The sequence below is a fragment of the Pseudomonas sp. A6 genome, assembly GCF_052367875.1.
Classification (GTDB): domain Bacteria; phylum Pseudomonadota; class Gammaproteobacteria; order Pseudomonadales; family Pseudomonadaceae; genus Pseudomonas; species Pseudomonas citronellolis.
Window position 1 is genome coordinate 280,719 of the sequence record NZ_CP198970.1, and the last position, 55,859, is coordinate 336,577.

The window sequence follows — 55,859 nt, forward strand, 5'->3', positions numbered from 1 at the left end:
TCGCCGAGATGATCCCGCTGCTGTCCCTGGGCGGCATGATGCTGCTGCTGGCGGCGCTCAGTTCGAGCATCCTGCCGCCGGGGGAGCTGCTGGTGGTGGTGGGCCTGGTGGCCGCGCTGGCGCTGGCGGTGGGCTGGCGCTGGTTCATCCGCCTGCATTCGCGGATGCAGATCGCCCTGCTGGAAACCCTGGAGCAGGGTAAGGGCGGGCATTGAGCCCGCCCGATCGAGTTAGTCTCAGCGACCGGCTTCGGCGTCGGTTTCGTAGCCCAGCTGGTCCAGGTCGGCTGCCCGCGGCTTGCCGGGGCCGATCTTCACCTCGCCGCGCAGCAGCTTCAGAGGCGTGGTCACCAGAGCGCGCCTGAGGGTGCGCAAGGTTTCGGTGAGGCGCCAGGAATTGCTCGCGTAGATGCGTTGCAGCTCCAACTGCGCGCATTCCTTCTGCGACTGCGCGATTTTCAGCTGATCCTCCAGCCGCCAGCACTCGTGTTGCAGGAGCTGCCGGTGATGGGCCTCTTCGCGGCGGGCCTGTATCAGATCCTGGCGCAATTCCTTCGCGTAGTACTCCCGCCATGCTTCGAGTGACACCGGGCGGGAGCTTCCGTCGGTGTTCTCGAGCAGGTTGAAGTGATCGTTGCTGATCATCAGCAGGTGCTTCTCGAGCCCGTCGCGGTCGCCGTAGATCCGATCCAGTTCCTGACGAATCGGCAGCAGCGCCTCGTAACGGCTCTCCAGTTCCCGCAGCTGCCCGTCGTCGACTCCATCCGCGCAGCGAGCGTCGGCCTGGCGCTTCAGGAGCCGGAACAGATCGCGGGTCAGCGTCAGTGCCTGGCGCGGGTCTTCGAGCTGCTCAGCGTGGCTGTGGTTGTGACGCAGGGATGGTGCCAGGAAATCGGTGGCATAGGCGCGCACGTCCGCCTCCTGCCGGTCGGGCGGCGGAAGTTCGAACGCCGTCGCAATGCGTTCGAGTTCGTTGACCGGCTCCTCGAACAGCAGGTCGAAATCCACGAATACGCGGCTTTTGTCCTGGGTATGCCGCAAGGCGGCCAGCATGTAATGGCACCACAGCAACTGGGCTTTCAGCGGATGAAGCCTGTCACGCTTGAACAATGAACCGGCGACGCTCAGCGGGTTGCGTACGCAGATCAGGTAGCGATGGTCGATGGCAAGGCTGTCGAATACCGATTCCCACAAGGGTTGCAGCAGGCTGACCCGGGGATCTTTGAAAGCGAAGGGACGGCGCTCGGGCAGTTTTTCCTTCAGCAGACTCTGCGCTGCGGAGCGGTGTTCGGCCCCCAGCCTGTCCAGCTGCAGGGGTTCGAGCCTGTCCCAGTCGTTGTCCAGCACTTCGCTGATGAGCCGCTGGTTGAAGTTGTGGATATCGAGGTCTTCGAAGAAGCCGCGCTCGTTGTTGCCCTTCGCCGCCGGCATCAGGTTGTTGCCCAGTTCCACGCCGAGCAGTTCCAGGCCCTTGGTAATGGCACTGGTACCGCTACGGTGCATGCCGAGAACGACCAGGACTTTTCTTGTTGTTGTCATTATCAATGCGCCCCCCTTGATCGGCCGCTCCGCGTTACGCCGGATCGGCCTTGGCCATCAATGCTGCTCGCTGGGCCTTGCGTTGTTCGCGTACCACTTCCTTGATCACCCGGTCGTAGTGCCCGAGCACTTCGTCGGTCGCGCCGCAGTCGATCGATTTGCCTTTCTCGATCCACAGCACCCGGTCGCATAGCTTGCTCACCGCCTCGAGGCTGTGGGAGACCAGGACCACGGTCTTGTTCGAGCGGATCTTCTCCTGCATCGCCTGCTGCGAACGGTCCTTGAAGGTCTGGTCGCCGACCCCCAGCACCTCGTCGATCAGTAGGATGTCCGGGTCCGCGTGCATGGCTACGGAAAAGCCCAGGCGTGCGCGCATGCCGGTGGAATAGCTGGCCACCGGTTGTTCGAAGAAGTTCTCCAGGCCGCTGAATTCGCGGATCTCGTCGAGACGTGCGCGGACCTGCCGGGCGGACAGGCCCAGCAGCAGACCGCCGATGATGGCGTTGTCGCGCCCGGACAGGTCGGTCTTGAAGCCCACGTTCAGGGCCAGCAGGCTGGCCACCAGGCGCTTGTGGCGCTGGATGCGGCCGTGGTTGGGCTCGACTATGCCGGCGATGACCCGCAGCAGGGTGCTCTTGCCGGCGCCGTTGCCGCCGATCAGGCCCAGGGTCTCGCCCTCGTGGAGCTCGAAGGACACGTCCTGGAGCGCCCAGAATTTTTCGTAACGCAGCACGCCGGTGCGCTGGCGATAGCAGAGGCTTATGCGATCGGCGGTGAGGATGACATCGTTCTTCACTACTGGCCTCACAGCATCAGCTTGGCGTATTTACGGTCATAGTAGTGCAGCAAGCCGCACGCGACCGCGAAGATCGGCAACGAAACCAGTATCACGTAGGCCAGGCTGGCCCAGGATGGCCAGGCGTTGTGCAGGAGCATGTCCCGGTACGCGGTGATCACCGGCGCCATCGGGTTGAGGTTGAAGAACAGCTTCATCTTCTCGGGCAGGTGGTCGACGCTGAAGAACACGCCAGAGAGGAACATCATCAGCATCAGCACGTTATCCACAACCTGCTTTAAGTCGGGTGCGAGGGGCAGGATGGCGGCGAGCAGGAAACCGATTGAGACGATAAGAAACAACTGCACCAGCATCACCGGTAACAGTCCCAGCCAGTGCACGCTCGGCACATGGCCGCTGGCGAGCAGGGCGACGATCAGCAGGCCGAGGATGATCAGGAACTTGAAGGTGTTGCTGAGGATGGGGATCAGCGCGAACACGTACTTGGGCACGTAGATCTGCTGGATGATCCCGGCATTCGCCGAGAGGGCGTTGCTGGCCAGCCGGACCGAGCCGTCGAACCATTTCCAGACCACCATGCCCGACAGCAGCATGGGGACATAGCCGGGGGTGTTCTGGCGCAAGGCGAGGCCGAAGACGATGTAGAAGGCTCCCATGTACATCACCGGTTCGATGATCCACCAGAGGAACCCCAGGAAGCGCCGTGCCACCTCGGTACGCAGATCGGTGTAGACGCCGTAGAGGACGATATCCCTGTACTTCATTTCTTTTTATTGGATTGAAATGGGGCATCCATTTAACCACAATGCGGTTCCGAAAAAGCCTCGCGATTTTCGTGCGATCACAGCCGAAATAACAAAAAACCAACAAAAAGAGCTCAGGATGCGGTTCATTCAAGCCTTGTTCAAATCAAAGGGTGAAACGGCCCCGCAGTTGCCCGCCACTACCCTGATGGTGGTCGGAATGCATCGTAGCGGCACCAGTTTCCTGACCGGTTCGCTGCAGCAGGCTGGCCTCGAACTGGGCAAGCACAGCACCTGGAACCCGCACAACCTCAAGGGCAACCGCGAGAACCTCGACATCGTCGGTTTCCACGATCGCGTCCTGGCGGCTCGGGGCTTCGCCTGGGACAACCCGCCCGATGCGCCGATCCGCTGGAGCGACGCCGAGTTCGCCGAGGCCCGGGCGCTGATCGACGATTACCGCGAGGTGCCGCGCTGGGGGTTCAAGGACCCGCGGGCGATCCTGGTGATCGAGGGCTGGCAGCAGTTGCTGCCTTCCCTGGGCTACGTCGGCATCTTCCGCCACCCGCAGGCCGTGGCGCAGTCCCTGGATGCCCGCGGCGGCATGCCGCGCGAGCGCGCCTTCGCCATCTGGGCGGCCTACAACCAGCGTCTGCTGGACCTGCACCGGCAGGCCGCCTTCCCGGTGCTGTGCTTCGACGAGGACGAAGCGGTGCTGCACCGCAAGCTCAACGGGGTACTCGATGAACTGGCGCTGCAGCGTATGCCCGAGGAGCGCTTCTTCAGCGCCGAGCTGCGCCATCATGTGACGCCGCAGGCCGAAGCCTTGCCCGCGCAGATCGACAAGATCTACCGGCAACTTCAGGCCATCGCCCGCTGAGGCCGGAGTTCCCATGCTGTCATTGCTGCGCAGACCCAAGCTGTCGATCATCCTGATCGTCTACAAGATGCCCGACCAGGCCGAACGGACCCTGCATTCGCTGAGCGTGCGCTATCAGCACGGCGTGCGCGAAAGCGACTACGAAGTCATAGTGGTGGAGAACCACTCGGATCGCCTGCTGGGGGCCGCTCGGGCCCTGGCGCAGGGCGGCAACGTCCGCTACTACCACCGCCGGGAGACCGAGCGCACGCCGGTGCATGCGATCAATTTCGGCGCCTCGGTGGCCCGCGGCAGCCACCTGGCGATCATGATCGACGGTGCGCGCATGGTGACCCCCGGGGTGATCAGGGGGGCTCTCGACGCCTTCCGCCTGGAGCCCCATGCGGCGGTCTCCGCTCCCGGCTACCACATCGGCCACAAGCTGCAGCAGGTGGCGGTGAACGAAGGCTACAACGAGGAGGTCGAGGCGGGCCTGCTGCGGCAGATCAACTGGCCGGAGAACGGTTACCGGCTGTTCGACATCGCCGTGCTCAGCGGCTCGTGCCGGGGCGGCTTTTTCCAGGCCAACTACGAGAGCAACTTCATCGCCATGTCGCGGCGCAAGTGGCGCCAGCTCGGCGGGGTGAACCCGCGCTACAACGACTTCGGCGGCGGCAACGCCAACCTCGATCTGTACAAGCGCCTCCTCGAGATGCCCGATACGCCTTTCTACCTGCTCTACAGCGAAGGCTCCTTCCACCAGTTCCACGGCGGCGTGACCACCGGCACCCTGAAGGAAGAGCGCGAGCGCGTCTACAAGCAACTCGACGACCAGGACCGCGAGATTCGCGGCGACGACCGTTCGCCGCCGAGCGTGCGGCCGATCCTGCTGGGCTCGCCGCATCCGCACGTTCTGCGCTTCCTCGAACATTCGCTGACCCAGGTACGGCCGCAATGAGCGAGCAACGCCAGCCCCTGCTATCGATCATCGTCATCGCCTACGACATGCAGCGCCAGGCGCTGAACACCTTGCGCAGCCTGGCCAGCGACTACCAACAGGATGTCGATGCCGCCGATTACGAAGTGATAGCGGTGGAGAACCGCTCCGCGCGCACCCTGGATGCCCAGGCCATCGCCGAATTGCCGGGCGACTTCCGCTACTTCCTGCGGGATGAGCCGGGGGTGTCGCCGGCGGCGGCGATCAATTTCGCCTTCGCCCAGGCCCGGGGGCGCTATATCGGACTGCTGATCGACGGTGCGCGCATGGTCACCCCGGGGGTGATCAAGCACACCCTGATGGCCTTCCGCATGAACGAGCAGGCGCTGGTGGCGGTGCCAGGCTTCCACCTGGGCGAGCACGACCAGCAGTTCCACCTGACCAACGGCTATTCCGAAGCCAGCGAGATCGGCCTGCTGCAGTCGGTGGACTGGCCGCGCAACGGCTATGGCCTGTTCGACATCGCCTGCTGGAGCCCCGGCAACGCGCGCGGGGCCCTGCAGCCGTTCATGGAGTGCAACTGCCTGTTCGCGAGCGCCGAGTGCTTCCGCGAGATCGGCCAGGCCGACGAACGCTTCCAGTGCCCAGGCGGCGGCATGCTGAACCTGGACGTCTACCGGCGCCTGGCGATGCTTCCCGCTACCCAGCTGGTGGTGCTGGCCGGGGAGGGTTCCTTCCATCAGTTGCATGGTGGAGTGACCACCTCCGAATCCGGCCGCCGCGAACAGATCCTCCAGCGCCAGCAGGAGGAGTACCTGGCGATTCGTGGCCAGCCCTACCATTCCCCGACCCTGGAACCCTTGCTGCTGGGGCAGTTCAAGTGGCCGGCGACGCGCTTCCTGGAGCTGTCCGCCGAGTGGGCGCAGAAGCGCTTCCAGCGTTTCGCCAACGATGGGCGCGATCCCTTCGCCGACGAGCAGATCAAGCGCGAATCGCTGCGGGCCCTGGGCCATGTCGCAGACCATTGAGGGGCTGCGCCGGCCTGCGCACTACCTGCCGGAACTGGAGTCGCTGCGCGGTTGGGCGGTCCTGCTGGTCATCGGCTTCCACTATTTCGGCATTCTTTTCGGCGACCGCGGTGATCACGGCCTGGGCGCTGCGGCGCCGGCGTGGATGAAGATAATCGCCGCCGGCAATACCGGCGTCACGCTGTTCTTCGTGCTCAGCGGCTTCCTGCTCAGCCTGCCGTTCCTGGAAGCGCAGCGGCAGCGCCGGGACATCGACATCCGGCGTTTCTACTGGGCGCGCGCCTTGCGCATCCTGCCGCTGTACTACCTGGCTATCCTGGTTGCCTGGCTCTTCACCGGTAGCGCGGATGCCCTGAAGGCGCTGTTCTTCATCCCGGTCGGCTTCGGCCTGTTTCCCTTCAGCGTGCCCTGGTGGTCGCTGTGCACCGAGATCCAGTTCTATCTGCTGCTGCCCTGGACCATGCTGCTGCTGCGCTGGCGGCTGGGTCGCTGGGTGGTGGCCCTGGCCTTGCTGGCCTGGGCCGCGGCGCACCTGTATCTGCTCAGCGATCGGCAGTGGCTGGCGGCTCCCGGGCACTGGAGCATCGCTGACTCGTTGTTCGGCCGAGGGGGCGCCTTCCTCGCGGGGGCGTTCTTCGCCTGGCTGTACAACAGCGGATGGTCGGCGCGATGGCTCGGGCGCCGCGGCGTGGCCGGGCTCGTCGGCAGCGTGGCGCTGGCAGCATTGCTGGCGTTGCTGGCCTGGTACGGTGAAGTAGGGCAGCGCCCGGCCGTGGACCGCCTGCCCATGTATCACAACCTGGAGGCCCTGCTCTGGGGCTGCCTGCTGCTGTGCAGCCTGCATCTGCGCGGCGGCGTCAGGTCGCTGTTGCTCAACCCGCTGCTGGAGCATATCGGCAAGATCTCCTACTCCCTCTACCTGGTGCATGTCCCCGTGCAGTTCTACCTGCTGTACTGGGTACGCCTGGCCACCCAGCAAATGGCCACGCCCTTGCAGCCACTGCACTGGTTGGCCCTGGTGGGGAGCCTGCCGCTCATCTGGCTGCTGTCCTTCGCCTGCTACCGCTGCATCGAGCGGCCATTCCTCAACCTGAAGGCCCGCCTGCCGGTCTTCGCCAGCAAGCCGGTGGCGATGGAGGGCGCGACGGATGCGCGCTGATGCAGCCGCAATGCTGCCGGATAATCGCGAGCGGGCCCTACCTCTGCTGGGCGTTTCTTGCCTGCTGGCGGGAACTGCTGCCTTGGCGTTCCTGCTGTCATTGGCCTATTTCGCCTGGGTGCACTATTCGCCCATCCCCTACCTGGACTCCTGGACCGGCTACATAGGCTTCTACCTGGACTCGGAGTCCTTCCAGGCCTGGTGGCGCCAGCACAACGAGCACCGGATTCTTCTTTCCAAGCTGTTCTTCTGGCTGGACCTGCGTTACTTCGCTGGTCGCGCCGTCATTCTGGTGGTGCTGAATTTCCTGCTGCTGGGGCTGGCCTGGGCGACGCTGGTGGCCTTTTCGCGCCGGCTGTTCCCCGGATACTCGGCGCAGGGACTCTGGTTGCTGTACTGCACCTTGGCGTTGATGTGCTTCTCATGGCTGCAGCACGATAACGCCGCGTCGCCTTTCCAGAACCAGTTCATCGCTGCCTTCGCACTGCCGTTGCTGGCGCTTTACTGGCTGGCGCGCGCCGAGCAGGGCCGGGGGGCTTTCTGGGGGGCTCTCGCTCTGGGCGTCCTGGCTACCTTCAGCATGATCAGCGGGTTGTTCTGCCTGCCGGTGATGGCCCTCTTCAGCCTGTTGCGCTGGGGGCCCGGCCGGCGCTTCGCCATCTGTCTGCTCACCGCTGTATTGGTGTGGGGGCTGTACTTCTCCGACTACGTGAAAGGGCCTGCCACCGATCTGGGCCTGCGGATCCTGGTCGAGCATACGCTGCCCTTCGTCAATTACATGGCCTGTTACCTCGGTGGTGCCCCGGCAGTGGCTGTGGACGGCAAGGTGCCCCTCGCAATGACGATGGGCTACCTGGGCCTGGCGCTGTTTGCGGCCTTGCTGGTGAATTGCCTGCGCAGCCGCCGCGACCCCTTCTGCCTGGCGCTGCTGGGCTTCGTCGGTTACGTGGTGATCAGCGCCGGCTTGACCAGCCTGGGGCGCAGCTTCATGGGTTACGACACGGCCCTGGTCAGCCGCTATACCACCCCGGCGTTGCTCATGTGGGCGGCATTGCTGCTGTTGTCGCTACGCTTGCTGCCGGATGCCTGGCGCTTGGCGCGCTGGGTACCGGCACTGGCTTTTCTCGCGGTGTTCCTGGTGCTGCTAGCGGGTCAGTTCAATACGCTGCGTATCGACTACTGGGCAGTGCCCGACAAGGCCCGGCAGGCCGCACTGTTGTCTTATCAGTTGGGCGAAAGCGAGAAGCCCTTGGGCCAGCTCGGCGCCGGTGAGGCGCGGGAACAATTCCAGCGTGCCCGTGCCGCCAGGATTTCCATCTTCGACGATCCGCATTCGGATCTCTCCGCTCTGGCGGCTCTGCTCGGACGCGATATCGGGCAACTGCCAGGCCGGCCCTGCGAGGTGCGGGACGCGCGCGCAGAGGCGTGGAGCAGCGCCAGCAGCGGGATCCTGCGGGTCAGCGGCACGCTGCCCGAGGCGCAGGCGCGCCGCTTCGATTACCTGGCGCTGGGCGACGACAGCGGGCGCGTGGTTGGGCTGGGCGTGATAGACAACCTGCCCTGGCTGACCCTCGAGCGGCGTCCGCCGAGCCTGTTCCAGGCGTTTCTCGTCGGGGCCGGCGAATTCGCTTCGGCCAAGTGCCTTGAGACCTTCTGACTCCAAGACGGCCCGTCGGCCGGAGGACCCTGCTTTGATCGGCAGTCTGTACAACAAGAAAACGGATGACACGGTGCAATCTGCGAACAGAGTGACTTCCCGCGTGTTCCATTGGCTGGCGGTCCTGGCCGCGCTGTGGTTCCTCGCCTCGACAATCTACGGCGCCTGGCTGAACTATTCGCCGGTGCCCCTCAGCGACAGTTGGGAAGGTATCGTCGACTTCTACCTGCGGTCGCTCACCGATCCCTGGGCCTGGTGGCACCAGCACTACGACCACAGAATCTTCTTCTCGAAGATCTTCTTCTGGCTGGACATGCGCTACTTCGGCGGCCGCAATCTGCTGCTCATCCCGCTGAACATAGCGCTGATGCTGGCGATATGCTGGACGCTGTACCGCTATGCCCTGCGCATCCTCGGCACGGCCAACCCGGACGTGCGGATGCCGCTGCTGGCCTGCCTGAGCATGACCAGCCTGGCGTGGATGCAGTGGCAGAACATCACCTGGGAGTTCCAGAGCCAGTTCTACCTGGTCTACCTGTTCCCCCTGTTGTGCTTCTACGCCCATGGGCGCAGCGTCGAGCACGGCGGCAGCGCCGGCTGGGCGCTGGCCAGCCTGGTCCTGGGGTTCTGCAGCGCCTTCTCTATGGCCAATGGCATCTTCGCCCTGCCGATCCTGGTCCTGCTCACCGCCATCACCACGCGCTCCTGGCGCCGTACGGCGCTGGTCGTTGTAGTCGCGGCTCTGGCGATCGGACTGTTTTTCTTCGGCTACGAGGAAACGCCCGGACGCAAGTTCGGCCCCAGCCTGCTGGTCAATCATCCGTTCAAGGTCATCGCCTATGCGCTGGCCTACCTGGGCAATCCCTTCTACTGGGTCTTCGGCAACATCCAGGTGGCCGTCGCCGCCGGGCTCGGCGCCGTGCTGCTGAGCCTCTACCTGCTGGTGTCGCCGTTGCGACGTTCGCCGTTCGCCCTGGGGCTGCTGGCCTACGTGCTGTTCATCTTCTGTACCGCGGGCGCCACTGCCTTCGGCCGCTCGCTGTTCAACATCGAACTGGCGGCCTCCAGCCGCTACACCACGCCGGCGCTGAGCATGTGGAGCGCCTTGCTGATCCTGGTGGTGGCACGTTGGCAACTGCGTTTCAAGGCACAGACCGCGGTCCGGGTGCTGTTCCTGCTGGTTGCCGCGCTGTTGACCGGGCAACAGCAGCGCGCCCTGTACTTCCACGATCCGGATCCGATTTCCCTGGCTCCTCACGCCAAGGCCGTGCTGGCCCTGGGGCTGCAGATGGGGATCGATGACCCGCAGGCGCCGGCGCGGCTGTTCCCGTTCGCCAGCGCCGACGAAATGCGTCGCTACTTCGGCAATGCGCGCCAGGCCGGGGTCTCCATCTTCAGCGCGGCCTCCGCCTTCCCGGCCAACAGCGTCGGCCAGCCCATCGCCGGGCTTCAGGCCACGCCCTGCCCGGTGGAGCAACTGGACGCCAGGCAGGTAGACGCCGCTCACCAGGCCTCGCAGGTCCAGGGCAAGCTGGGAAGCACCGGTGGCAAGCATTACCGCTATGTATTCTTCGTGGATGGCGAGCAGAAGGTGACCGGGGTGGCGTTGCTGGGCCGAACGGTACTCGACACTTACTCGCTAACAGCGGGCCGCAAGCTGTTCGATGGCTACGTGTTCGGTGAGCCTCGTGTGCAGACCTATTGCCGCTGATGTTTCCCTGCCTGCGGCAGGTACGGGGCGCTGGATTGCCGGCCTTGGGCCGGCGCGGGTTCTGCGCCGATGAATATCACTGATCGCCACACAGCCCCGCGCCCGGCCCACATGCCGGGCCTGGACGGGCTGCGGGGTTGCGCCGTGCTGACGGTGATGGTGTTCCACGCCTGGCCCGCCGCCCTGACCGGCGGGATGATCGGGGTGGACCTGTTCTTCGTGCTGAGTGGTTTCCTGATCAGCCTGCTGCTGGTCGAGGAGTACCGCGACAGCGGCGGCATCAGTCTGCGCCGCTTCTACCTGCGCCGCTGCCTGCGCCTGTTGCCGGCGTTCAGCCTGTTGCTGTTGGTGTTCCTCGGCTACTGCCTGTGGCGTTTCGACGGCAAGGTGCTCGAACGCTACCTGCAAAGCGTGGCGCTGGCGGCCAGCTACACCAGCAACTGGGCGCGGGCCTTCTCGCTGAACCCGGTGGAGGGCCTGGGGCATACCTGGTCGCTGGCGATGGAGGAGCAGTTCTATCTGTTCTGGCCGCTGCTTCTGCTGGGGCTGCTGCGCTACCTCGGCGGTGCGCGCCGGCTGGTGCTGGTGGCCCTGGGCCTGGCGTTGGCGTCCTGGGGCTGGCGTGTGCTGCTGGCCTGGCAGGGCGCGGAGGCGGATCGCCTGTACAACGGCCTGGACACCCGCCTGGATGCGCTGATGGTCGGCTGTGCCCTGGGCCTGGCCGAGGGCTTCGGGCTGCTGCAGGCGCTACGCCGGCCCTGGGCCGGGCGCCTGCTCGGCGTGCTGGCGGTAGTGGCGGTGCTGTACCTGGCGGGGGTCGCCAGCCGGGCGCATTACTGGGTGGACATGCGCCTGTACTACTGGATGCTGGCCGGGGTCGAGCTCAGCGCGGCGTGCCTGCTGCTCAACGTGCTCTGCAATCGCGGCGGCTGGGTCGAGCGCCTGCTCAGCCTGCCTGGCCTGACTTGGCTGGGGCGGATTTCCTACGGGCTCTACCTGTGGCACTTCCCGATCTACGTGTTCATGCGCGACGGCGGTGCTTCGCCCTGGACCATCCTGGGCCCGGGTTCGCTGCTGACACTGCTGCTGGCCAGCCTGTCGTTCTACCTGCTGGAGCGGCCGTTCCTGCGCCTGAAGCGGCGCTACGCCGGCGCTGCCCCGGCGGAACCGCGAGGCAGCGCCGGCGCGTTGCTTCAGTAGCCGTCCGGGGTGTCGCGCCAGTGGGTGGCGAAGCCCGGTGTGGCTTCGCCTTCCGGCCGGCCGTTGGTGTAGTAGTACAGGGCCAGGGAACGGCGGTAGACGCCCTCGGGGCAGGTGAGGGGGCGGGGGTGGCCGTGCAGGGAGGTATCGGTGGTGCTGAACACCACGCAGCGGTTGAGGATCGGCAGGACGCGGGTCGGCGGCCCCTGCATCTGCGCGTCCCAGAGCTCCAGCTCGCCGCCGTAGGCCGCCTGCCAGTCGTCGTTGAGGTAGATGAGCACGTTCAGGCGCCGGTCGAAGCCGAAGTCGCGGTGGGTGCAGAAGTCGGTGTGCACCTTGAGGAAGCCGCCGCGGGCGATCTGGTGGATGCCGGCGCCGCGCAGGTTGGGGTCGGGAATCAGGTTGCCGATGCCGGTGAGCTGCGCCAGGTAGGCGAGGAAGGGCTGGGAGTTCAGTTCCCAGAACAGTTGGCGGTAGGTGGGGGGCATGCGCAGCACGTCACGGACGTTGCGCTTGAGTTGCTGGACGTATTCGCCACTGCTCTTGTCACGGTGCGAGGCGTCGTTCCAGATCGGGCTCTGCTGGTCGGCGGGGTATTCGGCGAGAAGGCGGGAAATGGTGGAGGCCGGGAGAAAGTCGTCGATGACGATGTGCGCAAAGGGACTGTTGGACTGGTAGCGTGGCGCCTGCTCGGCGACCCGTTGTTCCAGGCCGGCATAGTCCAGTAGAAGGCCGTTCTCGCAGGGAGTGCTTTTCGGCTCCCCGTGCGTTCGGAAGAGACTCTTTATCATTGTTCAGGAATCCTGCTCATGTTCCGTCATCTTCGGCAGTCGGCTCCGGCGCTGCTGGCCCGGGTCCTGCTGGTGGGCTCCATTCTGCTGTTCGGTTCGTTGCAGGGCAATGCTGCCGAATTGTCGCAGCGGCCCAACATCCTGTTCATCCTCTCCGATGACCTGGGGGTGAACGACATCGGCTCCTGGGGCGACGGCAAGGCCCGCACGCCCACCATCGACCAGCTCAGCCGCCAGTCGATCCGCTTCCGCCAGCACTACACCGACAGCACCTGTTCGGTGAGCCGGGCCGCGTTGATCACCGGCCGGGCCCCGGTGAGCATCGGCTTCGAGCCCGACGGCCTGGGCCTGTCGCCGGACCTGGTGACGCTGCCCAAGGCATTGGCGCGGCTGGGCTACAGCACCCACCACCTGGGCAAGTGGCACCTGGGCGAGGCGCTCGAATACCCGCAGATCCGTCCCAACCACCAGGGCTTCGACGACTGGTACGGAATGCTCAACCACTTCGTGCTGCAGGGGCCCGATGCCCAGGGCCGCCTGGTGGCGCGTCGGCCGACCTACATCAACCCCTGGCTGCAGCAGAACGACGAGGCGCCGCGGCAGGTCCAGGGGCACCTCGACGATCTGCTCACCGACCGCGCGGTGCAGCTGATCCGCGCCGGCGCCACGGAACAGAAGCCCTGGTTCATCAACTTGTGGCTGTTGGCCCCGCATACGCCGATCCAGCCGTCCGAGAGCTTCCGCCAGCGCTGGCCGGACACTCCCGAGGGCAATTATCTGGCCCTGCTCGAACAGCTCGACCACAACGTCGGACGGGTGCTCGACGCGCTGCGGGAAAGCGGCCAGGCCGAGCGCACCATCGTGGTGTTCAGCAGCGACAACGGCAGCCCCAACCATAACCGGGACAGCAACTACCCGCTCTCCGGGACCAAGGCGACCTACCTCGAAGGCGGCGTGCGCACGCCGTTGATGATCTTCTGGCCGGGCCATCACAACGACCGGGACATCGACTCGGTGACCCACATCACCGACATCTACCCGACCCTGCTGGGCATGGCCGGCGGCCACCCGGTCGCCGGCCTCACCGGCCGCGACCTCTCGGCGCCGCTGGCCAAGGAACGTCCCTTGCCGCCGTTCAAGGACCTGTACTGGGGCGCCGACCTGATGCAGTTCGGCATGATCTACGCCGGCCACGTTCCCGGCCAGGGCCTGTTCTACCGCGACATCTACGGCAAGGTGCTGAATGCCCCGGTCAGCGGGCCGGTTGGCCAGGGGCCGCTGGTCCAGAGCGGCATGCCGGCGTTCACCGCAGAGCAGGCCTCGGCGCGCATCCGCGACTGGGAACGACGCGTGCGTCCGGTGCCGCTGGACTGGCACCCGCCGACCGCGGCCAGCGCGGGTTACCTGAGCGGCCGCGACTTCCAGCGCGCGCCGGTGTTCGACTCCTATTCGCTGGGCCTGGGGCTGGGCAAGGCGCCGGGCGACAAGCGCCAGGTGCTGGTCGAGCAGGACGGCGTGTGGCGTCTGTGGCTGGAGAGGGGGCGCCTGCACATGCGCCATGGCGAGGTGCAGGTCGACAGCGAGCCGCTGGCGCTGGAGCGCTCGTGCAACACGCTGGTGGCCAGCTTCACCATCAACCCGTCCTCCGGATTCCCCTTCCCGGGCCCGGGCGCCAGCCGCTTTACCCTGTACCTCAACGGCAAGGCGGTGATGCACAGCGAGCAGTTGCTCCACCGGCCCGGCAGCGCCGCGCCGCTGGCCAACCCGACCTACGTCGGCAGCGACGGCAAGGGCGGGGCGCGCTTCGCCGGGCGCATCGGCCGGCCGCTACTGGTCGACAAGTTCCTGTTGCCGCAACAGGAGGGCTACAGCCTGGCGGACATGCAGTCGACGCTCTGCCCCAAACGCTGAGAGCGCTGGAGGCCTACACCGCCTCCAGCTTGGCGTAGCCGAGCATCAGCCACTTGCTGCCTTCGCTGTCGAAGTTCACCTGCACCCGGGCCTGGGCGCCGGAGCCTTCGAAGTTGAGGATCACGCCGTCGCCGAACAGCGGGTGGCGTACCGACTGGCCTAGGGCGAAGGGGGTTTCCGGCACGCCGGCGCCGCTGAACAGGCTGCCGCTGCGCTGGTTGCCGGACAGCGGCCGGCTCACCGAGTTGGACAGGCGGACTTCCTGGATCAGGCTCGGCGGGATTTCGCGGACGAAGCGCGAGACCTTGTTGTAGGTCTCGCTGCCGTACAGGCGGCGTGTCTCGGCGTAGGTCAGCACCAGGCGCTGCATGGCGCGGGTGATGCCGACGTAGGCCAGGCGGCGTTCCTCTTCCAGGCGGCCGGGTTCCTCCAGGCTCATCTTGTGCGGGAACAGGCCTTCTTCCATGCCGGCCAGGAACACCAGGGGGAACTCCAGGCCCTTGGCGCTGTGCAGGGTCATCAGCTGCACGCTGTCCTCGAAGGCGTCGGCCTGGGTGTCGCCGGCCTCCAGCGCGGTGTGGTCGAGGAAGGCCACCAGCGGCGGGATGTCCTCGTCCTCGGGGTTCTCGAAGGCGCGGGCGGCGCTGACCAGTTCCTCCAGGTTCTCCACCCGGGCCTGGCCCTTCTCGCCCTTTTCTTCCTTGTGGTAGCTGATCAGCCCGGACTGCTCGATGACCGTCTGGGTCATCTGGTGCAGTGGCATGCCCTCGACCTGCTGGGCCAGCAGGTCGACGGTCTCGAGGAAGCCGTTGAGTGCGCTGGCAGCGCGGCCGGTCACGGCTTTCGCGGCGATCACGTCGTTGATCGCGCGCCACATGGAGGTGCCGTTGAGCCGCGCGGCGTTGCGGATGGCTTCGACGGTCTTCTCGCCGATGCCGCGCGGCGGGATGTTGACCACCCGTTCCAGCGCGGCGTCGTCGTCGCGCAGGCGGATCAGCCGCAGGTAGGCCAGGGCGTTCTTGATCTCGGCGCGCTCGAAGAAGCGCTGGCCGCCGTAGATGCGGTAGGGGATCTTCTCCCGCAGCAGGGCCTCTTCCAGCACCCGCGACTGTGCGTTGGAGCGGTAGAGGATGGCGATCTCGCTGCGCTTGAGGCCGTCCTTGCGCAGGGCGTCCTCGATGGTCTCGACGATGTAGCGGGCCTCGTCGTGCTCGTTGAAGCCGGCGTAGAGGGTGATGGGCTCGCCATCCACCCCGTCGGTCCAGAGTTCCTTGCCCAGGCGCCCGTGGTTGTTGGCGATCAGGGCGTTGGCGGCCTTGAGGATAGTGGCGGTGGAGCGGTAGTTCTGCTCCAGGCGGATGTCCTCGGTGCCGGCGAAGTCGTCGGCGAACTGCTGGATGTTCTCGATCTTCGCCCCGCGCCAGCCGTAGATCGACTGGTCGTCGTCGCCCACCACCATCAGGCTCTCGCCGCCCTTGGCCAGCAGACGCAGCCAGGCGTACTGCACGGCGTTGGTGTCCTGGAACTCGTCCACCAGGATGTGCCGGAAGCGCCGCTGGTAGTGCGCCAGCAGGCCGGGGTCGTTGCGCCACAGGTCCAGCGAGCGCAGCAGCAGCTCGGCGAAGTCGACCACCCCGGCGCGGGCGCAGGCCTCTTCGTAGGCCTGGTAGACGCTGACCATGGTGGCCAGGTAGAGGTCGCCGCTGGCCTGGATGTTCTGCGGGCGGTTGCCCTCGTCCTTCTGCGCGTTGATGAACCATTGCGCCTGGCGCGGCGGCCAGCGCTGCTCGTCCAGGCCCAGCTCGCGCACCACGCGCTTGACCAGACGCAGTTGGTCGTCGCTGTCGAGGATCTGGAAGCCCTCGGGCAGCCCGGCCTCGCGCCAGTGGGCGCGCAGCAGGCGGTGGGCCAGGCCGTGGAAGGTGCCGACCCACATGCCCGCCGGGTTGATCCCCAGCAACTGCTCGATGCGCGCGCGCATCTCCGCCGCTGCCTTGTTGGTGAAGGTCACCGCCAGGATGCTGTGGGGCGAGGCGTGCTCCACCTGGATCAGCCAGGCGATGCGGTGCACCAGCACGCGGGTCTTGCCCGAGCCGGCGCCGGCGAGAACGCGCTGGTGGCCCAGCGGCGCGGCCACGGCCTGGCGCTGCGGGTCGTTGAGGGAGTTGAGCAGGAGGGAGAGGTCGTCGTTCATGGGGCGGCATTCTACCGACGGCGGGGAAAGCCCGGCAAACCAAAGCGCCGTCCGGCACCTGCCCGACGAAAGTTCAGCGATTTGCTGGCATATTGCCGCTTTCCCGAGCTTGGGCGACCCTGCCGCCTCGGTTATGCTCGGGCCACGCCAAGGCCGACCACTACAAGAAAAAGCCGCCTATGACCGCATACCTGGATACCTCGGCCGCGCCTTTCAGCCAGGCCGAGATCCGCCAGCAATACGCCCACGAACTGGCCATCGAGCGCACCCGCCTGCTCTACCAGGGCTCGCGGGTGCCGACCCTGCTCATGCTGCTCAACGGCCTGGCCTGCGCCGGCCTGCTCTGGCACAGCCAGGACGGCCTGCTGCTGTCCGGCTGGCTGGTGTGGCTGGTGCTGCTGGCGGTGATGCGGCTGATCCAGGTCGCCGCCTTCCACAATGCCGAGCCGCAGCGCCAGGCCGAAGCGCACTGGCAGCGGGCGTTCCTCTTCGGCGCCGGCGCCTCGGGGCTGACCCTGGCCTTCGCCGCCATCGCCCTGGTGCCGCCCGACGCCTTCCTGCAGCAGGCCCTGGTGTTCGGCCTGATCGCCGCGGCCATTCTTTCCGCCAGCGTCGCCTACGCGGTGAGCCTGCCAGCCTTCCTGACCTTCGCCTTGCCCTGCCTGCTGCCGTCCATCGGCTACCTGCTGCTCAAGGGCAGCGACCTGCAGCAGGGCTGGGGGCTGCTCGGCTCGATCCTGCTATCGGCCCTGCTGGTGGTGGCCTGGCAGGTCAACCGGCTGGTCCAGGGCAGCCTGTTGCGGCGCTTCCAGACCCTTGCGCTGGTAGACCACCTGGAGCAGGCCAAGGGGCGCGCGGAAGCCCTCAACCAGGACCTGGGCCGCGAGGTTGAGCAGCGCCGCAGCGCCGAACGCGCCCTGCGCGAGGCGCGCGACCAGCTGCAGGTGCGGGTCGAGGCCGGCAGCGTCGAGCTGAGCAACAGCCAGGCGCGCCTGGCCATGGCCCTGGAGGCCAGCGAGCTGGGGCTGTGGGACTGGAACCTGCGCACCGACGAGGTGCACCACTCGCGCCTGCGGGAAATCTTCGGCCTCGACCAGGACGCGGTGCGCAGCATGCGCGCCGACCTGCGCCCGCTGCTGCACCCGGACGACGTGCCGCTGCTGCGCCGGGCCCTGGCCGACCACCTGCGCGGGCGCACCGACGGCTACCGCGTCGAATACCGCGTGCGCCACGCCGACGGCCACTGGGTGTGGGTGGAGGACCGCGGCCGGGTGATGGCCCGCGACGCCCGCGGCAAGGTCACGCGGATGGTCGGCACCCGCTGCGACGTCAGCGCGCGCAAGCGCCGCGAGGAGGAACAGCGCCTGGCCGCCACGGTGTTCGAGGCGGCCAGCGAGGGCATCGTCATCCTCGATGCCGACTACCGCCTGCTGGCGGTCAACCAGGCCTTCAGCCGCGTCACCGGGCACCGCCCGGAAGAGGTGATCGGCCAGGTCGCCACCAGCCTTTCCGGCAACCCCGAGACGCGCCGCCAGTACCTGCTGATCCGCGAGGAGCTGGAGCGCGCCGGCAGCTGGCAGGGCGAGCTGCTGGAGACGCGCAAGAACGGCGAGCCCTACCCGCAATGGCTGCAGCTGAACATGGTGCGCGACAACCGCGGCCAGCTGTCCCACGTGGTGGGCTTCTTCGCCGACCTCACCGCGCGCCGCGACGCCGAGGAGCGCCTGCGCTACCTGTCGCACTACGACGAGCTCACCGGCCTGGCCAACCGCGGCCTGTTCAAGCAGCGCCTGCACGACGCCGGCCAGCGCGCGCGGCACAGCGGGCGCAGCCTGGCCCTGCTGCTGATCGACCTGGACCGCTTCAAGCTGCTCAACGACAGCCTCGGCCACGAGGTCGGCGACCAGTTGCTGCGGCAGATCGCCCGGCGCCTGACCCAGGCGGTGCCGGAGGCGGACACCATCGCCCGGCTGTCGGCCGACGAGTTCGCCGTGCTGGTGGATTCCTATTCCAGCCTCTCGGCCCTGGCGCGCCTGTCCAGCCGCCTGCTGACGCGCCTGCGCATGCCGATGAGCGTTGCCGGCGAGGAGCTGATGCTCAGCGCCTCCCTGGGCATCAGCCTGCTGCCGGAGAACGCCCGGGAGATTTCCGCGCTGATGAGCCAGGCGAACATGGCCATGCAGCACGCCAAGCACCTGGGCGGCAACACCTTCCAGTTCTTCACCGACAACCTGCAGGCCTGCACCCTGGAGCGCCTGCAACTGGAAGTGCAGCTGCGCAAGGCCGTCGAGGACGGCCAGCTGGAGGTGCACTACCAGCCCAAGCTGAACCTGGCCAACGGCCGCCTGGACAGCGCCGAGGCCCTGGTGCGCTGGCGCCACCCGCTGCAGGGCATGATCCCGCCCGGCGACTTCATCCCCCTGGCCGAGGAAACCGGGCTGATCGGCGCCATCGGCGAATTCGTGCTGCGCCGCGCCTGCCACCAGGGGCGCACCTGGCAGGCCCGCGGCCTGGCCGACCTGCGGGTGTCGGTGAACCTCTCGGTGCACCAGCTGCGCCAGGGCAACCTGGTCAGCCTGGTGCGCACCGTGCTCGACGAAACCGGCCTGGAGCCGCGGCTGCTGGAGCTGGAGATCACCGAGAGCCAGCTGCTGGAGAACGTCGAGAGCGTCAGCACCACCTTCCGCCAGCTGCGCGAGATGGGCGTGAAGCTGGCCATCGACGACTTCGGCACCGGCTATTCCTCGCTCAGCTACCTCAAGCGCTTCCCGGTGGACTACGTGAAGATCGACCAGACCTTCATCCGCGACCTGTCCGCCCAGGGCGAGGACGCCGCCATCACCCGCGCCATCATCGCCATGGTCCACAGCCTGGAGCTGAAGGTGGTGGCCGAGGGCGTGGAGCGCCAGGAGCAGCTGGACTTCCTGCGCCAGCACCGCTGCGACGAGATCCAGGGCTACCTGATCAGCCCGCCGCTGGCGCCGGCGGCCTTCACCGCCTTCCTGGAGGCCCACGGCCAGCGGCCGCGCTAGGCCGCTCAGCGGTGCGCGTGGTCGCCGCTCACGCCCTGCAACACGGCCTGGTCGATCTCGGCGAAGCGCAGCACGCGGCCGCCTTCGGCCTTGGCCAGGCGCTCGGCGTCGGCCTGGTTGCCGAAGGAGGCGAGGGTGGCGCCCATCGCCCCGGGGCGCTGGATGCCCACCACGTAGTAGGCGCTGGTGGCGTCGATCAGGTGGCGGTCGTCCGGGTGGTTCCAGTCGCTGCGGGCCATGTCGTGCACGTACAGGCGCTGGCCGTCGTGGCGGTTCTCCGGTTGCAGCCACCAGCCGAGCAGCTCGGCGGTGGAGCAGAACTTGCGCACCTTGCCGGCGCTCACGGCCTCGCCCTTGGGCCCGGGGAAGCCATCGATGAGCATGCCGCAGACGTGGCATTCGTCGCCGTCGTGGAAGGGCACCGGGGCGAGGTTGGCGGCGTCCTGGCGGCCGTCGCCGCAACCGGCGAGCAGCAGGCTGAACAGGGCGGCGGCGAGGTAGAGGCGGGACAGCGGCATCGGGGGCTCCTTGGAGTGGGTTTTCAGGCCGGGCGGCGCCGGAACAGCCGGTAGGCCAGGGCCAGCGCCGCCGGCGTCCAGGCCGCCAGGGCCAGCCAGAGCACGGCGCCGGGCACCGGCAGGTCGCGGCCCAGGACCAGCACGCCGTCGATCTCCGGGCCGAGGCCGGAGAGGTTGATCAGGCGGTAGATGTCGGTGGGGTTGAGCAACAGCAGCCAGGGCAGCAGTTCGGGGTTGATGCGGCCCTTGCCGAGCACCAGCAGGGCCAGCAGGGCCAGGTCGAAGAGCAGCACGAAGAAGAACCACAGGCCCAGCGCCAGGCCGGCGGCGGTGGACTTCTCGCTCACGCGGCTGCTCAGCGCGTAGGCCATGGCCAGGAAGGCCCAGCCGAGCAGGGTGGAGGACAGGATGAAGCGGGCGAAGGCCCACAGCAGCTGCGACAGCTGGATGTCCGCCACCAGCACGGCGATGGACAGCGCGGCGGCGGCAAAGCCGAGCAGGGTGGCCAGGGCGAGGATCAGCCCGTGGCCGAGGAACTTGCCCAGCAGCAGCTGGCCGCGGCTCAGCGGGTAGGCCAGCAGGAGCAGCAGGGTGCCGCCTTCCTCCTCGCCGACGATGGCGTCGTAGGCCAGCAGCAGGGCGATCAGCGGCATGAGGATGGTGGCCAGGCTGGCGAGGCTGGCCATGGTCGCCGGGATCGAGGTGAAGCCCACCTGCCCGGCGGTGGCCGCGCCGAACCAGGCGATGCCCACGGCGAGCAGGGCGAACAGCAGGCTGATCGCCAGCAGCCAGCGGTTGCGCAGGCCGTCGGCCAGTTCCTTGCGGGCGATGTGCCAGACCGGCGTCATGCTGTTTCTCCGCAGGCGCGCGCGGCGCCCTGCATGTGGTGCAGGTAGAGGTCCTCCAGCGACGGCGGCAGCACCTCCAGGCCCTGGGGTTGTTCTTCCAGCAGCGCCTGCAGCAGCCGGCGCTGCCGCGCTTCGTCGGCCAGCAGCTCGATGCGCCCGCCATCCAGGGCGCGGACGGCGTAGCCGCTGTTGCGCCAGTGGGCCAGCCAGTGCTCGTTGCGCGGGCCGGCGATGCGGATGCGCGTCGGCAGGCCGGCTTCGCGGCGCAGCTCGGCCAGGCTGCCGCAGGTCAGCAGGCGGCCGTTGGCGAGGATGGCGGCGCGGTCGATGTGGGATTCGACGCCGGGCAGCACGTGGGAGCAGAGGATGACCCCGGTGCCCTGGTTGCGCAGGCGGTCGAGCAGGCGGTAGAGCTCGACGGTGGCCAGCGGGTCGAGGCCCACGCTGGGCTCGTCGAGCAGCAGCAGGCGCGGCCGACCGAGGATCGCCTGGGCCAGGCCGAGGCGCTGGCGCATGCCCTTGGAGTAGGTCTTCAGGCGCCGGTTGGCGGCCTGGGTCAGGCCCACCTGTTCCAGCAGCGCGTCCACCTCGGCGGCGGCCGCGCCCTTCAGGCGGGCGAAATGGCGCAGGGTCTCGCGGCCGGTCAGCTGCGGGTAGAAGGTGACGTTCTCCGGGAGGAAGCCGAGCTGGCGGCGCACCGCGGGGGCGTCGGCGGCGTGGCCGAACACCCGCACGCTGCCCGAGTCGGGGTGCAGCAGGCCGAGCATCAGCTTGATGCTGGTGGTCTTGCCGGCGCCGTTGTGGCCGAGCAGGCCGAGCACTTCGCCGGCGGCCAGGTCCAGGTCGAGCCCGTGCAGGGCGGTGAAGGCGCCGTAGCGCAGGCTGGCGCCCTGGATTTGCAGCAGCTTCATGGGGACGCCTCCGCTTGCGGTTCGCGCATCAGCGGGTGGCTGTCGCGCACCCCCGGCGAGCGCGTCACCGGGAAGGCGCGCTGCACCCAGCGCAGCAGTTCGATGGATGGGCTGGCGAGCAGCAGGCGCACCTGCGGGTACAGCCACAGCAGGCGGTCGACGTTGTCGTTGGGCTCGTAGAAGACGTCGCCCAGGCCGTCGTCGTCGCGGTCCCAGCCCAGGTAGTCGCTCCAGTAGTTGCCGCGGCCGTCGACCGACCATTCCTGGGTGCGGTTGGCCACGTAGAGCACCTGCCGGCGGTTGCCGACGAAGGCGTTGCCGGCGATGCGGTTGTCCTCCGAGCCCGCGGTCAGGTGGATGCCCAGGGCGCTGCCGGCCAGGCGGTTGCCCTCGATGCGGTTGTACAGCGAGTTGTAGATGAACAGCGCCTTGCCCTCGGCGCCGGCGATCATGCCTTCGCCGGTCACGCCGCTGCCGCTGCGCACGCCCTCGACGCGGTTGCCTTCGAGGGTCGAATAGGTGATGTAGTTCATCAGGATGCCGTAGTTCTCGTCGTCCACCGAGCGGTTGCCGATCACGCTGAGCTTGCGGCTCTGCATCAGCGCGTAGCCGGTGCGGGTGTGGCGGGTCAGGTTGCCGATCACCCGGCTGTCGTTGGTGAACATGTAGTGCACGCCGTAGCGCAGGTCTTCCAGGCGGTTGTGCTCGATGGCGCTGTCGTTGGCGGTGTCGATGTAGACGCCGTCGCGGGTGTGGCGCACCCGGTTGCCGCGCACCAGGGCGTTGCGCACCGCGTAGAGGTGGATGCCGTTGCCGCGGTCCTGGGAGCGCAGTTGCACATCGCCCTCGATGCGGTTGTCCAGCACCTGGGCGTCTTCGCTGGCGTCGAGCCAGATGCCGAAGCCCGGGCCCTGCAGCCGGTTGCCGCGCAGGACCACGCCGCGGGCGCGCTTCTCGACGAAGATCGCCGAGTCCATGTCGGTCAGGTTGCGGCCCCAGTTGCGCACCCGGCAGCCTTCGAGGGTGACCTCGGCGCTGCGCACGGTGAGGGCGCTGCCCTCGCCCTGGCCATCGAAAGTGGCGCCGTCCTCGCAGCGCAGGTGCATGGGCCGGTCGATGAGGAAGTGGCCGGCGTAGGTGCCGGCCGCCAGCGTCCACTGTCCTTCGCCCGCGGCGCGCAGGGGCAGCTCGTCGATTGGCTGCAGCGCGGCCAGCGCGGGGCCGGCGAGCGTCAGCAGCAGGGCGAGGCAGGCGCGGGAAGTGGGCACGCGGAAGCATCCTCCGGGGGCGTTTGCAGGTGGCGGCTGCCGGGCCCCCGAGCCCGGCAGCGCCCGCGGCCCGTATCAGGCCTTTTCCACCAGCATGCGGCCGACCATTTCCATGTGCAGGGCATGGCAGAACCAGCTGCAGTAGTACCAGTGCACCCCGGGCCTGTCGGCGACGAAGGTGATGGACGAGGTCTGCTGCGGGCTGATCTCCATGTTCACGCCGTGGTTGACCATGGCGAAGCCGTGGGTCACGTCCTCGATCTCGTCGAGGTTGGTGATGGTCACCGTGACCTCGTCACCCTGCTTCACGGTGAACTCGGTGATCCCGTAGGTGGGCGCCATGGAGGTCATGTACACGCGCACCTGCTTGCCGTCGCGGATGACCTTGTTGTCCTTGAGCAGGTCGATGCCGTCCTTCTTCGCCCGGGCCACGGTCGGGGCGAAGAAGGGGTCGTCGCGCGACCAGATCTTGCGCGGCTTGATCTGGTCGCGGCGGGCCATGATGCAGTCGTGCGGCTCGGCGAAGGTGGGGCCGTCGTGGACCAGTTGCATCTCGTCGCCGGAGATGTCGATCAACTGGTCGTTCTCCGGGTGCAGCGGGCCGGTGAGCAGGAAGCGGTCCTTGGAGAACTTGCTCAGCACCACCACCCACTTGCCGTCGGCTTCGCGGGTCTCGCAGAGCGAGGCGTGGTTGTGCCCCGGCTGGTAGTGCACGTCGAGCTTCTGGCGGATGTAGTCGACCTTCTCGCCCTTGTAGGCGCGCACCGCGTCCTCCAGGTTCCACTTCACCAGCTGGCTGTCGATGAACAGCGTGGTATAGGCGTTGCCGCGGCCGTCGAAGGTGGTGTGCAGCGGGCCCAGGCCCAACTCCGGCTCGGCGACTATGGCCTCGCGCGGGTCCTTGAGCTTGCCGGCGAAGAGGTCCGGCAGTTTGTCGATGGCGATCATGCTGCAGGTCGGCGACAGCTTGCCGTTGGCGATGAAGTACTTGCCGTCCGGCGAGGTGTTCAGGCCGTGGGGGTTCTTCGGCACCGGGATGTAGCGCGTCACCGCGCTGTCCTTGCCGTCCTTGCGGCGGCCGTCGACCACCGGGACCTTGGAGTCGCCCAGGGTGACGAAGCGCTTGGCCTTGATCTCGGCCTCGATGCGCGGGATGTCGAACACCACCACCCAGTCGCGCTCGTTGCGCATCATGCCGGCCAGGTCCACCGCCTTCTCCGAGTTGTAGCAGGTGGAGGCGGCGAAGCGGCCGGTGTAGTCCATGTCGGTGTTGTCCAGGTTGCCGTCGACGATCACCTGCCAGGCCACCTCCATGGTCTCGGCGTCGATGGCGTTGTACATGGTGAAGGCGTTGTCCGCGCCGGGGTCGAAGCTGGAGCCGTCGTTGGGGTGGGGAATGATGAACTCGGCGTTGCAGAACACGTACTTGGTGTGCGGCACCTTCTGCAGGCGCAGGCCGTGGATGGCCTGGACGTTGGGGACGGTGACGATCCTGTCGCACTTCATGATGTCCAGGCGGATGCGCGCGACGCGGCTGTTGGCCTTGTCGTTGATGAACAGGTACTTGCCATCGTACTTGCCGTCGGTCATGGAGATGTGCGGGTGGTGGCAGTCGCCGTTGTGGAAGCGCGCGCTGTCGCCGAGGATGTGCTTGCTCTCGTTGGTCAGGCCCCAGCCGGTGGCCGAGTCGACGTTGAACACCGGGATGCGCATCAGCTCGCGCATCGAGGGGATGCCCAGCACCCGCACCTCGCCGGAGTGGCCGCCGCTCCAGAAGCCGTAGTACTCGTCCAGCTCGCCGGGGCCGACGTGGGCCTTGGCCTGCGCCGCCTTGACCGTGTCGGCCCAGGCCTCGCGCGGGATCACCGCGCCGCCCAGGGCGCTGGCACCGACCAGCGCCGCGGCGCCGGTGACCGCCGAGGCGCCGAGGAAGTCACGGCGGCTGAAGCCGCTGGCGTCTTCGGGTTGCGGGTGTTTCTTCTCGTTCATGTCCGATCCTCCCAAGTTGCTATTCAAAATTGGCGCATCAGAGTTGGCGCACGGCGATCCGCTCGCCGTCGTCCGCCGGTGCCTGCTTGCTACGTTTCTTGCGCTTGTTCACCAGCGGCGGGCACTTGTTTTCGTCGTGGTAGGTGAGTTGGCAGTCGAGGCAGTAGTGACACTCGTTGGCGTTGATCCGGCCGTCCGGGTGGATGGCCTGGATCTCGCATTCGCGGGCGCACAGCTGGCAGGGTTGGCCGCATTCCTTGCGCCGCTTGAGCCAGTCGAACAGGCGCGCCTTGCCGGGGATGGCCAGGGCCGCGCCGAGCGGGCAGAGGTAGCGGCAATAGACCTTGCGGGTGAACAGGTTGACCAGCAGCAGGCCGGCGGCGTAGGCGACGAAGCCCCACTGGCGGGCGAAGCCCAGGGTGATGGCGGTCTTGAACGGCTCCACCTCGGCGGCGCGCTCGGCCGTGGAGAGCGATTCGAGGGACAGGCCGAACAGCGCCAGCAGGATGATGTACTTGAGCGCCCAGAGTCGCTCGTGGACCGCGAAGGGCAATTCGAACTGCGGCACCCGCAGCTTGCGCGCGGCCTCGTTGAGCAGCTCCTGCAGGGCGCCGAACGGGCACAGCCAGCCGCAGAACACGCCGCGTCCCCAGAGCAGCACGCTGGCGGCGGTGAAGGTCCAGAGGATGAACAGGATGGGGTCGCTGAGGAACAGCTCCCAGCGGAAGCCTTCGAACAGTGCGTGGACGAAGGTGAGCACGTTGACCACCGACAGCTGGCCCAGGCAGTACCAGCCGATGAACACCAGGGTGAAGGCCAGGTAGCCGCGGCGCACCCAGTGCAGCAGGTGCGGGCGGCGGGTGAGGGCGTCCTGCAGGAAGAGGATGGTGGCGAGCAGCGCCAGGGCGCCGAGCAGCACGCCGATCCGGAAGCTCTTCTGGTACCAGATGCGCAGCCACAGGGGGCGCTTGGCCTCTTCCAGGGCCGCCAGTTCCTCGGCGCTGGGCTGCGGCCGCAGCAGGTAGGCCTCGGGCGTCTGGTAGGGCAGGGCGAAGCTGGTGAACAGGCTGGCCACCGGGCCGGTCTGGCGGCGCACCAGCAGTTCCAGGTTCCACGGCGTGCCGGGGTCGAAGCGGTGCTGGGCGCGGACGATGAAGACGGCCATCTCGGCGAAGGCCGGCATGCCCTCGGCGTAGACGTCGGACAGGCGCTGGTAGTCGAGGTCGCGGAAGCTGAGGATGTCGCCGAACTGGCGCAGCTGCACCCGGTCGAAGATGCCGCCGCGCACGTAGCCGGAGCCCTTGAAGGAATATTGGCCGTTGCCCAGCACGGCGATGGCGTATTCGCCGGGCTTCAGCGAGTCCATCAGCTCCTGGTACTGGCGCTCGCCCAGCAGGTTGCGGCCGACGGTTGGCGGGTTGAGCAGGGCGGTGTAGAGGTCGATGAAGTCGTCCGCCCGGTGCGCCGCATCGGCCGCGCCGACGCTGGCGGCCTCGGTGCCTTTGAAGGCGTCGTCGATCTGCCCGCGGTTCAGCTGCAGGCGGCGGATCGCGCCGTTGCCGGTCAGCTCGGCCCAGGTCGCTGGCTGGAACGCCTCCAGGCGCACCTGCGCGGGCTTGGGCCGCACGCTGCCGCCGTCCTCGATCAGCCCCAGGGACACCGCCACGGTATGGGCGGCGCGCATGACGATCTCGTTGACCACCATGACGGTGACAGTGGCGCCGGCGACGGCATCGATGGTGGTCGTCTGGGCGTCGCTGGAGCGGCCGACCACCACGCGCTGGTCGGCCCGCACGCCGGCATAGCCGGCGGTGAAGGCATGCAGTTTCTCGACGGGGATGCCGATCAGCAGGATCGGCTCATGGTGTTCCAGCACATAGGCGTCGCGGATCACCGCATGGGGATCGAGGATCACCTGCAGGTTGATCGGCTTGCCGGAATAGGCCGGCATCTGCGTGACGCGGATGCTCTGGAAGGCGTAGCCGAGCAGCTCGTCGCCCTTGAACAGACGGCGCACGCCGAATTCGCCCTCGGCATCGCCGATGCGCTCGACGCCGGGGAACACCTGGGTGATGCGCGTGCGCTCCAGGTCACTGAGTTCGGCGCCTTGGGCAGCCAGGCCGACCAGTAGCAGCAGCCAGCCCAGCAGCAGGCGGAGGCACCAGACGGCGCCTTTGCGCCCGGCATCGGGCTCCGTTCTACAGTGGGCATCCTGGTCGGCGGCCATCGGGTTTCCTCCCCTCGGCGACAACTTACTTGAGCGTGACTATCCACTCGGCCAGGGTCTTGGCCTCGTCCTCGCTGACGGCGTTGGGCGGCATCGGCATCGCGCCCCAGACGCCCTGGCTGCCCTTGCGGATGCTGTGCATCACGTGGGCCACGCCGTCGGACTGGTCGCCGTATTTCTTCGCCACGTCATGGAAGGCCGGGCCCACCAGTTTCTTGTCCAGCGTGTGGCAGGCCACGCAGGCCTTGGCCTTGAACAGGTCCTCGGCGCTGCTGGCGAAGGCTGGCGCCTGTGCCAGCAACCCGGCGGCCAGCAGTACGGCCATTGCTTTGTTCATGGTTCTCTTTCCTCGCAGGCTTGGCGCCGCAGCGCCGGATCCAGGTGCCGGCGTCCCGCCCGGCGGTGGCTGCGATTCTAGGAGGGGCCCTTCGCGCGGGCGCTTGATGACAATCAAGAACTTCCGGCGCGGCGCTTGAGGCGGATCGTCGCGCTGGCTAGCGTGCCAAGCCGTGGAACCCGATGGAGAACCCCGCCCATGAACGCCCCTGCCCAGGAACTTCCGCTCTTCTACCAGCCCAGCGGCAACGAGGTGACGCTGTTCAGCGAAGCCGCGGCGCAAGGCATGCCGGTGCTGATCAAGGGCCCCACCGGCTGCGGCAAGACGCGCTTCGTCCAGCACATGGCGCAGCGCCTGGGCCGGCCGCTGTACACCGTGGCCTGCCACGACGACCTGTCGGCGGCGGACCTGGTCGGCCGCCACCTGATCGGCAGCGACGGCACCTGGTGGCAGGACGGCCCGCTGACCCGCGCGGTGCGCGAGGGCGGCATCTGCTACCTCGACGAGGTGGTCGAGGCGCGCCAGGACACGGTGGTGGTGCTGCACCCGCTGGCCGACGATCGCCGCGAGCTGTTCATCGAGCGCACCGGCGAGTCGCTGGTGGCGCCGCCCGGCTTCATGCTGGTGGTGTCCTACAACCCCGGCTACCAGAACCTGCTCAAGGGCATGAAGCCGAGCACCCGCCAGCGCTTCGTGGCGCTGCGCTTCGATTACCCGGCGGCGGAGGTGGAGGCGGGCATCATCGCCCGCGAGGCCAACGTCGACCGCGAGCTGGCCCAGCGCCTGGCGCAACTGGGCGTGGCCCTGCGCCGCCTGGGGCGGCAGGAGCTGGAGGAAGTCTGCTCGACGCGCCTGTTGGTGCTCACCGCGCGGCTGATCCATGCCGGGCTGGCGCCGCGCGAGGCGTGCCGCGCCGGGTTGGCCGAGCCGCTGTCCGACGACGAGGGCACCGTCGCCGCGCTGATGGACCTGGTCGATGTCCACTTCGCCTGAGGCCCTGGCCGGCACCCGGCGCCTGCCGGGCGACCTGGCGATGTGGCTGTTCATCCTCGCCGAACTGAGTGTCTTCGCCATCCTCATCCTGGTCTTCGCCGTGGCCCAGCGCCTGGATGCCGAGGGCTTCCGCGACGGCCGCGCGGCGCTGGACCTGTCCCTGGGCCTGGTCCTGACGCTGAGCCTGCTGACCGCCGGCTTCCTCGCCGCCGCCGCGGTGGAACTGGTGCGCCGCGGCTACCAGCGCCGCGCCGGCTTCCTGCTGCTGGCGGCGCTGGCGCTCGGCCTGCTGCACGTCTGGCTGAAGGCCGGCGAGTACCTGCACCTGGCGCAGCGCGGGCTGGACCTGGAGCACAGCACCTTCTTCACCCTGTTCTGGCTGGTCACCGGCTTCCACTTCCTGCACGTCTGGCTGGGCCTGGTGATCCTCGGCTGGATGGCCCTGCGCTGCCTGCGCGGCGCCTATGCCGAGGGCGCCCTCGGCGGGCTGGAGTCCGGGGCGCTGTACTGGCACATGGTCGACCTGGTGTGGGTGATGCTGTTCCCGCTGGTCTACGTGTTGGCGCCGCTGCCATGAGGTCGCTGGCCCTGGCCTGGGCGCTGCTGGTGCCGCTGGCGCTGGCCGGCATCTGGCTCGGCAACCACGCCGCCAGCGCGCTGCTGCCGGTGGCGAGCATCCTGCTGCTGGCGCTGGGCAAGGCCTGGCTCATCGTGCTGCGCTTCATGGAGCTGGGCCACGGCCCGGCGCTGTGGCGCCGGCTGCTGCTCGGCTGGCCGCTGGCGCTCGCCGTGCTCCTCCTGGCCGTCCACGCAAGCTACTGATTTTCCTGAAAATAAATACCTGACAGGAAGCATTGGTCTTTCTTGATCGCCATCAAGCGGATCGGCCCGGGGGCCTTCCTAGAATGGCCGCAAATCGAGACCGAGGAGGACCCCATGTCAGACACCTTCACCAAGGGCATGGCGAGGAACATCTACCTGGGGGGAGGCGTTTTCTTCTTCCTGGTGTTTCTCGCCCTGACCTATCACACCGAAACCACCTTCCCCAAACGCACCAACCAGGCCGAGCTGACCGAGTCGGTGGTGCGCGGCAAGCTGGTGTGGGAGCAGAACAACTGCGTCGGCTGCCATTCGCTGCTCGGCGAGGGCGCCTACTTCGCGCCGGAGCTGGGCAACGTGATCGGCCGCCGCGGCGGTGACGCCGCCTTCGACAGCTTCCTCGCCGCCTGGATGAAGATGCAGCCGCTGGGCATCCCCGGGCGCCGGCAGATGCCGCAGTTCCACCTCAGCGACCAGGAGGTGGCGGACCTGGCGGCCTTCCTGCGCTGGACCTCGAAGATCGATACCAACAAATGGCCGCCGAACAAGGAGGGTTGATCATGAACCCGGGCAATCCCCATCTGAAATTCGCCTCGCAAGCGGTGGCCAAGCCGTACTTCGTGTTCGCCCTGATGCTGTTCGTCGGGCAGATCGTCTTCGGCCTGGTCATGGGCATGCAGTACGTGGTCGGCGACTTCCTGTTCCCGGCCATCCCGTTCAACGTCGCGCGCATGGTGCACACCAACCTGCTGATCGTCTGGCTGCTGTTCGGCTTCATGGGCGCGGCCTACTACCTGGTGCCGGAGGAGGCCGACCGCGAACTGCACAGCCCGAAACTGGCGATCGTGCTGTTCTGGGTGTTCGCCGCGGCCGGGGTGCTGACCATCCTCGGCTACCTGCTGGTGCCCTACGCGGGCCTGGCGCGGCTGACCCACAACGAGCTGCTGCCGACCATGGGCCGGGAGTTCCTCGAACAGCCGACCATCACCAAGCTGGGCATAGTCGTGGTCGCCCTGGGCTTCCTCTACAACATCGGCATGACCTTGCTGAAGGGCCGCAAGACGGTGGTCAGCGTGGTGATGATGACCGGCCTGGTGGGTCTTGCGGTGTTCTTCCTGTTCTCCTTCTACAACCCGGAGAACCTGGCCCGCGACAAGTACTACTGGTGGTGGGTGGTGCACCTGTGGGTGGAAGGCGTGTGGGAGCTGATCATGGGCTCGATGCTGGCCTTCGTGCTGATCAAGGTCACCGGTGTCGACCGCGAGGTGGTGGAGAAGTGGCTCTACGTGATCATCGCCATGGCCCTGATCACCGGCATCATCGGCACCGGCCACCACTACTTCTGGATCGGCGCGCCGGGCGTGTGGCTGTGGCTCGGCTCGATCTTCTCCGCGCTTGAACCGCTGCCGTTCTTCGCCATGGTGCTGTTCGCCTTCAACATGGTGCGCCGCCGTCGCCGCGAGCACCCGAACAAGGCCGCCTCGCTCTGGGCCCTGGGCACCACGGTGACCGCGTTCCTCGGCGCCGGCGTGTGGGGCTTCCTGCACACCCTGGCCCCGGTGAACTACTACACCCACGGCACCCAGCTGACCGCGGCCCACGGCCACCTGGCCTTCTACGGCGCCTACGTGATGATCGTGATCACCCTGATCAGCTACGCCATGCCGCGCCTGCGCGGGATCGGCGAGGCGGCCGACGCCCGGGCGCAGAGCCTGGAGATCTGGGCCTTCTGGCTGATGACCATCTCCATGCTGCTGATCACCCTGCTGCTGACCGCCGCCGGCGTGGTGCAGGTGTGGCTGCAGCGGATGCCGGCCGACGGCGCGGCCATGCCGTTCATGGCCACGGTGGAGCAACTGAAGGTGTTCTTCTGGCTGCGCCTGTACGCCGGCTTCGGCTTCCTCATCGGGCTGATCTGCTACCTGCTGAGCTTCCGCCAGCGCGGCCGCATCGCGGTGGGCGTGGCGCAGCAGGCCGGTTGAGTTCCCTCCCCCGGGGCCCGTCTGCCTGGCAGCGGGCCCTTTTTTTCGCGAGGCCGCGATGACCATTCACCTGGAACTGGAGGAAGGCTTCGGCCGCGCCTGGCACCGCTTCATCACCCGCCGCGCGAGCCCGACGTTCGAGGACGCGACGGTGAGCCTGGACGAGGTCCGCCGCAGCCTGCTGCTGCTGTTCCGCGGCACCGGCGGCGAGGCCGGCGTCGGCGTGGAGGCGGCCAGCCCGCGCGAACTGCTGGTGCGCCGCAGCCTGTTGCAACAGGTGGCCGGCACCTGCCAGCAGCTGCCGGTGGCCTGGTTCGACGCCGATTCCCTGCGCCTGCCGCCCAGCCTGGCGGTGTACCCCGATGCGCAACTGAACCGTGAACTCTACCGCTGGCTGGCGCTGCTCGCGGCGCACAGCCAGCCGCTGCGGCACTGGGCCGGCGACAACCAGGCCTGGACCCTCGCCGTGTTGCAGCGCTACCCGCTGCTGCGCCCGCGCTATGAACGCCTGGTGGAGGCGCTGCTGCCGCTGCGCCCGGACCCGGCCCAGCTGCCGCCGGCCGAGGCGGTGCTGGAGCGCGCGCTGCGCCAGGCCCTGCGCGAGCCGGGCAGCGTCCTCCGCCTGCCGCGCAGCGAGCGCGCGCCCTGGCCGCTGCCGTTGTGGCTGTATCCGCCGCAGCAACTGGCGGCGCCGCAGCGCACCGAGCTGGTCGACGGCGAAGAGCAGGGCAGGCCGACGGGCGAAGCTCGCAACGGCATCGCCCGCAAGCGTGGCGAGCGTACCGAACAGGACCCGGGGCGCGGCGGCCTGCTGCTGTTCCGCCTGGAGAACCTGTTCAGCTGGTCCGAGCACGTCGAGCTGGACCGCGCCGGCGACGACAGCGAGGACCTGGACGCCGCGCGGGTGGCCGAGGACCTCGACCACCTGAGCCTGTCCCGGCAACGCCAGCGCAAGGGCGGCGGCCTGCGCCTGGACCTGGACCTGCCGGCGGCCGAATACGACGACCTGCCGCTGGGCGAGGGCATCCGCCTGCCGGAGTGGGACTACCGGCGCGGGTGCCTGCTGCCCGACCACGTCTGCCTGCAACCGATGCTGCCGCGCGATGCCGCGCCGGCGCCGCTGCCGGATGCGCTGGCGCCCATCGCCCGGCGCCTGCGCCGCCAGTTCGAGGGCCTGCGCCAGCAACCGCAGTGGCTGCGCCGCCAGCCCCAGGGCAGCGAGCCGGACCTGCAGGCCTGGCTGGACTTCAGCGTCGAACGGCGCCTGGGCGCCTGCGCCGAGACCGGCCTGTTCCTCGAACGCCGGCAAACCCGCCGCGACCTGGCCTGCCTGCTGCTGGCCGACCTGTCGATGTCCACCGACGCGCACCTGGACGACCGCCACCGCGTCATCGACCTGATCGGCGACAGCCTGCTGCTGTTCGGCGAAGCATTGCAGGCGGTGGGCGACCGTTTCGCGCTGTACGGTTTCTCCTCGCTGCGCCGGCACCACGTGCGCCTGACCCAGCTGAAGAGCTTCGAGGAACGCCACGGCGACGCCGTGCGCGGCCGCATCCGCGCCCTGCGCCCGGGCTACTACACGCGCATGGGCGCGGCGATCCGCCGGGCCACGCAACTGCTGCTCGAACGCGGCGAGCGCCAGCGCCTGCTGCTGATCCTCACCGACGGCAAGCCCAACGACCTGGATTGCTACGAGGGCCGCTACGGCATCGAAGACACCCGCCAGGCGGTGCTGGAAGCCCGCCGCGCCGGGGTGCTGCCGTTCTGCCTGACCATCGACCGCGAGGCGGCGGACTACCTGCCGCACCTGTTCGGCCACCAGGGCTACCTGATGCTGCACGACCCGGCCCAGCTGCCGCTGCGCCTGCCGCAGCTGTACCGCCAACTGACCCGCCGCCGTGAGTGAAGCGCCATTGTAGGAGCGGGCCCTGCCCGCGAATCGCGCGCAGGGCGCGCTCCTACAGGGGACGATGTGGCGAGTGAGGCGGTGGACAGCCCGTTGTAGGAGCGAGGGGGACACCTAGTTCTTGCTCGCGAACCAATCCCCGCAGCGAGATCCGTTCGCGACCGGATTTTTCGGCCGCTCAGGACAGCCCCCTCTCCCGCTTGCGGGAGAGGGTTGGGGAGAGGGTGCTCTTGAGTTCAACACCTGTGTCACCGGCAAATCCTGTTCGCGAGCAAGCTCGCTCCTACGAAAAGCACCTCGTAGCTAGGCGTATCAGGATGACTCCGGATTTTCCGGCCGCTCAGGACAGCCCCCTCTCCCGCTTGCGGGAGAGGGTTGGGGAGAGGGCGCTCTTGAGCCCAACACCTGCGTCGCCGGAAACCCCGTTCGCGAGCAAGCTCGCTCCTACGAGAAGCATTCGGCTGTCTATTGGGTTCCCGCGTTCGCGGGAATGACGGGATTAAGATTCGTGTTTTCCGACGTCATTCCCGCGAACGCGGGAACCCAGAAAACAGCGAGGGAGCAACTGCCTTGCAGGCTGTGCCGAGGTGCTTTTTGTAGGATGGGTTGAGCTTGCGAAACCCATGCGGTGGTGGTGATGGGTATCGCTTCGCTCAACCCATCCTACGAGAAGCCTCCCGGCTCCGTCAGCGCGGCAACCAGACGGCCATGGCCACGCAGAACAGCGCGAGAATGACGCAGAAAACCCGGAACCGACGCAGCCGCCTCTGCCGGGCCAGGGCCTGTTCGGCCGGGAGCGGCATGCCGCAGTGCGGGCAGTCGGCGTGCTCGTCGGTGCTGGCTTGCTGGCAATACAGGCACTGGCGCATACCTATTCGAACTGCTCCAGGCGCAGCGGATCGAGGACCTGCACGGTGCGGCCCTGCAGGTCGATGATGCGTTCGTCGATCAACCGGCGCAGCACGCGGGAGAAGGTTTCCGGCTGGATCGACAGATGCCCGGCCACCAGTTGCTTGGCCATCGGCAGGTCGAAGCGCAGGTCGGCGTCGCCGTGGCGGTTGAGCAGCGTCAGCAGGTAGCGCACCACCCGGTGGGTGGAGTTCTTCAGCGACAGCGTCTCGATCTCGTTGATCCGCCGGTGCAGGCGGATGCACAGGGTGCCGAGCAGGGCGAAGGGCAGCTGCGGGTTGCTGTGCAGCAGTTCCAGGTAGGTGCGGTTGGCGAAGCGGTAGACCTGCGTCGGCTCCAGCGCCTGGGCCGAGGCGACGTAGTCCGGGGTGTCCATGAACATCATGGCCTCGGCGAAGGTCTGCCGGCCGACCACCACTTCCAGCACCTTCTCCTGGCCCTCCGGGGTCAGCCGGAAGATCTTCACCGCGCCGGATATCACGAAGAAGAACGCATGCGCCGGCTCGCCCTGGTGGAACAGCTTGTCGCCCTTGTCGAGGTTGAGCAGCTGGCAGGTGGCGAGCAGCTGTTCCAGCTGCGCCTCGTCGAGGGCATCGAACAGGTGATGCCCGCGCAGGATCTGCTGGTGGACGCGCTGGGACTGCATGGCGGAGCTTTCCTGGGCCGGGGACATCCGCCCAGTATGCTCGCCATGCGCGGGTTGAGGGGTGAGGCATGCTGTCACGCCGGCCTCCGGCCGATGAGTGGTCATTGCGGCCGGTTGGCGCCGACGAACAGCAGGTTGTTCTCCAGGTGGATGTGCTGCATCAGGTCGCGGCGCAGCTCCTCCAGCCCGGCGTAGAGCGCGCGCCAGGTGGTGCAGGCGTTGGCCGGGGCGGTCAGGTCGTCGGTCAGCTCGGCCAGCGCGGCCAGGGACTGGGCATGTTCGTCGTGCTCGTGGCGCATCACCCCGATCGGCCCCTGCACGTGTAGCAGCGACACGCCCTGGATCAGCCAGGGGAACAGGATGTGCTCCTCCTTGCACATGTGCGATTCGAGTTCTTCCTGCATCCGCTCCAGCAGCGCCACCAGGCCGTGGGGGCAGTACGGGTGCGCGGCGTGGGTGCGCTCCACGCGCTGGGCCAGCGGCAGCAGCGCGGGGAACTGCTGGCGATGGCGCTGGTGGTAGCGCTCGAGGATGTGCTCGATCAGTTCGGCGTTGCTCGCCTGGCGCCAGTCGCGCTCTGCGCTGGCCGGGCGCAGGGCGCGCAGTTCGCTGGCGATGCGCTCGGCGTCCAGGCCCAGTTCGCTGGCGGCTTCGCGCAGGCTGCGCTGGCCGGCGCAGCAGAAGTCCAGCTTGTAGTCGCGCAGCAGGCTGGTGCTGCCGGGCAGGCTGCAGGCCAGGTCGCTGAGGGTGCGTTCGGTCAGGTTGTCGTGCATGGCGGCGGGCCTCGGGAGTCGGTGCGGTAGGCAGGCGCCAGTCTAGGAAGGGCGGTGGCCCGGGCTCCTTGATTGCGGTCAAGCGTCGCAGTGCGCGGTTTCCCGTTCGTCGTCGCCCTCGGCGATGTGCAGCAGTTGCTGCGGGTTGCGCACCAGCAGCTTCTGCCGGCCGCCGCGCACCAGGCCGCGGCCTTCCCAGGCGCAGAGGATGCGCGAGACGGTGTGCAGGGTGGTGCCGGTCATCTCGGCGATGTCCTGGCGGCTGACCGGGAAGTCGATGCGCACGCCCTCGGACTCCGCCCGGCCGCTGCTGCGCACCAGGCGCAGTACGGCATGGGCGACGCGGCGTTCGACTTCCTCGGTGGCCAGTTCGCAGAAGCGCACGTGGGCTTCCTGCAGGCGCACGCCGATGGCCTGCACGGTGTTCAGGGCGAAGCCGGGGTGGCGCGCCAGCAGCGGTTCCCACAGCGCGGTGGGCCAGGCCAGCGCCAGGCTTTCCTGGGTGGCGCTGGCGGTGGCGGGGTAGTCCTCGCGGCCCAGGGCGCGGACGAAGCCGAACAGGTCGCCGGGGTTGACCAGGCGCACCAGCACGCGCTGGCCGTCGCAGGTCAGCTGGGTGGCCTTGAGGCGGCCGTGGACCAGCAGGTAGAAGTGCTCGGCCGGCTCGCCCTGCTCGAACACCGTGGCGCCGCAGTGCAGCGGCAGCACGCTGGCCGGGCGGAGGATGTCGTCCTGTTCCTCGCGGGTGCAGTTGGCAAAGGGTGGCAGGTTCGCCAGCCAGGCGCGGTTGATCGTCGGCTTGTCGCTCACGCTCGGGATTCCCTGGGGGCCCGCCGCAGCATACCCGTTTCGCGGGGGGGCGAAACTTGAGTGGGATCAAGTCAAGGCAGCTCTCTGACCAGGCGGAAACCCAGGTTGTCCGGCGGTTGCCCGGCGCTGCAGCCGCCGCCGCGGGCGTCGCGGACGAATTCGTTGATGGCGGCGCGGTGGCGGCCCTCGGCGATGCGGATCGAGCAGGCCTCGACGCGGCTCTTTTCCGCGCCGCCGGCATCCAGGCTGACCCGCGTGTGGCAGCTCTGCGTCCACTCCCAGACGTTGCCTGCCAGGTCGGCCACCCCCAGTTCGTTGAGGCCATGGCTGCCGCGCGGCTGCGCCCGGGCCGGGCCTTCGCTGGCCGCCGCGGCTTCGAAGCGGTAGCGCGCCAGCCAGCGGCGCGCCGGGTTGCGGCCGTCGTCGTCGATGCGCAGGGCGTCGTCGGCCCAGCGCGAGCCGGCGAAGAACGCCCATTCCTCATCGCTGGGCAGGCGCCAGCGCTGGCCGGTGCGCTTGGACAGCCAGTCGGCGTAGAGCTGCGCATCCAGCAGGCTGGCACCGGTGAGCGGCAGGTCGGCGCCGGGCGTGGCGGCCTGGCCATCCAGCGCCAGGCAGGCGCCGGCGTCCACGCAGCGGGCGTATTCGGCCTGGCTGACCTGGTATTTCATCACCGCGAAGCGCGGCGCCAGGCGTTCGCTGCGCAGCGGCGCATCCACCGGGCGGGCGTCGCGCCAGTAGTCGCCGGCGGGGCGGAAGCGGTATTCCCGCGGCGTCAGGCTGACGGTCTCCGGCGCCAGGCCCGGATCGCTGCGCGGCAGCCAGGCGCCCAGGGCGATGGCCACCAGCAGCAGCGGAAGGGCGATGATCAGCGCCTTGCGCATCGGCGTTCCCTCGTGGCGGGGCCGGCCCTCGCAGGCCGGCCGGTGGCGTCACTTGATGGGCGAGGGCGGTTCGACCTGGCTCATCAGGTCGGAGTCCCACTGCCCCTCGACCTGGAAGTGCGCGGTGGCGCCCAGCGCCACGCCTTCGATCAGGTTGTGGTTGAGGTAGGCGTACAGGCCCGGCTGGCGGAAGGTGTACAGCGCCGCGCCGGCGGCGCCGCCGGGGATGAACCAGGTCTCCAGGCCTTCCTCCGGCGGGTTGCCGAACTTGCCGGTGGCCCAGACGTGGTCGCCGTGGCCGCCGATCAGGTGCGGGCGGGTGTCGCGGTTGGCCTGGGAGTGGACGATCAGCACGGTCTCGCCGACCTTGGCGGTCAGCGCGTTCTTGCCGGTCAGGGCGCCGACCCGGCCGTTGAACACCACGTGGCTGGGGATCAACCCCTTCATGGTTTCCATGGTGTCGTTGAAGCTCTCGGCGGGCGTGGCGTAGCGCTTGAATTTGCCGTCCTTGTCGCGCGGCACGTAGAAGTCCTGCTCGCCGACGTAGAACACCTTGTCGTACTTCAGCGGGCGGCCGTCGCGGTCCTTCAGACCGTCGCGCGGCAGCACCATGATCGCGCCGTTCATGCCCGAGACCACGTGCCAGGGAATCATCATCCCGCCGGGCGCGCAGTGGTAGACGAACACGCCGGGGCGGGTGGCCTTGAAGCGCAGCTTGACCTGCTCGCCGGGGTTGACGATGGTCAGCGAGCCGCCGCCCAGGGCGCCGGTGGCGGCGTGGAAGTCGATGTTGTGGGCCATGCTGTTGCTGGCCGGGTTGACCAGGGTGAGCTCGACGTAGTCGTCCTGGTGCACCACCATCAGCGGCCCGGGCACCGAACCCTCGAAGGTCATGGCGTGGATGTGGGTTTCGTCATCGTCGATGATCAGGTCCTTCTCCTGGATGACCATGCGGAACTCCACCACCCGCGGCTTGGCGCTGGTGCGTTGTTCGTGGGCATGGACGAAGGGCGGGGCGAGCAGCTCGACCTTGCTCCTGGCCAGCTTCGACAGGTCCGGCGCCGGCCCGGTCTGCAGCGGCGCCGACTCCTTGGCGAAGGCCAGACCGCTGCCGAGGACCGAGCCGGCGACGCCGAGCGCGACGGCTCCGGCGAGCAGGCTACGGCGCGAGAAAGGCGTTTTTTCCAGGTCAGCCATGGGTACTTCTCCTAATGGACGAGATTGCGTTGTCCACAGGGAAACCCCTTGGGCGAAAACCTTCTTTGCGCCGCAGCAAATAGCGGCGCAGCTGGACAATCTGCCGCAGCGCGCCGTCTGGTTTTTCCTACGGCGCCTGTGTGAATGCGGCAAGTGCCTGTGCGCCGAGGTAAGATTCCAGCCCAAAGAGCGAACCTCCCGCGCCAAGGCGCGGGCTCCAACGGACAAGGACCTTGCATGCGCCCGCGTGGACTCCCCCTCCTGGCCCTCACCTTTGGCGTGCTTGCCGCGCAGCAGGCCTACGCCAGCAGCGACGACTCCTGCTACCCGAGCTGGAACCTCAAGCGCGACACCCTGGACGTGTGCAACAGCCTGCCGTTCCTGAGCCCCGGCAACGACAGCCGGGTCAACCTGCAGCTGCTGTTGGCCGATACCGGCCGCGCCAGCCTGCCGGTCAAGGCGCTGTCCGATGACGAGCAGCAGCTGGGCTACGGCCTGGTGCCCTTCCCGCTGACGCGCCTGTTCGACGAACCCCAGGCCATGGATCCTGCACCGGGCGCCGCCAAGCCGGCGGCGCCCCTGGCAGAGCTTGCGGTGCGCATCGGCCTGCCGGCGGACGCGGTGCCGGCCGACGGCGAGCGCTTCGCCAGCGGCGAGGGCAGCCGCTGCCGCAGCAACAACCCGGCCACCGCCCAGGACTTCCTCGCCCAGCTGCTGGCCGCCGACCTGCCGCCCGCCGAGCGGCAGGGCCTGGCGCGGGCGCGCCTGGCCCTGTTGCAGGGCTGCCAGTGGGACGACGCGCAGCTCGCCGGGCTGCTGCCCAAGGACGTGGATTCCCCCGCCGGGCGTGATTTCGCCGGCTACCTGCAGGGCGTCGCCGCCTTCTACAGCGGCCACTTCCAGGCCGCGCGCAAGAGCTTCCAGGCCCTGCACGACAGCCGGCTGCCGTGGCTGCGCGAGACGGCGCGCTACATGCTCGGCCGCAGCCAGCTCAACCAGGCGCAGCAGAACGCCTTCGACGACATGGGCTACCCCGACCTGCGCAAGGTCGACCAGGCCGCGCTGAAGGTCGCCGAGAGCGACTTCAAGGCCTACCTGCAGGCTTATCCACAGGGCCGCTACGCCACCTCGGCCAAGGGCCTGATGCGCCGCGTGTACTGGCTGATGAACGACCCCGGGCGCCTGGCCGCGGAGTACGCCTGGCTGTTCGCCCAGCCGGAAGCGGCCCAGGGCAACGCCGACCAGGCCCAGTTGATCGCCGAGGTGGACAACAAGCTGCTGGTCAGCGCGCACCCGGCCGAGGTCAAGAACCCGCGCCTGCTGGCGGTGCTCGACCTGATGCAGATGCGCCACCACGAAGCCGGCGAGGGCCGCGCCCTCGACCTGCCCGGGCTGCAGGCGCAGAAGCCGCTGTTCGCCGAGCTGCCGGGGCTGCACGACTACCTGCTGGCCGCCTGGCAGCTGTACGTCGAGGAGCAGCCGGCCAAGGCGGCCGAACAATTGCCGAAGGCCCTGCCGCAGAAGCTCGACTACCTCGCCTTCAGCCAGCAGACCCTGCGCGGCTTCGCCCTGGAGGCCGGCAACGACTGGCTGGGCGCGGAGAAGCTCTGGCTGCAACTGCTGCCGCTGGCCCGCCAGCCTCTGCAGCGCGAGCAGCTGGAACTGGCGCTGGCCTTCAACTACGAGCGCAGCGACCGCCTGGTGAAGGTCTATGCGGAGAACTCACCGGTGCGCACCCCGGCCATCCGCGAGCTGCTGCTGCGCCACATCGCCGGCCCCGAACTGCTGCGCCAGCAGGTGAAGTCCGAGACGGCGCCGGCCGAGGAGCGCGACACCGCGCTCTTCACCCTGCTGTACAAGGACCTGCTGCACGGCCGCTACGCCAACTTCGTCAACGACCTCGCGCTGCTGCCGGCCGAGCCCTCGACCAAGCCGCTGAGCGCCAGCCTCGGCTTCGTCTATGGCGGCGGGCAGCCGCTGAGCCTGTTCCAGTGGCCGGGCGGCAAGGGCAACGCCGGCTACGACTGCCCGGCCATCCGCGACCTCGCCCTGGCCCTGCAGCAGGAACCGCAGCCGCCGCAGGCGCTGAACTGCTTCGGCGAGTTCATCCTGCGCAACAACCTCGACAGCTTCCCGCTGGACAACCAGCCCGGCGTGCGCGAGCTGGGCGGCAGCCCGTCGCTGTTCGAGGGCGAGCCCTACTCGCGCCTGGACGGCTACCTGAAGGTGATCGCCGACGACCAGGCCGGCAGCGACGACAAGGCCTATGCGCTGTACCGTGCGATCAACTGCTACGCGCCCAGCGGCTACAACGGCTGCGGCAAGCAGGACATCGCCCCGGCGCAACGCAAGCGCTGGTTCCGCACCCTGAAGACGCAGTACGCCGACACGCCCTGGTCGAAATCGCTGAAGTATTACTGGTAGCGCGGCCATGGGCCTGGCCGCGAAGAGTCTGGCGCTGGGCCTGCTGCTGTGGAGCGCCACGGCCCGCGCCGGGGTGGTGGATGCCGCCGACTACGACGCCTTCTGGCTGTGGGGCGGCGTGCAGGCCCAGCCGGTGCTGCGCCAGGCGCGCACGCTCTACGTGCTGCAGGGCCAGGTCAGCGCCCCGCGCGGCGCCCCCGAACAACCGGCGCGCCTGCACGCCCAGGGCATCGCCATGCCGCGCCTGCGCACGGGCCAGGTGTGGCTGGTCTACCGTGCCCACAGCCTGCGCTGGAGCGAGGACAGCTACGCGACCCTGCTGGCCCAGCTGCGCCGCTGGCAGCGCGCCGGCAACCCGCTGCTGGGCGTGCAGATCGACTTCGACGCCCGCACCCGCTACCTCCACGAATACGTGGCCTTCCTGCGCGACTTCCGCCGGCGCCTGCCGATCGAATACCGCCTGAGCATCACCGGCCTGCTGGACTGGAGCAGCAACGCGGAGCCGGCGACCATCAATGAACTCAAGGACGTGGTGGACGAGGTGGTGGTGCAGACCTACCAGGGGCGCCGGACGATTCCCGACTACCAGCGCTACCTGCCCAGGGTGGCGCGCCTGCAGCTGCCGTTCCGCATCGGCCTGGCGCAGTACGGGCAGTGGCAGGCGCCGGAGTATCTGGAGCGCAGTCCGTGGTTCCGGGGATACGTGGTGTTTTTGCAGAATCCGTGAGTTGGTGGTCGGGGGGATTTTGTAGGAGCGAGCTTGCTCGCGAACGGAGTTTCCCGGTTGCAACGGAGCCTTGGGTTGACTCCGTCCCCTCTCCCCAGCCCTCGGCTGCGCGCCCCGCCCTGAAGGGAGAGGGGGCTAGTCCGTGCCGAGAGAGGGTGTGGTTTCACCTGAAACCTGCGGAGCTGCCGGCTGACTCAGGAATACCCAAGCACGCCGAACAGTCCCCTCTCCCTTCAGGGAGAGGGTTAGGGAGAGGGCGCTCTTCAGGTCAAGCGCCGAGATTGCCAGCGAAGCCCCGTTCGCGAGCAAGAACTAGGCGTCCCCCTCGTTCCTACGAAGAGCCTCCGCAACCACAACTCCCCCCACACCCCGCCTTAGCCGGCCGCTCCACCAGATCCCGCATCAGCAACCCATAGTCCAACTCCACCCCCTCCGGCACCGGCAGATACACGACGTGCCCATCACCCGGCGCCACCTCGATGGCTTCACCACGAACATTCTCCAGACGTTCCAGCCGCAGCGTACGGTTCCCTCCCGGCGTCATGAGTTCGAGGCTGTCACCCACCGCGAAGCGGTTCTTCACCCTTACCTCGGCGAGGCCGCCACGCCGCCCGCCAGTGAATTCCCCGACAAACTGCTGCCGTTCCGCCCGCGAGCTGCCGTACTGGTAATTCTGATACTCGTCATGCACATGACGGCGCAGGAAGCCCTCGGTGTAGCCACGGTGGGCCAGGGACTCCAGCTCGTCCATCAAGCCACGGTCGAAGGGCCGGCCGGCCACGGCGTCGTCGATCGCCTTGCGGTAGGCCTGGGCGGTGCGCGCCACGTAGTAGTGCGACTTGGTGCGGCCCTCGATCTTCAGCGAGTGCACGCCCATCTCGGCCAGGCGCTGCACGTGCTGGATGGCGCGCAGGTCCTTGGAATTCATGATGTAGGTGCCGTGCTCGTCCTCGTGGGCCTCCATCAATTCGCCAGGGCGGTTGCCCTCCTCCAGCAGAAACACCGCGTCGGTGGGCGCGCCTTCGCCGAGGGTGGGTTCGCGCACCAGTTGGCCCAGCTCGTCCTCCCGGGCCGGGTGCGCCTGGTACTGCCAGCGGCAGGCATTGGTGCAGGTGCCCTGGTTGGGGTCGCGGCGGTTGATGTAGCCCGACAGCAGGCAGCGCCCGGAGTAGGCCATGCACAGGGCGCCGTGGACGAACACCTCCAGCTCCATGTCCGGGACCTTCTCGCGGATCTCGCCGATCTCCTCCAGCGACAACTCGCGGGAGAGGATCACCCGGCTCAGGCCCTGGTCGCGCCAGAAGGCCACGCTGGCCCAGTTCACCGCGTTGGCCTGCACCGAGAGGTGGATGTTCGCCGCGGGGAAATGCTGGCGCACCAGCATGATCATCCCCGGGTCGGACATGATCAGCGCATCCGGCCCCAGGGCCAGCACCGGTTCCAGGTCGGCCAGGAAGGTTTTCAATTTGGCGTTGTGCGGGGCGATGTTCACCACCAGGTAGAAACGCTTGCCCAGGGCATGGGCCTCGGCGATACCGATGGCCAGGTTGGCCAGGTCGAATTCGTTGTTGCGCACCCGCAGGCTGTAGCGCGGTTGCCCGGCATAGACGGCATCGGCGCCGTAGGCGAAGGCGTGGCGCATGGCTTTCAGCGAGCCGGCGGGGGAGAGCAGTTCGGGGGCTTGGAGCATGGTGTGGGGACGGTTGTGGATAAAACGCTACACTCTAGCGGGGGCGGGGGGTTGGTGCCCTGCGCGGGGTCAATGTTGGTGGGGCTTTTCGTAGGAGCGAGCTTGCTCGCGAATGAGGTTTCCAGGTGGCCCCGGTGTTTCGGTTTGACTCCTCTCCCTCTCCTCAGCCCTCGGCTGCGCGCCCCGCCCTGAAGGGAGAGGGGGCTAGTCCGTGCCGAGAGGAGGAATGGTTTCAGCCGGAAACCTTCGGTGCTACCGGCTGACTCCAGAACATCCAGTTCTGCCCAACGGTCCCCTCTCCCTTCAGGGAGAGGGTTAGGGAGAGGGCGCTCTCCAGGTCAAGCACCGAAATTGCCGGCGAAGCCCCGTTCGCGAGCAAGCTCGCTCCTACACAAAAAGCTCAACCTCACTCCAACCACCGCCGCCCCTGCAGCTCCAACAACATCTGCGCCTGCTCCGGCCCATTGCTGCCGGCGGGATAGGGCCTTGGGCGCTGGTAGTGCTCCTGCCAGCCGGCGATGATCGGGTCGATCCAGCGCCAGGCGGCTTCCACCTCGTCGCGGCGCATGAACAGCGTCGAGTCGCCCTGGATCACGTCCAGCAGCAGGCGCTCGTAGGCGTCCCAGCGGCGCTTGCCGGGGCTGGCGGTCTGCGCTAGGTTCAGGTCCAGCTCGGCCGGTTCCAGGCGCATGCCCTTGCCGGGGGTCTTGGTCATCAGTTGCAGGCTGATGCGCTCCTCCGGCTGCAACCTTATCCACAGGCGGTTGGCCGGGCCGCTGCCGTCGCCGATCAGGGCGTGGGGCACCGGCTTGAACTGGATGACGATCTCCGAGCACTTCTTCGCCATGCGCTTGCCGGTGCGCAGGTAGAAGGGCACGCCGGCCCAGCGCCAGTTGTCGATCTCGGCGCGCAGGGCGACGAAGGTCTCGGTGTCGCTGTCGTTGTCCACGTTCTTCTCGAACCAGTAGGCCGGCACCTCCTGGCCGCCGATCCGCCCGGCGCCGTACTGGCCGCGCACGGTGCGGTCCTGCACGTCGAGGCCGCCGATCGGGCGCAGGGCCTGGAGGATCTTCAGCTTCTCGTCGCGCACCGACTCGGCGTCGAAGTGCACCGGCACCTCCATGGCCACCAGGCACAGCAGCTGCAGCAGGTGGTTCTGCACCATGTCGCGCATGGCCCCGGCGTGGTCGTAGTAGGCGCCGCGGTTCTCCACGCCGAGGGTCTCGTTGACGCTGATCTGCACGTGGTCGACGTAGGCGCTGCGCCACAGCGGCTCGAACAGGGTGTTGGCGAAGCGCAGGGCCAGCAGGTTCTGCACCGTCTCCTTGCCCAGGTAGTGGTCGATGCGGAACACCCGCGACTCGTCGAACACCTGGCCGATGGCCTGGTTGATCGCCCGCGCCGACTCCAGCGAATGGCCCAGCGGCTTCTCCAGCACGATGCGCGTGTTCGGCCCGGCCAGGCCCGCGACCTTGAGGTTCTGCGCGATGGGCGCGAAGAGGTCCGGGGCGGTGGCCAGGTAGTGCACCAGCACGCGCTCGTGGCCGAACTTCAGGCGCTGGCGCAGGCGGCTGAAGTCGGCGCTCTGCGAGGCGTCCATGGCTAGGTAGTCCAGGCGCGTGGCGAAGCTCTGCCAGTCGGCGACGCTGAAGTCGGCCCGCGCGACCTGCGCCCGGCAGTGCCGCTCGGCCAGCGCCAGGTAGGCCTCCTGCGAGCGCTGGCTGCGGGCCAGGGCGAGGATGCGGGTGTCGGCCGGCAGGCGCTCCTCGCGGTGCAGGTGGTAGAGCGCCGGCAGCAGCTTGTGCAGCGCCAGGTCGCCGGTGCCACCGAACACCAGAATGTCGCAGGAAAGGGGAAATGCGGAAGATTCGGACATCATCGGGTACTGCTCCACCACTTATTGCCTGGGCGTGACCACCTGACTTGTAGTATAACTACAAGCCGACTACATCCCATCCGCCGATCATAGCCGAGTCCAGCCCAGTGAACCTGTTGCAGCACATTGCCCAGTCGCGTCATCTGCTTCGCAAGTCGGAACTCAAGGTCGCCGATCACGTGATGCAGGACCCCGCCTCGGTCATGCACAGCTCCATGGCCGACCTCGCCCACGGGGTGGGCGTCAGCGAGCCGACCATCGTGCGCTTCTGCCGCGCCATCGGCTGCACCGGCTTCCAGGACCTCAAGCTGAAGCTGGCGCAGAGCCTGGCCGCCGGCGCCAGCTTCGGCCAGTTCGCGATCAGCGAAAGCGACTCGGTCACCGACTTCAGCCTGAAGATCTTCGACACCACCCTGCACTCGCTGATGGAAGTGCGCGAGAAGCTCGACACCCACGCCCTGGAGCGCGCCATCGCCGCCATCGCCCATGCCCAGCGCGTGGAGTTCTACGGCTTCGGCGCCTCCGGCGCGGTGGCCGCGGACGCCCAGCACAAGTTCTTCCGCCTGCTGCTCTCGGCCGCGGCCTATTCCGACCCGCACATGCAGGCGATGTCGGCGGTGACCCTGAAGCCCAGCGACGTGGCCATCTGCATCTCGCAGTCCGGCCGCTCCAAGGACCTGCTGGTGACCGCCAACCTGGTCCGCGAGGCCGGCGCCACCCTGATCACCCTGTGCCCCAGCCAGACCCCGCTGGCCGACCTGGCCACGGTGAACCTGGCGGTGGACGTCCACGAAGACACCGACATCTACACCCCGCTGACCTCGCGCATCGCCCACCTGGTGGTGATCGACGTGCTGGCCATGGGCGTGGCCATGGCCCGCGGCCCGGACCTGGTCAACCACCTCAAGAGCGTCAAGCGCAGCCTGCGCAGCCTGCGCCTGTCGCCCAAGGTGGTGAAGAGCCACGAGGAACCGCGGCCGGAAGAGACGTCCTGAGCCGGCGCCGACCACTCGTCGGCGTCACCGGCGCTTCACCGGCGCGCCCTCAAACTGTCATCCGTCGTCAGCATCCTGGCGTCTCCAGCCCTTCGGCCTTGGGAGATGCGAGATGCAACGCCATATCGACGACACCCAGCACCTGGACAGCAAGACCCGCCGCAAGCTCGAGGACCAGCGCCGAATGCAGTTCCGCCGGGCCATCGAAGAGCGCCTCGAAGCGCAACGTCTCGACCGCGAGATGTCCGATTATCCCGACCTGATCGCCGCCAATTACCTCAATTCTGCGCGGGCGTCGGTGAAAAGCGCTCGGCCAGCTGGCTGATCAGCGCGCGCTCCTCGCGGATGAAGGCGACGAACGCCTGGGCCACCGGGCTCAGGCGCTTGCCGCGGGCGTGCACCAGGCACCAGCTGCGGTAGAGCGGCAGCTCCTCCACCGGCAGTTCGCGCAGCAGCCCGGCGCGCAGTTCGCGGCTCACCGCGTGGCGCGGCAGCAGGGCCAGGCCGAGGCCGGCCAATACCCCTTCCCGTGAGCCTTCCAGCGAGGCGAATTCCAGCGTCTGCGGGAAGTGCGCGCGCTTCTGCTGGAAGTGTTCCTCGCAGGCCTTGCGCGTGCCCGAGCCGGGCTCGCGGATCAGCAGCGGCCAGGATTCCAGGTCCTTCAGCGACAGCTTGGCGGCGCTGCACAGCGGGTGGTCGGGCGGCGCCACCGCGACGATCGGGTTGTTCAGGAAGGGCAGGAACTCCAGGGCCATGTCCTGCGGCACCAGGGACATGATCACCAGGTCGTCGCGGTTATCCGACAGGCGCTTGATCACCTGGGCGCGGTTGACCACGGTGAGGTGCAGGCTGACGTCCGGGTGCTGCTTCTGGAAGGCGGCGAACAGGTGCGGGGTGATGTACTTGGCGCTGGACTCCACCGCCAGGCGCAGTTGGCCCTGCAGCGAGCCCTTGAGGTCGGAGAGCTGCATGTCCAGCACTTCCAGGCGCTGGAAGATGTCGGTGCTGGCGCGCAGCAGGGCGTCGGCGGCGTCGGTCTGGTAGAGCTTCTTGCCGATGTACTCGAACAGCGGCTGGCCGACCAGTTCTTCCAGTTGGCGGATCTGCAGGCTGACCGCCGGCTGGGTCAGCGCCATTTCCTCCGCGGCGCGGCTGTAGGAACGGCTCTCGCACACTGCACGGAAAACCTGCAGTTGGCGAAGTGTCATTCGCATCAAGGACTTACGCATTCGCACCGGCTCCCGCACGGGTCAGTTCGCTCGACTATAAGTCAAAAATTATGGCTATCCCAATAAATATTGATTTTGGGTAATCCTCGATCCCGCGTAGGGTAAAAAAACGCCGGAACCCTGCTCCGGCATTGCGCCGAACCGACGCGGATCGTTCCGCGGCGGATTGCCGATTGGTTCAAGTGCCGGGTCCACGAGCCCCGGTCGAGGGAAACCGCAAGTGATCAAGAAAATCCTGATCGCCAACCGTGGGGAGATCGCTGTCCGCATCGTGCGTGCCTGCGCCGAGATGGGCATCCGTTCGGTGGCCGTCTACTCCGACGCCGACCGCCACGCCCTGCACGTGAAGCGCGCCGACGAGGCGCACAGCATCGGCGCCGACCCGCTGGCCGGCTACCTCAACCCGCGCGCCCTGGTGAACCTGGCGGTGGAAACCGGCTGCGACGCGCTGCACCCGGGCTACGGTTTCCTTTCCGAGAACGCCGAGCTTGCGGAAATCTGCGCCGAGCGCGGCATCAAGTTCATCGGCCCGTCGGCGGAAGTGATCCGCCGCATGGGCGACAAGACCGAAGCGCGGCGCAGCATGATCGCCGCCGACGTGCCCTGTACCCCGGGCACCGAGGGCAACGTCGCCGACCTCGCCGAGGCGCTGTCCGAGGCCGAGCGTATCGGCTACCCGGTGATGCTCAAGGCCACCTCCGGCGGCGGCGGCCGCGGCATCCGCCGCTGCAACAGCCGCGAGGAGCTGGAGCAGAACTTCCCCCGCGTCATCTCCGAGGCCACCAAGGCCTTCGGCAGCGCGGAAGTCTTCCTCGAGAAGTGCATCGTCAACCCGAAGCACATCGAGGCGCAGATCCTCGCCGACTCCTTCGGCAACACTGTGCACCTGTTCGAGCGCGACTGCTCGATCCAGCGCCGCAACCAGAAGCTCATCGAGATCGCCCCCAGCCCGCAGCTGACCCCCGAGCAGCGCGCCTACATCGGCGACCTGGCGGTGCGCGCGGCCAAGGCCGTGGGCTACGAGAACGCCGGCACCGTGGAGTTCCTGCTCGCCGATGGCGAGGTGTACTTCATGGAGATGAACACCCGGGTGCAGGTGGAGCACACCATCACCGAGGAAATCACCGGCATCGACATCGTCCGCGAGCAGATCCGCGTGGCCTCCGGTCTGCCGCTCTCGGTCAAGCAGGAAGACATCCAGCACCGCGGCTATGCCCTGCAGTTCCGCATCAACGCCGAGGACCCGAAGAACAACTTCCTGCCCTCGTTCGGCAAGATCACCCGCTACTACGCGCCCGGCGGCCCCGGCGTGCGCACCGACACGGCGATCTACACCGGCTACACCATCCCGCCGTACTACGACTCCATGTGCCTGAAGCTGATCGTCTGGGCGCTGACCTGGGAAGAGGCCCTGGACCGCGGCCTGCGCGCCCTGGACGACATGCGCGTGCAAGGCGTGAAGACCACCGCGCCCTACTACCAGGAAATCCTCAAGAACCCGGAGTTCCGCAGCGCCCAGTTCAACACCAGCTTCGTCGAAAGCCACCCGGAGCTGACCCAGTACTCGATCAAGCGCAACCCGTCGCACCTGGCCATCGCCATCGCTACCGCCATTGCCGCCCACGCTGGCCTGTGAGGATTATCGAATGAGCAAGACCGTTGAGTCGAAAAAAATAAGCGTCACCGATACCATCCTGCGCGACGCGCACCAGTCGCTGCTGGCCACCCGCATGCGCACCGAGGACATGCTGCCGATCTGCGACAAGCTCGACAAGGTCGGCTACTGGTCGCTGGAAGTCTGGGGCGGCGCCACCTTCGACGCCTGCGTGCGCTTCCTCAAGGAAGACCCGTGGGAGCGCCTGCGCAAGCTCAAGGCCGCGCTGCCCAACACCCGCCTGCAGATGCTCCTGCGCGGGCAGAACCTGCTGGGCTACCGCCACTACAGCGACGACGTGGTGCGCGCCTTCGTGGCCAAGGCCGCGGTCAACGGCATCGACGTGTTCCGCATCTTCGACGCGATGAACGACGTGCGTAACCTGCGCGTCTCCATCGAGGCGGTGAAGGCCGCCGGCAAGCACGCCCAGGGCACCATCTGCTACACCACCAGCCCGGTGCACACCATCGACGCCTTCGTCGCCCAGGCCAAGGCCATGGCGGCCATGGGCGTGGATTCCATCGCCATCAAGGACATGGCCGGCCTGCTGACCCCCTACGCCACCGGCGACCTGGTCAAGGCCCTGAAGGACGCGCTGCCCCTGGAAGTGGTGGTGCACTCCCACGACACCGCCGGCGTGGCCAGCATGTGCCAGCTCAAGGCCGTGGAGAACGGCGCCGACCGCATCGACACCGCCATCTCCAGCATGGCCTGGGGCACCAGCCACCCGGGCACCGAGTCGATGGTCGCGGCGCTGCGCAACACCCCCTACGACACCGGCCTGGACCTGGAGCTGATCCAGGAAGTCGGCATGTACTTCCACGCCGTGCGCAAGAAGTACCACCAGTTCGAGAGCGAATTCACCGGCGTGGACACCCGCGTGCAGGTCAACCAGGTGCCCGGCGGCATGATCTCCAACCTGGCCAACCAGCTGAAGGAGCAGGGCGCCCTCAACCGCATGGCCGAAGTGCTCGAAGAGATCCCGCGGGTGCGCGAGGACCTGGGCTTCCCGCCCCTGGTCACCCCGACCTCGCAGATCGTCGGCACCCAGGCGTTCTTCAACGTGCTGGCCGGCGAGCGCTACAAGACCATCACCAACGAGGTGAAGCTGTACCTGCAGGGCCGCTACGGCAAGGCCCCGGGCCAGATCAACGAGCAGCTGCGACGCCAGGCCATCGGCAACGAGGAAGTCATCGACGTGCGCCCGGCCGACCTGATCAAGCCCGAGCTGGACAAGCTGCGCGGCGAGATCGGCGCGCTGGCCAAGTCCGAAGAGGACGTGCTGACCTTCGCCATGTTCCCGGACATCGGCCGCAAGTTCCTCGAGGAACGCGAGGCCGGCGCCCTGAAGCCCGAGGAACTGCTGCCGATCCCCAGCGGCAACGGCGTGGCCGCGGCCGGCGGCGAAGGCGTGCCGACCGAGTTCGTGGTCGACGTGCACGGCGAGAGCTACCGCGTGGACATCACCGGCGTCGGCGTGAAGACCGACGGCAAGCGCCACTTCTACCTGTCCATCGACGGCATGCCCGAGGAAGTGGTGTTCGAGCCGCTCAACGAGTTCATCGGCGGCGGCGGCAACAAGCGCAAGCACGCCAGCGCGCCGGGTGACGTCAGCACCACCATGCCGGGCAACATCGTCGACGTGCTGGTGAAGGAAGGCGACAGCGTGAAGGCCGGCCAGGCCGTGCTGATCACCGAAGCCATGAAGATGGAAACCGAGGTGCAGGCACCCATCGCCGGCACCGTCAAGGCGATCCACGTAGCCAAGGGTGACCGCGTCAACCCGGGCGAGGTGCTGATCGAGATTGAAGGCTGACCGACGGACAGACGGGTCTCAAGGTTCAGTCCCCGGGGGAGCACGATGCTCCCCCTTTTTTTGTCCTCAGAAACTGTCGGTCGTGCGGAAGCCACCGCCGCCACTGGAAGAGCTGCTGCTGAAGCCCCCGCCGCCACCGGAGGAGCCGCCAGCCGAGGTGCTGCTGCGGCTGCCTGACGAGCTGCTGTGGTTGCCATAGCCGCCGGAATGCCCCCCTCCGCCGGTCGAGCTGAGATCCGCCAGCACTCCCAGGACCATGCCGACGCCGGAAATAAAGGAACTGACCGCCCCTTCGGAATGCTCCGGTCGAAAGGCACTGCCTGGTGTTGCGGACAACCAGTCCGACTGTATCGATGCAAGCAGATCCAGGCTCTGGCTATAGTCCTTTTCGCTCTGCTTGATAGCCGATTTCAGTTCCTTCTGGCGCTCCTCCAGCTCCGCCAGCTGTGAGCGTATGACCTTGATGCGGGCGGCTGCTGCATCGTCTTCTTCCCCGGGTGTCTGGCTGGCGCGCTGGAGCAGAGTGTCGCTGTCCGTTTGCTCCAGGGCTTCGAGCAGCAGATTCTGCACGGCCTTGGCACTCGGGTCCTTGTTCTCGGCGAAGAGGGAAAGCTTGCGAGCCAGCTCCCGGCTCTTGTCCTGCAATTGAACCTGCCTGCTCTGGGCCTGCTGCAAGCGCTGGCGTGCCTCTTTCAGATTGGTGTCCGCCGCCTTGGCCTTGAACAGATTCTCCAGGCGAGCTTCCTGGCCCTTGACATCGTATTGGTGGGATTTCAGTTCGCTATCGTTGAGCTTCTGCAGGCCCTGCAGAGCGATTTCTTTCGCTTGATTATTCTGGTAGTCGCAAAGCCTGGCGATCCACGCATCGAGGCGGCGCGTCAGGAAGTTGGGCTTGTACAGTGGGCCGCTGGGGTAAGCCCTGTCTTTCAGGTAGAGGTACAGGGGGGCGGTGGAAAACTCCTTGAGCTTTGTTTCGCACTCCTGCGCGATCTCGGCATGATCGGCCACGCGTTTGCGCAGGGCATCCTGTGCCCGCGTCAGACGCTCGGTCGCATCGAGGTATTCGACATGCTGCGCGAGGCTCTGGTTTATGTCCGCTTCCATTGTTTCGATGGCTTGAACGGCTGCTATCACTTCCTGGTCACTGGCTTGGCTCTGGCCATCCAGTTCACGCTGCTCCCCTTGCAGTTCTTCTCCGGCTTGCCGGCGCTGTTCGAGAAGCGCCTGGACCTGCCGGTCGATATCCACATCTCCTGCCATCTGCAGGGCTGCGATCTTGCGCATCTGCAGCAGGAGTTCCTGTTCCAGTCCCAGCTTCCTGGAGTTCAGCGAGCAGAGAGACTCCTTGGCACCGTTCAGGGACGCTTCCATCGAGCGTATGTGGTGAAGCACCTTGTCATGGACTTCGGCTCGTCTCATTGCGGTCACCAGCTGAGGATCATGTCGGGGTTGGCAGATATCCGGCTGCCGAAGCGCAGAGCCAGGGAGTTGGCGGCTTTGTTACCCAGGGTGCGTTTGCCGATGTGGCCATCGTCCTGCTTGTCAGCCTTGACCTTGTCGTATTCCACTTTCGAGACTCGGACGCCGAAGACAGTCGCCATCCCGAAGTCTCCACTCTCCGAGTCGGTGACGGGAACCGCATATGCCTCACCGGAAGCGTCGACGGCCTCGGCTATCAGGTACCAGGATCGTCCGCCCGAATCGTCGTAAGTGCGTTCCGCTCCAGATTTTTCGCCTGTGCGATCGACGATGCGCAGTTCAAGAGGGGACTTGGCAAAGTCCAGCAACTGCTCCAGGTCCATTTGCGTGTCCGCCAACTCGCTGGTGTTCAGCGACTGTATCTGGGCGGCGAAAGCCTTGAGGCGGGCGTTGACGATGGACTGGTCGCGAGCCGGGAGCCTCAGGCGCTGGAAATCCTTGGTCAGCTCGTCCAGTTTTGCGCTGTAGGGTCGCATGGCAGCCGCAGCCCGAATCTTGTCCAAGGTATCCCGGGTCAGGCTAATGGCGGTCGCCACGCTGCCATGATCAGCGGTTTCGGCGGCGTGCTGGGCTGCTTCGAGCGCCTTGGGTATGGCCGGGTACTCTCGAATCAGGGGCTGGTAACTGTCCCTGGTCCGAATTGTCTGCAGCGTTTCCAGGGTGCTCTGCAGGTCCGCGGTCTCGCTCAGGTCGGTCACGATGCCGGCAAGCAGCGTCTGGGACTCGTTCATCCGTGTCCGGGCGGTCTCGATGGCCTCCCGGTCCTCCTTGTAGGTAGAGCGGGTAACCTTGGAGGGAATGCTGGTGCTCAGCTGCGCATTGAGTTTCTCCAGATCGGCCTGGGGTCGTTGCAGCAGGCGCTGAATGGGCTCGGAGGAGGTGTTGCGCTCTGCCAGCATCTCGATGCGTTGTGCCTGATCGCCGGCCTGGCTGGCCAGTTGGCTCTGTTGCTGCAGCAACTGGTCAGCCATCTGCTGAACCTTGCCCACATTGATCGATTGCCACAGCGCGAGGGAGAGCCATATGCCCAGGCCCAGCAGCACGCCCTTGAATGCCCAGCGTCCATAGACGGGAAACCATTTGGGATGGGTACTGTAGATTGTCGCAAGCAGCCCGGTGAGCGGTTTGAGTCGTGGAGATGCATACCTGAGGCGCCCGGCGAAATATTGCTGCACGCCCTGCTCGATCACTTCATCGGAACACTGGATTCCCTGGCCTTGGTAGTACTCGCGAATGCGCCGTGCCACCTCCTCTCGGCGCTCACCGATATCAAGCAGCTCCAGCGTCTGCATCTGCCGGTGGCGCAGCTCGTCTACGACGGCCATTGCCCCCATCTGTTCCCTGAGGGTGACCTGCACCATTGTCAGACGCCTTGTTGCAGGAGGGCTGCGAATCGCTGCTTGCCGGACTCGGTCGCCTGTTCGATATCGCGGGCGGCCTCGCTGGACTCGCGGCGCAGTTCCTCGATCAGCTTCAGGCTGCTGGCCTGATAGTCGACTATGGCGTCGGCCAGCGTCTTCACCGAGGTGCTCTTCAGGGTGGCGCCGTAGCCCGCCCGCAGGGCTTCCTGCAACGAATCGCGGTTGTCCCCCGCGAGCGCCTCGAGGCCCTTGTTCATACCGTCCTTCATGGCTTCGAAGGTTTGCGTGGTCTCGTTCAGGCCGCTCATCGAGGTGAAGGACGCGGTCAGGCCGGAAAACACCGTCTCGTTGGTGGCGAAAAAGGACACCGAGCGCTGGTACAGGCGTTCCTTCACGGCCTGGGTCTGCTGCAGGCGGGCGAACACTAGCTCGGCGGTGTTGAAGGCGGTCTTCAGGTCGTCGGCGAGGTCCTTGGCCACCTGATAGGACTTGTCCTCCTCTTGCACCGCGCGGAGCGCCTCGTCGCGGGCCAGCTCCAGGGCGCTTCGGCGCACCCCATCGTCTTCGGCCACCCTGTCCAGCTCTGCGCCGGCGGCCTCCAGGGCCGCCTTGCGCTGTTGCAAGGCCGCGGATGCCTGGGCCAGTACCTGCTGGGCATCAACCTCGGCGCTTTTCAGGGCCATGCGGAAATCCTGGTAGGCATCGAGAATGCGGGTTTCGGTCTCGAGCTGGCGGCTGGTGGCGCCGGCTACCTCCAGGTAGGCGTCACGGATGCTGCCGAAGCGGTCCGGGATCGAGCCGCGGCGCAGCTTCATCCACTGCAGTTGCGCGCGCTCCTTGAGATCGAGGCGGCCATCTTCCATCCAGGCAGCCACCTGGCGTGCGTCTTCGACTATCGAGTTGAAGCCGTCGACGATGTTGGCGTAGCGGCTCGAGACGTCCATGCCTTCGAGGTTCTCGCGAATGGCTGCGTTGAAGGCGGAGGATTGCTGCAAGGTGGCGGCGATGGCGGTGACGCGCTGGAGGTCGTACTTGGCGATTCTCTCCAGGATGCTGAGGACCGGCGATTCCTGCGGCTGCAAACGGATGCCGAGGCTACGCAGGGTAGTGATGGCCTTTTCCAGGTAATTGCTCATGGAGTTCCTTGCTTGGTTGCAGTGATATCGCCTGAGGGGAAGGTGTCATGAGGCCTTCGGCCAAGGCAAGCCTCGAGCGCCGCCGGTTGGCGGCTTGGCCGACTGTCCGGGTTTGTGAGAGCCGTCACCTTGGAGCCCACTCGAGAGTTCGCTTCATTGACCTGCATCCAAGTGACGCGCCGCGGCTCATGCCTATAAACAGGGCTTCCTCCGACTATATTTTCAGGATGCTCCGATGCGCTTCGCGTTCGTCTTGTCGCTGTTCTTCACGTCCCTGGCTCTGGCCGACGACGCAGCCATGGCGCGCTTCGACGCCATCATGGCCGACCCCGCCAAGCGCGAGCAGGCCTATGCCGCCGGCCACGAGCGCATCGTGCTGTGCCGCAACTGCCACGGCGACGACGGCAACAGCCGGCGCGACTACATCCCGAACCTGGCCGCGCAGGCCCCGGGCTACCTGTTCACTGCCTTCGAGCGCTACGCCAGCGGGCAGCGCACCGACTTCGTGATGAACCAGGCGGCCCGGATGCTGAGCCTCGACGAGCGGGTGAACATCGCCGTGTACTACAGCCAGCAGCAGGTGCGGCCGCGCGAGGGTGCGGTGGACGATGCGTTGCGTGCCAGGGGCGAGGCCCTGTTCGGGCAGGTCTGCGTGGCCTGCCATGGCCCGCAGGGGCTCGGCCAGCAGGGCGTGCCGCGTATCGCCGGGCAGCCGGCGACCTACCTGCAGCGGACGCTGGAGGCCTACCGCGACAAGGACCCGCGCCGCGCCGGCTCGACCATGCTGGCGGTGGCGTCGCAGCTGCAAGCCGGGAATATCGAGGCGCTGGCGGCCTACCTGCAGCAATTGCACCCCTGAGGCGGGCAAATCCTTATATAATGCACGGTCTTTTCCCACT

General features: G+C 67.5%; 47 protein-coding genes (1 of these 47 only partly in view). 23 read left to right on the forward strand and 24 right to left on the reverse strand.

The window, feature by feature from the left end:
- Window positions 1-215, forward strand: partial view of a cation:proton antiporter gene (locus ACTWJ5_RS01230; RefSeq protein ID WP_074978280.1) — the final stretch only. 1,543 nt of this gene lie to the left of the window's left edge; the window shows 215 of its 1,758 coding nt (coding positions 1,544-1,758); the start codon falls outside the window, past its left edge; its stop codon occupies window positions 213-215.
- A 21-nt stretch (window positions 216-236) separates the two neighbouring features.
- Here the strand turns inward: ACTWJ5_RS01230 and ACTWJ5_RS01235 are convergent, their stop codons facing one another.
- The 3 genes from ACTWJ5_RS01235 to ACTWJ5_RS01245 are packed head-to-tail and all read right to left on the reverse strand — an operon-like array spanning window position 237 to window position 3,098.
- Complete coding sequence (locus ACTWJ5_RS01235; RefSeq protein WP_444437315.1) at window positions 237-1,538, reverse strand: sulfotransferase family protein; 1,302 nt, start codon at window positions 1,536-1,538, stop codon at window positions 237-239.
- 34 nt (window positions 1,539-1,572) lie between these two features.
- The gene (locus ACTWJ5_RS01240) at window positions 1,573-2,334 is read right to left on the reverse strand and encodes an ABC transporter ATP-binding protein (RefSeq protein ID WP_074978275.1); all 762 of its coding nucleotides are present in this window, start codon (window positions 2,332-2,334) and stop codon (window positions 1,573-1,575) included.
- Between the two features lie 8 nt (window positions 2,335-2,342).
- Window positions 2,343-3,098: an ABC transporter permease gene (locus ACTWJ5_RS01245; protein WP_074978273.1), complete on the reverse strand. Its 756-nt coding sequence runs from the start codon at window positions 3,096-3,098 to the stop codon at window positions 2,343-2,345.
- Window positions 3,099-3,297: 199 nt separating this feature from the next.
- Between ACTWJ5_RS01245 and ACTWJ5_RS01250 the strand changes: the two genes are divergently transcribed.
- From ACTWJ5_RS01250 to ACTWJ5_RS01280, 7 genes are all read left to right on the forward strand, one after another.
- A complete protein-coding gene (locus ACTWJ5_RS01250) occupies window positions 3,298-3,957 on the forward strand; it encodes a sulfotransferase family protein (protein ID WP_245322977.1) in 660 nt (219 codons plus the stop codon).
- Window positions 3,958-3,970: 13 nt separating this feature from the next.
- Window positions 3,971-4,894, forward strand: coding sequence for a glycosyltransferase (locus tag ACTWJ5_RS01255; RefSeq protein WP_444437316.1), 924 nt, complete (start codon window positions 3,971-3,973; stop codon window positions 4,892-4,894).
- Window positions 4,891-5,901, forward strand: a complete 1,011-nt coding sequence (locus ACTWJ5_RS01260) for a glycosyltransferase (RefSeq protein WP_074978266.1) — start codon at window positions 4,891-4,893, stop codon at window positions 5,899-5,901. The genes ACTWJ5_RS01255 and ACTWJ5_RS01260 overlap by 4 nt, the downstream gene beginning before the upstream one ends.
- Window positions 5,885-7,060 carry an acyltransferase family protein gene (locus ACTWJ5_RS01265; RefSeq protein ID WP_444437317.1) on the forward strand — a complete coding sequence of 392 codons (1,176 nt, stop codon included), beginning with the start codon at window positions 5,885-5,887 and terminating at the stop codon, window positions 7,058-7,060. Before ACTWJ5_RS01260 ends, ACTWJ5_RS01265 begins: the two co-directional genes overlap by 17 nt.
- Complete coding sequence (locus ACTWJ5_RS01270) at window positions 7,050-8,717, forward strand: hypothetical protein (RefSeq protein ID WP_444437318.1); 1,668 nt, start codon at window positions 7,050-7,052, stop codon at window positions 8,715-8,717. The genes ACTWJ5_RS01265 and ACTWJ5_RS01270 overlap by 11 nt, the downstream gene beginning before the upstream one ends.
- Window positions 8,718-8,820: 103 nt before the next feature.
- Window positions 8,821-10,428 carry a hypothetical protein gene (locus tag ACTWJ5_RS01275; RefSeq protein ID WP_116424612.1) on the forward strand — a complete coding sequence of 536 codons (1,608 nt, stop codon included), beginning with the start codon at window positions 8,821-8,823 and terminating at the stop codon, window positions 10,426-10,428.
- A gap of 69 nt (window positions 10,429-10,497) precedes the next feature.
- Window positions 10,498-11,628, forward strand: a complete 1,131-nt coding sequence (locus ACTWJ5_RS01280; protein ID WP_116424613.1) for an acyltransferase family protein — start codon at window positions 10,498-10,500, stop codon at window positions 11,626-11,628.
- Here ACTWJ5_RS01280 and ACTWJ5_RS01285 read toward each other — a convergent pair.
- A complete protein-coding gene (locus ACTWJ5_RS01285) occupies window positions 11,622-12,419 on the reverse strand; it encodes a 2OG-Fe(II) oxygenase (RefSeq protein WP_444437319.1) in 798 nt (265 codons plus the stop codon). The genes ACTWJ5_RS01280 and ACTWJ5_RS01285 overlap by 7 nt on opposite strands.
- 18 nt (window positions 12,420-12,437) lie before the next feature.
- On the opposite strand from ACTWJ5_RS01285, the gene ACTWJ5_RS01290 reads away from it, so the two are divergent.
- Window positions 12,438-14,330: a sulfatase-like hydrolase/transferase gene (locus ACTWJ5_RS01290; protein ID WP_116424615.1), complete on the forward strand. Its 1,893-nt coding sequence runs from the start codon at window positions 12,438-12,440 to the stop codon at window positions 14,328-14,330.
- Window positions 14,331-14,343: 13 nt separating this feature from the next.
- Here ACTWJ5_RS01290 and uvrD read toward each other — a convergent pair whose 3' ends face one another.
- Window positions 14,344-16,524, reverse strand: a complete 2,181-nt coding sequence (uvrD, locus tag ACTWJ5_RS01295) for a DNA helicase II (protein WP_324710799.1) — start codon at window positions 16,522-16,524, stop codon at window positions 14,344-14,346.
- A 179-nt stretch (window positions 16,525-16,703) separates the two neighbouring features.
- On the opposite strand from uvrD, the gene ACTWJ5_RS01300 reads away from it, so the two are divergent.
- Window positions 16,704-19,556 carry an EAL domain-containing protein gene (locus tag ACTWJ5_RS01300; RefSeq protein ID WP_116424617.1) on the forward strand — a complete coding sequence of 951 codons (2,853 nt, stop codon included), beginning with the start codon at window positions 16,704-16,706 and terminating at the stop codon, window positions 19,554-19,556.
- A 5-nt stretch (window positions 19,557-19,561) separates the two neighbouring features.
- Here the strand turns inward: ACTWJ5_RS01300 and ACTWJ5_RS01305 are convergent, their stop codons facing one another.
- From ACTWJ5_RS01305 to ACTWJ5_RS01335, 7 genes are all read right to left on the reverse strand, one after another.
- Entirely contained in the window at window positions 19,562-20,074 is a 513-nt protein-coding gene (locus tag ACTWJ5_RS01305; RefSeq protein WP_253407851.1) for a nitrous oxide reductase accessory protein NosL, read from the reverse strand.
- 23 nt (window positions 20,075-20,097) lie between these two features.
- On the reverse strand, window positions 20,098-20,922 hold the full coding sequence (locus tag ACTWJ5_RS01310) for an ABC transporter permease (protein ID WP_444437320.1): 825 nt from the start codon (window positions 20,920-20,922) through the stop codon (window positions 20,098-20,100).
- On the reverse strand, window positions 20,919-21,833 hold the full coding sequence (locus ACTWJ5_RS01315; RefSeq protein WP_261747195.1) for an ABC transporter ATP-binding protein: 915 nt from the start codon (window positions 21,831-21,833) through the stop codon (window positions 20,919-20,921). The genes ACTWJ5_RS01310 and ACTWJ5_RS01315 overlap by 4 nt, the downstream gene beginning before the upstream one ends.
- Window positions 21,830-23,101 carry a nitrous oxide reductase family maturation protein NosD gene (locus ACTWJ5_RS01320; RefSeq protein ID WP_370311023.1) on the reverse strand — a complete coding sequence of 424 codons (1,272 nt, stop codon included), beginning with the start codon at window positions 23,099-23,101 and terminating at the stop codon, window positions 21,830-21,832. Before ACTWJ5_RS01320 ends, ACTWJ5_RS01315 begins: the two co-directional genes overlap by 4 nt.
- Before the next feature lie 75 nt (window positions 23,102-23,176).
- Window positions 23,177-25,090: a TAT-dependent nitrous-oxide reductase gene (gene nosZ, locus ACTWJ5_RS01325; RefSeq protein WP_444437321.1), complete on the reverse strand. Its 1,914-nt coding sequence runs from the start codon at window positions 25,088-25,090 to the stop codon at window positions 23,177-23,179.
- Window positions 25,091-25,127: 37 nt separating this feature from the next.
- On the reverse strand, window positions 25,128-27,227 hold the full coding sequence (gene nosR / locus ACTWJ5_RS01330; protein ID WP_444439711.1) for a transcriptional regulator NosR: 2,100 nt from the start codon (window positions 27,225-27,227) through the stop codon (window positions 25,128-25,130).
- A gap of 115 nt (window positions 27,228-27,342) precedes the next feature.
- Window positions 27,343-27,654: a c-type cytochrome gene (locus ACTWJ5_RS01335; RefSeq protein WP_009614885.1), complete on the reverse strand. Its 312-nt coding sequence runs from the start codon at window positions 27,652-27,654 to the stop codon at window positions 27,343-27,345.
- Window positions 27,655-27,852: 198 nt separating this feature from the next.
- Here ACTWJ5_RS01335 and ACTWJ5_RS01340 point away from each other — a divergent pair, with 198 nt between their 5' ends.
- From ACTWJ5_RS01340 to ACTWJ5_RS01365, 6 genes are all read left to right on the forward strand, one after another.
- Window positions 27,853-28,647, forward strand: a complete 795-nt coding sequence (locus ACTWJ5_RS01340; RefSeq protein ID WP_074978232.1) for a CbbQ/NirQ/NorQ/GpvN family protein — start codon at window positions 27,853-27,855, stop codon at window positions 28,645-28,647.
- Entirely contained in the window at window positions 28,631-29,224 is a 594-nt protein-coding gene (locus ACTWJ5_RS01345; protein ID WP_074978229.1) for a cytochrome c oxidase subunit 3, read from the forward strand. The genes ACTWJ5_RS01340 and ACTWJ5_RS01345 overlap by 17 nt, the downstream gene beginning before the upstream one ends.
- Window positions 29,221-29,469, forward strand: a complete 249-nt coding sequence (locus ACTWJ5_RS01350) for a cytochrome C oxidase subunit IV family protein (protein WP_009614890.1) — start codon at window positions 29,221-29,223, stop codon at window positions 29,467-29,469. The genes ACTWJ5_RS01345 and ACTWJ5_RS01350 overlap by 4 nt, the downstream gene beginning before the upstream one ends.
- A 114-nt stretch (window positions 29,470-29,583) precedes the next feature.
- A complete protein-coding gene (locus ACTWJ5_RS01355) occupies window positions 29,584-30,024 on the forward strand; it encodes a c-type cytochrome (protein ID WP_043314711.1) in 441 nt (146 codons plus the stop codon).
- Window positions 30,024-31,448 (forward strand): cbb3-type cytochrome c oxidase subunit I, encoded by a 1,425-nt coding sequence (locus tag ACTWJ5_RS01360; RefSeq protein WP_249920179.1) that lies wholly within the window; start codon window positions 30,024-30,026, stop codon window positions 31,446-31,448. Before ACTWJ5_RS01355 ends, ACTWJ5_RS01360 begins: the two co-directional genes overlap by 1 nt.
- Before the next feature lie 58 nt (window positions 31,449-31,506).
- Window positions 31,507-33,354, forward strand: coding sequence for a nitric oxide reductase activation protein NorD (locus ACTWJ5_RS01365; protein ID WP_444437322.1), 1,848 nt, complete (start codon window positions 31,507-31,509; stop codon window positions 33,352-33,354).
- A 686-nt stretch (window positions 33,355-34,040) separates the two neighbouring features.
- Here the strand turns inward: ACTWJ5_RS01365 and ACTWJ5_RS01370 are convergent.
- The 6 genes from ACTWJ5_RS01370 to nirK all read right to left on the reverse strand — a co-directional run bounded on the left by ACTWJ5_RS01370 (window position 34,041) and on the right by nirK (window position 38,573).
- Complete coding sequence (locus tag ACTWJ5_RS01370; RefSeq protein ID WP_074978221.1) at window positions 34,041-34,223, reverse strand: protein DnrP; 183 nt, start codon at window positions 34,221-34,223, stop codon at window positions 34,041-34,043.
- A gap of 2 nt (window positions 34,224-34,225) precedes the next feature.
- Window positions 34,226-34,909 carry a Crp/Fnr family transcriptional regulator gene (locus ACTWJ5_RS01375; RefSeq protein WP_009614901.1) on the reverse strand — a complete coding sequence of 228 codons (684 nt, stop codon included), beginning with the start codon at window positions 34,907-34,909 and terminating at the stop codon, window positions 34,226-34,228.
- A gap of 101 nt (window positions 34,910-35,010) precedes the next feature.
- Window positions 35,011-35,682, reverse strand: coding sequence for an iron-sulfur cluster repair protein YtfE (gene ytfE, locus ACTWJ5_RS01380; RefSeq protein ID WP_301500473.1), 672 nt, complete (start codon window positions 35,680-35,682; stop codon window positions 35,011-35,013).
- A 78-nt stretch (window positions 35,683-35,760) separates the two neighbouring features.
- Window positions 35,761-36,492 (reverse strand): Crp/Fnr family transcriptional regulator, encoded by a 732-nt coding sequence (locus ACTWJ5_RS01385; protein ID WP_116424627.1) that lies wholly within the window; start codon window positions 36,490-36,492, stop codon window positions 35,761-35,763.
- 71 nt (window positions 36,493-36,563) lie between these two features.
- Window positions 36,564-37,376, reverse strand: coding sequence for an SUMF1/EgtB/PvdO family nonheme iron enzyme (locus ACTWJ5_RS01390; RefSeq protein ID WP_249918160.1), 813 nt, complete (start codon window positions 37,374-37,376; stop codon window positions 36,564-36,566).
- A 48-nt stretch (window positions 37,377-37,424) separates the two neighbouring features.
- Entirely contained in the window at window positions 37,425-38,573 is a 1,149-nt protein-coding gene (gene nirK / locus ACTWJ5_RS01395) for a copper-containing nitrite reductase (protein WP_249918159.1), read from the reverse strand.
- Between the two features lie 237 nt (window positions 38,574-38,810).
- Here nirK and ACTWJ5_RS01400 point away from each other — a divergent pair, with 237 nt between their 5' ends.
- Both ACTWJ5_RS01400 and ACTWJ5_RS01405 read left to right on the forward strand, forming a co-directional pair.
- Window positions 38,811-40,997 (forward strand): outer membrane assembly lipoprotein YfiO, encoded by a 2,187-nt coding sequence (locus ACTWJ5_RS01400; RefSeq protein ID WP_444437323.1) that lies wholly within the window; start codon window positions 38,811-38,813, stop codon window positions 40,995-40,997.
- 7 nt (window positions 40,998-41,004) lie between these two features.
- Window positions 41,005-41,724 (forward strand): DUF3142 domain-containing protein, encoded by a 720-nt coding sequence (locus ACTWJ5_RS01405; protein ID WP_009614913.1) that lies wholly within the window; start codon window positions 41,005-41,007, stop codon window positions 41,722-41,724.
- Window positions 41,725-42,055: 331 nt separating this feature from the next.
- Here the strand turns inward: ACTWJ5_RS01405 and trhP are convergent, their stop codons facing one another.
- Window positions 42,056-43,414 carry a prephenate-dependent tRNA uridine(34) hydroxylase TrhP gene (gene trhP / locus ACTWJ5_RS01410; RefSeq protein WP_444437324.1) on the reverse strand — a complete coding sequence of 453 codons (1,359 nt, stop codon included), beginning with the start codon at window positions 43,412-43,414 and terminating at the stop codon, window positions 42,056-42,058.
- Window positions 43,415-43,820: 406 nt separating this feature from the next.
- Window positions 43,821-45,290, reverse strand: coding sequence for a glucose-6-phosphate dehydrogenase (gene zwf / locus ACTWJ5_RS01415; protein ID WP_253408030.1), 1,470 nt, complete (start codon window positions 45,288-45,290; stop codon window positions 43,821-43,823).
- 107 nt (window positions 45,291-45,397) lie between these two features.
- On the opposite strand from zwf, the gene hexR reads away from it, so the two are divergent.
- Both hexR and ACTWJ5_RS01425 read left to right on the forward strand, forming a co-directional pair.
- Complete coding sequence (hexR, locus tag ACTWJ5_RS01420) at window positions 45,398-46,285, forward strand: transcriptional regulator HexR (protein ID WP_009614923.1); 888 nt, start codon at window positions 45,398-45,400, stop codon at window positions 46,283-46,285.
- 112 nt (window positions 46,286-46,397) lie between these two features.
- Window positions 46,398-46,610, forward strand: coding sequence for a PA3496 family putative envelope integrity protein (locus ACTWJ5_RS01425; RefSeq protein ID WP_043269785.1), 213 nt, complete (start codon window positions 46,398-46,400; stop codon window positions 46,608-46,610).
- Here ACTWJ5_RS01425 and ACTWJ5_RS01430 read toward each other — a convergent pair.
- Complete coding sequence (locus ACTWJ5_RS01430; RefSeq protein ID WP_116424636.1) at window positions 46,564-47,499, reverse strand: LysR family transcriptional regulator; 936 nt, start codon at window positions 47,497-47,499, stop codon at window positions 46,564-46,566. The two genes, ACTWJ5_RS01425 and ACTWJ5_RS01430, sit on opposite strands and share 47 nt — an antisense overlap.
- Before the next feature lie 235 nt (window positions 47,500-47,734).
- Here ACTWJ5_RS01430 and ACTWJ5_RS01435 point away from each other — a divergent pair, with 235 nt between their 5' ends.
- Window positions 47,735-49,150: an acetyl-CoA carboxylase biotin carboxylase subunit gene (locus tag ACTWJ5_RS01435; RefSeq protein WP_009614928.1), complete on the forward strand. Its 1,416-nt coding sequence runs from the start codon at window positions 47,735-47,737 to the stop codon at window positions 49,148-49,150.
- 10 nt (window positions 49,151-49,160) lie between these two features.
- Window positions 49,161-50,984: a sodium-extruding oxaloacetate decarboxylase subunit alpha gene (oadA, locus tag ACTWJ5_RS01440; protein ID WP_074978197.1), complete on the forward strand. Its 1,824-nt coding sequence runs from the start codon at window positions 49,161-49,163 to the stop codon at window positions 50,982-50,984.
- A gap of 66 nt (window positions 50,985-51,050) precedes the next feature.
- Here the strand turns inward: oadA and ACTWJ5_RS01445 are convergent, their stop codons facing one another.
- From ACTWJ5_RS01445 to ACTWJ5_RS01455, 3 genes are read right to left on the reverse strand one after another with little or no spacing between them, the layout of a single operon-like run.
- A complete protein-coding gene (locus ACTWJ5_RS01445; protein ID WP_444437325.1) occupies window positions 51,051-52,403 on the reverse strand; it encodes a hypothetical protein in 1,353 nt (450 codons plus the stop codon).
- 5 nt (window positions 52,404-52,408) lie between these two features.
- Window positions 52,409-53,824 (reverse strand): DUF6384 family protein, encoded by a 1,416-nt coding sequence (locus tag ACTWJ5_RS01450; protein ID WP_444437326.1) that lies wholly within the window; start codon window positions 53,822-53,824, stop codon window positions 52,409-52,411.
- Window positions 53,825-53,826: 2 nt separating this feature from the next.
- Window positions 53,827-54,960, reverse strand: a complete 1,134-nt coding sequence (locus tag ACTWJ5_RS01455; RefSeq protein ID WP_261747184.1) for a merozoite surface protein 3b — start codon at window positions 54,958-54,960, stop codon at window positions 53,827-53,829.
- A 235-nt stretch (window positions 54,961-55,195) separates the two neighbouring features.
- Between ACTWJ5_RS01455 and ACTWJ5_RS01460 the strand changes: the two genes are divergently transcribed.
- On the forward strand, window positions 55,196-55,819 hold the full coding sequence (locus tag ACTWJ5_RS01460; RefSeq protein ID WP_256513813.1) for a c-type cytochrome: 624 nt from the start codon (window positions 55,196-55,198) through the stop codon (window positions 55,817-55,819).
- Window positions 55,820-55,859 lie beyond the last annotated feature (40 nt).

What these genes read in the sequence shown, in the direction of transcription:
- ACTWJ5_RS01235 (WP_444437315.1), bottom strand. Translation starts at nt 1,538, where the DNA reads ATGACAACAACAAGAAAAGTCCTGGTCGTTCTCGGCATGCACCGTAGC.
- ACTWJ5_RS01245 (WP_074978273.1), bottom strand. Translation starts at nt 3,098, where the DNA reads ATGAAGTACAGGGATATCGTCCTCTACGGCGTCTACACCGATCTGCGT.
- ACTWJ5_RS01250 (WP_245322977.1), top strand. Translation starts at nt 3,298, where the DNA reads ATGCATCGTAGCGGCACCAGTTTCCTGACCGGTTCGCTGCAGCAGGCT.
- ACTWJ5_RS01255 (WP_444437316.1), top strand. Translation starts at nt 3,971, where the DNA reads ATGCTGTCATTGCTGCGCAGACCCAAGCTGTCGATCATCCTGATCGTC.
- ACTWJ5_RS01260 (WP_074978266.1), top strand. Translation starts at nt 4,891, where the DNA reads ATGAGCGAGCAACGCCAGCCCCTGCTATCGATCATCGTCATCGCCTAC.
- ACTWJ5_RS01265 (WP_444437317.1), top strand. Translation starts at nt 5,885, where the DNA reads ATGTCGCAGACCATTGAGGGGCTGCGCCGGCCTGCGCACTACCTGCCG.
- ACTWJ5_RS01270 (WP_444437318.1), top strand. Translation starts at nt 7,050, where the DNA reads ATGCGCGCTGATGCAGCCGCAATGCTGCCGGATAATCGCGAGCGGGCC.
- ACTWJ5_RS01280 (WP_116424613.1), top strand. Translation starts at nt 10,498, where the DNA reads ATGAATATCACTGATCGCCACACAGCCCCGCGCCCGGCCCACATGCCG.
- ACTWJ5_RS01285 (WP_444437319.1), bottom strand. Translation starts at nt 12,419, where the DNA reads ATGATAAAGAGTCTCTTCCGAACGCACGGGGAGCCGAAAAGCACTCCC.
- ACTWJ5_RS01290 (WP_116424615.1), top strand. Translation starts at nt 12,438, where the DNA reads ATGTTCCGTCATCTTCGGCAGTCGGCTCCGGCGCTGCTGGCCCGGGTC.
- uvrD (WP_324710799.1), bottom strand. Translation starts at nt 16,524, where the DNA reads ATGAACGACGACCTCTCCCTCCTGCTCAACTCCCTCAACGACCCGCAG.
- ACTWJ5_RS01300 (WP_116424617.1), top strand. Translation starts at nt 16,704, where the DNA reads ATGACCGCATACCTGGATACCTCGGCCGCGCCTTTCAGCCAGGCCGAG.
- ACTWJ5_RS01305 (WP_253407851.1), bottom strand. Translation starts at nt 20,074, where the DNA reads ATGCCGCTGTCCCGCCTCTACCTCGCCGCCGCCCTGTTCAGCCTGCTG.
- ACTWJ5_RS01310 (WP_444437320.1), bottom strand. Translation starts at nt 20,922, where the DNA reads ATGACGCCGGTCTGGCACATCGCCCGCAAGGAACTGGCCGACGGCCTG.
- ACTWJ5_RS01315 (WP_261747195.1), bottom strand. Translation starts at nt 21,833, where the DNA reads ATGAAGCTGCTGCAAATCCAGGGCGCCAGCCTGCGCTACGGCGCCTTC.
- nosZ (WP_444437321.1), bottom strand. Translation starts at nt 25,090, where the DNA reads ATGAACGAGAAGAAACACCCGCAACCCGAAGACGCCAGCGGCTTCAGC.
- ACTWJ5_RS01335 (WP_009614885.1), bottom strand. Translation starts at nt 27,654, where the DNA reads ATGAACAAAGCAATGGCCGTACTGCTGGCCGCCGGGTTGCTGGCACAG.
- ACTWJ5_RS01340 (WP_074978232.1), top strand. Translation starts at nt 27,853, where the DNA reads ATGAACGCCCCTGCCCAGGAACTTCCGCTCTTCTACCAGCCCAGCGGC.
- ACTWJ5_RS01345 (WP_074978229.1), top strand. Translation starts at nt 28,631, where the DNA reads ATGTCCACTTCGCCTGAGGCCCTGGCCGGCACCCGGCGCCTGCCGGGC.
- ACTWJ5_RS01350 (WP_009614890.1), top strand. Translation starts at nt 29,221, where the DNA reads ATGAGGTCGCTGGCCCTGGCCTGGGCGCTGCTGGTGCCGCTGGCGCTG.
- ACTWJ5_RS01355 (WP_043314711.1), top strand. Translation starts at nt 29,584, where the DNA reads ATGTCAGACACCTTCACCAAGGGCATGGCGAGGAACATCTACCTGGGG.
- ACTWJ5_RS01365 (WP_444437322.1), top strand. Translation starts at nt 31,507, where the DNA reads ATGACCATTCACCTGGAACTGGAGGAAGGCTTCGGCCGCGCCTGGCAC.
- ACTWJ5_RS01370 (WP_074978221.1), bottom strand. Translation starts at nt 34,223, where the DNA reads ATGCGCCAGTGCCTGTATTGCCAGCAAGCCAGCACCGACGAGCACGCC.
- ACTWJ5_RS01375 (WP_009614901.1), bottom strand. Translation starts at nt 34,909, where the DNA reads ATGCAGTCCCAGCGCGTCCACCAGCAGATCCTGCGCGGGCATCACCTG.
- ytfE (WP_301500473.1), bottom strand. Translation starts at nt 35,682, where the DNA reads ATGCACGACAACCTGACCGAACGCACCCTCAGCGACCTGGCCTGCAGC.
- ACTWJ5_RS01390 (WP_249918160.1), bottom strand. Translation starts at nt 37,376, where the DNA reads ATGCGCAAGGCGCTGATCATCGCCCTTCCGCTGCTGCTGGTGGCCATC.
- nirK (WP_249918159.1), bottom strand. Translation starts at nt 38,573, where the DNA reads ATGGCTGACCTGGAAAAAACGCCTTTCTCGCGCCGTAGCCTGCTCGCC.
- ACTWJ5_RS01400 (WP_444437323.1), top strand. Translation starts at nt 38,811, where the DNA reads ATGCGCCCGCGTGGACTCCCCCTCCTGGCCCTCACCTTTGGCGTGCTT.
- ACTWJ5_RS01405 (WP_009614913.1), top strand. Translation starts at nt 41,005, where the DNA reads ATGGGCCTGGCCGCGAAGAGTCTGGCGCTGGGCCTGCTGCTGTGGAGC.
- trhP (WP_444437324.1), bottom strand. Translation starts at nt 43,414, where the DNA reads ATGCTCCAAGCCCCCGAACTGCTCTCCCCCGCCGGCTCGCTGAAAGCC.
- zwf (WP_253408030.1), bottom strand. Translation starts at nt 45,290, where the DNA reads ATGTCCGAATCTTCCGCATTTCCCCTTTCCTGCGACATTCTGGTGTTC.
- ACTWJ5_RS01425 (WP_043269785.1), top strand. Translation starts at nt 46,398, where the DNA reads ATGCAACGCCATATCGACGACACCCAGCACCTGGACAGCAAGACCCGC.
- ACTWJ5_RS01430 (WP_116424636.1), bottom strand. Translation starts at nt 47,499, where the DNA reads ATGCGAATGACACTTCGCCAACTGCAGGTTTTCCGTGCAGTGTGCGAG.
- oadA (WP_074978197.1), top strand. Translation starts at nt 49,161, where the DNA reads ATGAGCAAGACCGTTGAGTCGAAAAAAATAAGCGTCACCGATACCATC.
- ACTWJ5_RS01445 (WP_444437325.1), bottom strand. Translation starts at nt 52,403, where the DNA reads ATGAGACGAGCCGAAGTCCATGACAAGGTGCTTCACCACATACGCTCG.
- ACTWJ5_RS01450 (WP_444437326.1), bottom strand. Translation starts at nt 53,824, where the DNA reads ATGGTGCAGGTCACCCTCAGGGAACAGATGGGGGCAATGGCCGTCGTA.
- ACTWJ5_RS01455 (WP_261747184.1), bottom strand. Translation starts at nt 54,960, where the DNA reads ATGAGCAATTACCTGGAAAAGGCCATCACTACCCTGCGTAGCCTCGGC.
- ACTWJ5_RS01460 (WP_256513813.1), top strand. Translation starts at nt 55,196, where the DNA reads ATGCGCTTCGCGTTCGTCTTGTCGCTGTTCTTCACGTCCCTGGCTCTG.